At 49.0% G+C, this 57,671-nt stretch carries 51 protein-coding genes and 1 tRNA gene (1 of these 52 running past the window's edge); 33 read left to right on the forward strand and 19 right to left on the reverse strand.

Annotation, left to right across the window (positions count from 1 at the left end):
- The 7 genes from mrdA to ACXAH4_RS17540 all read right to left on the reverse strand — a co-directional run.
- Positions 1-1,243, reverse strand: a 1,243-nt coding sequence (gene mrdA, locus ACXAH4_RS17510) for a penicillin-binding protein 2 (RefSeq protein ID WP_474882803.1), incomplete at its 3' end; no start/stop codon positions are given.
- Between the two features lie 2 nt (positions 1,244-1,245).
- Positions 1,246-1,716: a 23S rRNA (pseudouridine(1915)-N(3))-methyltransferase RlmH gene (gene rlmH / locus ACXAH4_RS17515; RefSeq protein WP_303574249.1), complete on the reverse strand. Its 471-nt coding sequence runs from the start codon at positions 1,714-1,716 to the stop codon at positions 1,246-1,248.
- A gap of 93 nt (positions 1,717-1,809) precedes the next feature.
- Positions 1,810-2,127, reverse strand: a complete 318-nt coding sequence (gene rsfS, locus ACXAH4_RS17520) for a ribosome silencing factor (protein WP_119501121.1) — start codon at positions 2,125-2,127, stop codon at positions 1,810-1,812.
- 79 nt (positions 2,128-2,206) lie between these two features.
- Positions 2,207-3,241, reverse strand: a complete 1,035-nt coding sequence (gene holA, locus ACXAH4_RS17525) for a DNA polymerase III subunit delta (RefSeq protein ID WP_474882805.1) — start codon at positions 3,239-3,241, stop codon at positions 2,207-2,209.
- A gap of 9 nt (positions 3,242-3,250) precedes the next feature.
- Entirely contained in the window at positions 3,251-3,769 is a 519-nt protein-coding gene (locus tag ACXAH4_RS17530; protein WP_474882806.1) for an LPS-assembly lipoprotein LptE, read from the reverse strand.
- Positions 3,769-6,375, reverse strand: a complete 2,607-nt coding sequence (gene leuS / locus ACXAH4_RS17535) for a leucine--tRNA ligase (protein WP_474882898.1) — start codon at positions 6,373-6,375, stop codon at positions 3,769-3,771. Before leuS ends, ACXAH4_RS17530 begins: the two co-directional genes overlap by 1 nt.
- Before the next feature lie 117 nt (positions 6,376-6,492).
- Positions 6,493-7,020, reverse strand: a complete 528-nt coding sequence (locus tag ACXAH4_RS17540) for an SRPBCC family protein (protein ID WP_474882808.1) — start codon at positions 7,018-7,020, stop codon at positions 6,493-6,495.
- A gap of 231 nt (positions 7,021-7,251) precedes the next feature.
- Between ACXAH4_RS17540 and ACXAH4_RS17545 the strand changes: the two genes are divergently transcribed.
- Together ACXAH4_RS17545 and ACXAH4_RS17550 are read left to right on the forward strand one after the other, a co-directional pair.
- Positions 7,252-9,657, forward strand: coding sequence for a Lon protease family protein (locus ACXAH4_RS17545; RefSeq protein WP_474867821.1), 2,406 nt, complete (start codon positions 7,252-7,254; stop codon positions 9,655-9,657).
- Between the two features lie 36 nt (positions 9,658-9,693).
- Complete coding sequence (locus ACXAH4_RS17550) at positions 9,694-10,851, forward strand: DUF2891 domain-containing protein (protein WP_474882810.1); 1,158 nt, start codon at positions 9,694-9,696, stop codon at positions 10,849-10,851.
- A gap of 5 nt (positions 10,852-10,856) precedes the next feature.
- Here ACXAH4_RS17550 and ACXAH4_RS17555 read toward each other — a convergent pair whose 3' ends face one another.
- Together ACXAH4_RS17555 and yhbY are read right to left on the reverse strand one after the other, a co-directional pair.
- Positions 10,857-11,648, reverse strand: a complete 792-nt coding sequence (locus ACXAH4_RS17555) for an SDR family NAD(P)-dependent oxidoreductase (protein WP_474852012.1) — start codon at positions 11,646-11,648, stop codon at positions 10,857-10,859.
- A gap of 92 nt (positions 11,649-11,740) precedes the next feature.
- Positions 11,741-12,037, reverse strand: a complete 297-nt coding sequence (yhbY, locus tag ACXAH4_RS17560) for a ribosome assembly RNA-binding protein YhbY (protein WP_119501126.1) — start codon at positions 12,035-12,037, stop codon at positions 11,741-11,743.
- Between the two features lie 458 nt (positions 12,038-12,495).
- Here yhbY and ftsH point away from each other — a divergent pair, with 458 nt between their 5' ends.
- The 7 genes from ftsH to ACXAH4_RS17595 all read left to right on the forward strand — a co-directional run bounded on the left by ftsH (position 12,496) and on the right by ACXAH4_RS17595 (position 18,398).
- Positions 12,496-14,445 (forward strand): ATP-dependent zinc metalloprotease FtsH, encoded by a 1,950-nt coding sequence (ftsH, locus tag ACXAH4_RS17565; RefSeq protein WP_474882812.1) that lies wholly within the window; start codon positions 12,496-12,498, stop codon positions 14,443-14,445.
- A gap of 91 nt (positions 14,446-14,536) precedes the next feature.
- Positions 14,537-15,379, forward strand: a complete 843-nt coding sequence (gene folP / locus ACXAH4_RS17570) for a dihydropteroate synthase (RefSeq protein WP_474882814.1) — start codon at positions 14,537-14,539, stop codon at positions 15,377-15,379.
- A gap of 1 nt (position 15,380) precedes the next feature.
- Positions 15,381-16,724: a phosphoglucosamine mutase gene (gene glmM, locus ACXAH4_RS17575; protein ID WP_119501129.1), complete on the forward strand. Its 1,344-nt coding sequence runs from the start codon at positions 15,381-15,383 to the stop codon at positions 16,722-16,724.
- A gap of 94 nt (positions 16,725-16,818) precedes the next feature.
- Positions 16,819-17,565, forward strand: coding sequence for a triose-phosphate isomerase (gene tpiA, locus ACXAH4_RS17580; RefSeq protein WP_474882816.1), 747 nt, complete (start codon positions 16,819-16,821; stop codon positions 17,563-17,565).
- Positions 17,566-17,575: 10 nt separating this feature from the next.
- Entirely contained in the window at positions 17,576-17,962 is a 387-nt protein-coding gene (gene secG, locus ACXAH4_RS17585) for a preprotein translocase subunit SecG (protein WP_119501131.1), read from the forward strand.
- 7 nt (positions 17,963-17,969) lie between these two features.
- Positions 17,970-18,054 (forward strand) — tRNA-Leu (locus ACXAH4_RS17590).
- A 185-nt stretch (positions 18,055-18,239) separates the two neighbouring features.
- A complete protein-coding gene (locus ACXAH4_RS17595; protein ID WP_119501215.1) occupies positions 18,240-18,398 on the forward strand; it encodes a YqaE/Pmp3 family membrane protein in 159 nt (52 codons plus the stop codon).
- 2 nt (positions 18,399-18,400) lie between these two features.
- Here the strand turns inward: ACXAH4_RS17595 and ACXAH4_RS17600 are convergent, their stop codons facing one another.
- Positions 18,401-19,705, reverse strand: a complete 1,305-nt coding sequence (locus tag ACXAH4_RS17600) for a DUF2254 domain-containing protein (RefSeq protein ID WP_474882817.1) — start codon at positions 19,703-19,705, stop codon at positions 18,401-18,403.
- Between the two features lie 28 nt (positions 19,706-19,733).
- Entirely contained in the window at positions 19,734-21,353 is a 1,620-nt protein-coding gene (locus ACXAH4_RS17605) for a diacylglycerol kinase family protein (protein ID WP_474882819.1), read from the reverse strand.
- Positions 21,354-21,501: 148 nt separating this feature from the next.
- Between ACXAH4_RS17605 and ACXAH4_RS17610 the strand changes: the two genes are divergently transcribed.
- Positions 21,502-22,032 carry a DUF2878 domain-containing protein gene (locus ACXAH4_RS17610; protein ID WP_474867810.1) on the forward strand — a complete coding sequence of 177 codons (531 nt, stop codon included), beginning with the start codon at positions 21,502-21,504 and terminating at the stop codon, positions 22,030-22,032.
- Positions 22,033-22,089: 57 nt separating this feature from the next.
- Here the strand turns inward: ACXAH4_RS17610 and ACXAH4_RS17615 are convergent, their stop codons facing one another.
- On the reverse strand, positions 22,090-22,641 hold the full coding sequence (locus tag ACXAH4_RS17615) for a hypothetical protein (RefSeq protein WP_349585998.1): 552 nt from the start codon (positions 22,639-22,641) through the stop codon (positions 22,090-22,092).
- A 392-nt stretch (positions 22,642-23,033) separates the two neighbouring features.
- Here ACXAH4_RS17615 and ACXAH4_RS17620 point away from each other — a divergent pair, with 392 nt between their 5' ends.
- From ACXAH4_RS17620 to ACXAH4_RS17640, 5 genes are all read left to right on the forward strand, one after another.
- Positions 23,034-24,032, forward strand: coding sequence for a DNA topoisomerase IB (locus tag ACXAH4_RS17620; protein WP_474882821.1), 999 nt, complete (start codon positions 23,034-23,036; stop codon positions 24,030-24,032).
- Between the two features lie 345 nt (positions 24,033-24,377).
- Entirely contained in the window at positions 24,378-25,877 is a 1,500-nt protein-coding gene (gene putP, locus ACXAH4_RS17625) for a sodium/proline symporter PutP (RefSeq protein WP_474852022.1), read from the forward strand.
- Positions 25,878-25,891: 14 nt separating this feature from the next.
- Positions 25,892-27,001, forward strand: a complete 1,110-nt coding sequence (proB, locus tag ACXAH4_RS17630) for a glutamate 5-kinase (protein WP_474845805.1) — start codon at positions 25,892-25,894, stop codon at positions 26,999-27,001.
- Positions 26,998-28,245 (forward strand): glutamate-5-semialdehyde dehydrogenase, encoded by a 1,248-nt coding sequence (locus ACXAH4_RS17635; RefSeq protein WP_474845807.1) that lies wholly within the window; start codon positions 26,998-27,000, stop codon positions 28,243-28,245. Before proB ends, ACXAH4_RS17635 begins: the two co-directional genes overlap by 4 nt.
- A gap of 110 nt (positions 28,246-28,355) precedes the next feature.
- The gene (locus ACXAH4_RS17640) at positions 28,356-29,243 is read left to right on the forward strand and encodes a mechanosensitive ion channel family protein (protein WP_442858461.1); all 888 of its coding nucleotides are present in this window, start codon (positions 28,356-28,358) and stop codon (positions 29,241-29,243) included.
- Between the two features lie 2 nt (positions 29,244-29,245).
- Here ACXAH4_RS17640 and ACXAH4_RS17645 read toward each other — a convergent pair whose 3' ends face one another.
- Positions 29,246-29,800 carry an HNH endonuclease gene (locus ACXAH4_RS17645; RefSeq protein WP_303574229.1) on the reverse strand — a complete coding sequence of 185 codons (555 nt, stop codon included), beginning with the start codon at positions 29,798-29,800 and terminating at the stop codon, positions 29,246-29,248.
- Positions 29,801-30,061: 261 nt separating this feature from the next.
- On the opposite strand from ACXAH4_RS17645, the gene pnp reads away from it, so the two are divergent.
- Positions 30,062-32,182 carry a polyribonucleotide nucleotidyltransferase gene (gene pnp / locus ACXAH4_RS17650; RefSeq protein WP_474882823.1) on the forward strand — a complete coding sequence of 707 codons (2,121 nt, stop codon included), beginning with the start codon at positions 30,062-30,064 and terminating at the stop codon, positions 32,180-32,182.
- A 107-nt stretch (positions 32,183-32,289) separates the two neighbouring features.
- The gene (locus ACXAH4_RS17655) at positions 32,290-32,580 is read left to right on the forward strand and encodes a DUF1244 domain-containing protein (RefSeq protein WP_119501227.1); all 291 of its coding nucleotides are present in this window, start codon (positions 32,290-32,292) and stop codon (positions 32,578-32,580) included.
- Positions 32,581-32,602: 22 nt separating this feature from the next.
- On the opposite strand, the gene cdd is transcribed toward ACXAH4_RS17655, so the two are convergent.
- Positions 32,603-33,046: a cytidine deaminase gene (gene cdd, locus ACXAH4_RS17660; protein WP_474852156.1), complete on the reverse strand. Its 444-nt coding sequence runs from the start codon at positions 33,044-33,046 to the stop codon at positions 32,603-32,605.
- 109 nt (positions 33,047-33,155) lie between these two features.
- On the opposite strand from cdd, the gene nlpI reads away from it, so the two are divergent.
- Both nlpI and ACXAH4_RS17670 read left to right on the forward strand, forming a co-directional pair.
- On the forward strand, positions 33,156-34,046 hold the full coding sequence (nlpI, locus tag ACXAH4_RS17665) for a lipoprotein NlpI (RefSeq protein ID WP_474852028.1): 891 nt from the start codon (positions 33,156-33,158) through the stop codon (positions 34,044-34,046).
- A 12-nt stretch (positions 34,047-34,058) separates the two neighbouring features.
- Entirely contained in the window at positions 34,059-35,543 is a 1,485-nt protein-coding gene (locus ACXAH4_RS17670; RefSeq protein ID WP_474882824.1) for an SEL1-like repeat protein, read from the forward strand.
- A gap of 8 nt (positions 35,544-35,551) precedes the next feature.
- Here the strand turns inward: ACXAH4_RS17670 and cysZ are convergent, their stop codons facing one another.
- Positions 35,552-36,295: a sulfate transporter CysZ gene (gene cysZ, locus ACXAH4_RS17675; RefSeq protein ID WP_474845814.1), complete on the reverse strand. Its 744-nt coding sequence runs from the start codon at positions 36,293-36,295 to the stop codon at positions 35,552-35,554.
- 260 nt (positions 36,296-36,555) lie between these two features.
- On the opposite strand from cysZ, the gene smc reads away from it, so the two are divergent.
- The 3 genes from smc to ligA are packed head-to-tail and all read left to right on the forward strand — an operon-like array spanning position 36,556 to position 43,320.
- Entirely contained in the window at positions 36,556-40,026 is a 3,471-nt protein-coding gene (gene smc, locus ACXAH4_RS17680; RefSeq protein ID WP_474882826.1) for a chromosome segregation protein SMC, read from the forward strand.
- Between the two features lie 19 nt (positions 40,027-40,045).
- Positions 40,046-41,224: a cell division protein ZipA gene (zipA, locus tag ACXAH4_RS17685; protein ID WP_474882828.1), complete on the forward strand. Its 1,179-nt coding sequence runs from the start codon at positions 40,046-40,048 to the stop codon at positions 41,222-41,224.
- Between the two features lie 50 nt (positions 41,225-41,274).
- Positions 41,275-43,320, forward strand: coding sequence for an NAD-dependent DNA ligase LigA (ligA, locus tag ACXAH4_RS17690; protein ID WP_474845820.1), 2,046 nt, complete (start codon positions 41,275-41,277; stop codon positions 43,318-43,320).
- Between the two features lie 110 nt (positions 43,321-43,430).
- Here the strand turns inward: ligA and ACXAH4_RS17695 are convergent, their stop codons facing one another.
- The gene (locus tag ACXAH4_RS17695) at positions 43,431-43,964 is read right to left on the reverse strand and encodes a DUF2062 domain-containing protein (protein WP_474845822.1); all 534 of its coding nucleotides are present in this window, start codon (positions 43,962-43,964) and stop codon (positions 43,431-43,433) included.
- A gap of 35 nt (positions 43,965-43,999) precedes the next feature.
- Here ACXAH4_RS17695 and ACXAH4_RS17700 point away from each other — a divergent pair, with 35 nt between their 5' ends.
- The 7 genes from ACXAH4_RS17700 to ACXAH4_RS17730 all read left to right on the forward strand — a co-directional run bounded on the left by ACXAH4_RS17700 (position 44,000) and on the right by ACXAH4_RS17730 (position 51,850).
- A complete protein-coding gene (locus ACXAH4_RS17700; RefSeq protein ID WP_474882830.1) occupies positions 44,000-46,375 on the forward strand; it encodes a DNA internalization-related competence protein ComEC/Rec2 in 2,376 nt (791 codons plus the stop codon).
- 110 nt (positions 46,376-46,485) lie between these two features.
- Positions 46,486-48,234 (forward strand): lipid A export permease/ATP-binding protein MsbA, encoded by a 1,749-nt coding sequence (msbA, locus tag ACXAH4_RS17705; RefSeq protein ID WP_474882832.1) that lies wholly within the window; start codon positions 46,486-46,488, stop codon positions 48,232-48,234.
- Between the two features lie 2 nt (positions 48,235-48,236).
- Positions 48,237-49,253 (forward strand): tetraacyldisaccharide 4'-kinase, encoded by a 1,017-nt coding sequence (gene lpxK, locus ACXAH4_RS17710; protein ID WP_474882833.1) that lies wholly within the window; start codon positions 48,237-48,239, stop codon positions 49,251-49,253.
- Complete coding sequence (locus ACXAH4_RS17715) at positions 49,243-49,437, forward strand: Trm112 family protein (protein ID WP_119501239.1); 195 nt, start codon at positions 49,243-49,245, stop codon at positions 49,435-49,437. Before lpxK ends, ACXAH4_RS17715 begins: the two co-directional genes overlap by 11 nt.
- Positions 49,437-50,195, forward strand: coding sequence for a 3-deoxy-manno-octulosonate cytidylyltransferase (kdsB, locus tag ACXAH4_RS17720; protein ID WP_474852040.1), 759 nt, complete (start codon positions 49,437-49,439; stop codon positions 50,193-50,195). Before ACXAH4_RS17715 ends, kdsB begins: the two co-directional genes overlap by 1 nt.
- A gap of 3 nt (positions 50,196-50,198) precedes the next feature.
- Positions 50,199-50,858: an SDR family oxidoreductase gene (locus tag ACXAH4_RS17725; protein WP_474882834.1), complete on the forward strand. Its 660-nt coding sequence runs from the start codon at positions 50,199-50,201 to the stop codon at positions 50,856-50,858.
- Positions 50,855-51,850 (forward strand): Kelch repeat-containing protein, encoded by a 996-nt coding sequence (locus ACXAH4_RS17730; RefSeq protein WP_474882900.1) that lies wholly within the window; start codon positions 50,855-50,857, stop codon positions 51,848-51,850. Before ACXAH4_RS17725 ends, ACXAH4_RS17730 begins: the two co-directional genes overlap by 4 nt.
- Before the next feature lie 17 nt (positions 51,851-51,867).
- On the opposite strand, the gene rimO is transcribed toward ACXAH4_RS17730, so the two are convergent.
- On the reverse strand, positions 51,868-53,313 hold the full coding sequence (gene rimO / locus ACXAH4_RS17735; protein WP_474882836.1) for a 30S ribosomal protein S12 methylthiotransferase RimO: 1,446 nt from the start codon (positions 53,311-53,313) through the stop codon (positions 51,868-51,870).
- A 174-nt stretch (positions 53,314-53,487) separates the two neighbouring features.
- On the opposite strand from rimO, the gene ACXAH4_RS17740 reads away from it, so the two are divergent.
- The gene (locus tag ACXAH4_RS17740; protein ID WP_474845834.1) at positions 53,488-54,033 is read left to right on the forward strand and encodes a DUF2919 family protein; all 546 of its coding nucleotides are present in this window, start codon (positions 53,488-53,490) and stop codon (positions 54,031-54,033) included.
- On the opposite strand, the gene ACXAH4_RS17745 is transcribed toward ACXAH4_RS17740, so the two are convergent.
- Positions 53,984-54,391, reverse strand: a complete 408-nt coding sequence (locus ACXAH4_RS17745; protein WP_349586040.1) for a hypothetical protein — start codon at positions 54,389-54,391, stop codon at positions 53,984-53,986. The two genes, ACXAH4_RS17740 and ACXAH4_RS17745, sit on opposite strands and share 50 nt — an antisense overlap.
- Before the next feature lie 46 nt (positions 54,392-54,437).
- Complete coding sequence (gene tcdA, locus ACXAH4_RS17750) at positions 54,438-55,211, reverse strand: tRNA cyclic N6-threonylcarbamoyladenosine(37) synthase TcdA (protein WP_119501246.1); 774 nt, start codon at positions 55,209-55,211, stop codon at positions 54,438-54,440.
- Positions 55,212-55,423: 212 nt separating this feature from the next.
- Here tcdA and ACXAH4_RS17755 point away from each other — a divergent pair, with 212 nt between their 5' ends.
- From ACXAH4_RS17755 to ACXAH4_RS17765, 3 genes are all read left to right on the forward strand, one after another.
- Positions 55,424-56,383, forward strand: coding sequence for a glutathione S-transferase family protein (locus ACXAH4_RS17755; RefSeq protein ID WP_474882838.1), 960 nt, complete (start codon positions 55,424-55,426; stop codon positions 56,381-56,383).
- Entirely contained in the window at positions 56,383-57,216 is an 834-nt protein-coding gene (locus ACXAH4_RS17760) for a pirin family protein (protein ID WP_474882840.1), read from the forward strand. The genes ACXAH4_RS17755 and ACXAH4_RS17760 overlap by 1 nt, the downstream gene beginning before the upstream one ends.
- A gap of 154 nt (positions 57,217-57,370) precedes the next feature.
- On the forward strand, positions 57,371-57,671 hold the beginning of the coding sequence (locus tag ACXAH4_RS17765; protein ID WP_349586044.1) for a mannose-1-phosphate guanylyltransferase/mannose-6-phosphate isomerase. The gene runs 1,121 nt beyond the window's last position; 301 of the gene's 1,422 nt are visible here — the first part of the coding sequence; the start codon lies at positions 57,371-57,373; its stop codon lies beyond the right edge, outside the window.

Genomic DNA, 57,671 nt, shown 5'->3' on the forward strand with positions numbered 1-57,671 from the left:
CGAAACCGAATTCAGACATCGCATCACTGATTCGATCGATACCGAGCTTGTAGGCAAGGTCATAGTAGAAAGTATCGCAGGACATCATAATGGCCCGTTCAACATTCACTTTCCCGTGCCCCCATTTTTTCCAGTCACGCCACACATGGCTGACGTTGGGGAGCTTGTAACGTCCGGTGTCATTGATAGTGGTCTTTGGTGTAATGACACCGTCCTCAAGGCCCACCAGACCAAGCAGAGGCTTGATAGTGGAAGCCGGTGGATATTGTCCCTGCGTAGCGCGGTTAATCAGAGGCCGGTCAGGGGAATTCAGTAAGGCACTGTAGTTTTTGCTGCTGATCCCGTGGACAAACAGGTTAGGGTCGTAACTCGGGCTGGAATACATGGCCAGTACACCACCGGTATCAGGCGCCGAAACGACCACCGTACCCCGCTTACCATCCAGCGCTTTTTTTGCAGCCAGTTGCAGGGCAAGATCAATATTCAGCACAATGTCTTTACCTGGCACCGGCGGATCAACACTCAACGTACGGATTATCCGTCCCTGACTGTTAACTTCTACCTGCTGATAACCGACCTGGCCGTGTAATTCTTCTTCATGGTATTTTTCGATACCCAGTTTACCGATGTCGTAGGTAGCTGCGTAGTTATCTTCCTGACCGGCTTCCTGCAATTTCTGTAAATCTTTCTTATTAATTTTTGCTACGTAACCAAGTACGTGAGTAAGCGTTTCACCGTAGGGATAGTAGCGCGAAAGACGGGCTTCCACAGAAACACCCGGAAAACGGTGTTGCTGGGCAGAAAACAATGCCACTTCTTCTTCATTTAGCTGGGTACGCAGAGCAATGGGCTTAAACCGTCGTTGCCCGCGGTATATTTTGAGAAAATTGTCCCTTTCTTCCTGCGTGATCCCCATGAGTGCAGACAGGCTGTCAAGGGTGTCGTCCAGACTGTCGACTTCTTCAGGAATGACTTCCAGGCTGAATACCGGCCGGTTTTCAGCCAGCAAAATACCGTTGCGGTCGTAAATCAATCCCCGGTTGGGCGCAATGGGCAGAACCTTTATGCGGTTACCGTTGGAGCGGGTCTGATAAGCATCGTGCTGTTCCACTTGCAGTACGTAGAGGTTACTCACCACGATACCGAGCATGGCAAACACAATAAGCAGTGAAACAGCGGCGCGGCGGGCAAACAGGTTCGCTTCCGCTGTATGGTCACGAATCGCCTGACGTTTACGGGCCATGACTATTCCCGGTGATACGGATGGTTCTGGGTAACAGACCAGGCGCGATACAAGCTTTCCGCCACAATGATGCGCACCAGAGGGTGGGGTAATGTCAGATTAGAAAGTGACCAGCGTTGTTCCGATGCGGCAATACACTCAGGAGCGAGTCCTTCCGGGCCTCCGATGAGTAAACTTACGTCACGCCCGTCCATCTTCCAGGCATCGAGTTGTCTGGCAAGTTGGGGGGTATCCCATGGCTTACCGGTGACTTCCAGTGTGACGATGCGGTTTCCCTTCGGAATTGCCGCCAGCGTTGCTTCTCCTTCCTTTTGAAGGATGCGCGGGATATCTGCATTTTTACCGCGCTTTCCCGCGGCAATTTCAGTAAAGCTGACAGGCATGTCAGCGGGAAAACGGCGCACAAACTCATCAACACCTCTGGCAACCCAGTCAGGCATTTTAGTTCCTACCGCAACGATTTGAATTTTCACCGTTTTACAACTTCCCGGTTGAGCGATTTGAAGTGATAAGTCTTGCCGGAACGCCGCTGACAGTCAACGCCGTGGCATACTGATGGCTGATGTTCAGCCCCAGAGCTTTTCAAGCTGGTAGAAATCTCTCGCTTCATCCTGCATGACGTGCACGATGATGTCACCGAGATCAACAAGAACCCATTCACCGGTCTCTTTGCCTTCAATGCTCAGAGGCGGATGTCCGGCCTGTTTCATTTCTACATGCAGATTATCCGCGATAGACACCACGTGTCGCTTGGAATTACCCGAGCAGATAATCATCAGGTCAGTAATTGTCGACTTACCTTTTACGTCCAGTTGAATGACATCACGGGCTTTCATGTCGTCGATTTTATCTAACACGAATTGTTTGAACTGGTTACTGTCCAAAAGTTCTCCTCAAATACACAAAAAATTAACGTATAACATTTTAACTATAGCGAATTTTACCGCAATTCCCACACCGGTGTCAGTGCAGGTCCGGCATCAAAGTTAATCCGTTAAGCTCTATGCCCATGAACAACATACAAAGGTGTGCAAGCTTGATATAAGGCCTTTCCACCGTATTTTGTTTAAAAGCAAAGTCGGCCTGTTCCAGCGCCTCTCTGATATGGTCAAGGTGGGCAGCGCTCAGCCGGTTCAGTGCCGACTGATAACAGCCCTGACGATTTTTCCAGATCCCGAACTTCATCCACTGGACAGGTTGTCCGGACGATCTGACTTCGTGTAACTGGCTTAAGGTCTGCCATTCACGAATAAATGCCCAGATCAGGATATTAGGTTCAATGCCCTCACTTTCCAGACGGTACAACATGCGGATACAGCGCTGCCGGTCTCCGTTCAGCATGACATCTACCAGCTGAAATACATTGAATCTGGATTGATCGACAATGGCCGCTTCTACCTGTTCAGGTGTAATGGCCTGTCCGGCATAAACCAGCGATAACTTCTGGATTTCCTGATGAGCGGCCAGCATATTGCCCTCACACATATCTGCAATCATGCGGACACAGGCTGCATCGCCGTTAAGTCCGGCTTTTTGCATAGTCTGCTGGATCCATGTGTGAAGATTATTACCTTCCAGTGCATAGCAAAAGGAATGAATGCCGGTATCGTCAAGAACCTTGAACCATTTGGCTTTTTGTACATCTTTGCCAATACGGGGACCGTGGATCAGTAACAGAATGTCGTTACCCAGATTCGCTGCTACTGATTGTAGGGTCTGACTACCCTCAGTACCGGGTTTTCCGGTAGGTAGTTCCAGTTCAATAATCTGTTGCGAAGCAAATAAGGACAAAGATTGAGTGGCCTCAATTAACTGACTCCAGTTAAAACCACTGTCGGCAACAAATACTGTCCGCTCAGTGAAGCCCTGAGCTCTGGCTTTTTCCCGCACCGCTTCGATCATGGAAAATTTTTGCTGTGGCTCATCACCAAACAGCAAATAACAAGGCTTGAGGCCTTTATCTAGTTCCGCTTCAAAACGGTTTGGATAGATTTGCATGGCAGTTGTTTATTCCGCCACTGCCTGAGAAGACTGGCTGGCTATACGACGGATAATTTTGTCAGCCGCTTCATCCCGCATTTCGTTGAGAACCAGTTCCAGCTCCCGCGATTTTGCCAGCACCTGTTCAGGATCATCCTGGTAATCCCGCAATACTTCAAAATACGCGGGTAGGGGAGCCTTGTCAGGGAAGGTCACTGTATAACGGACACCGTAAATCAGCTCGTATTCAGCTACCTGACCGGTAGAAAACACGGACAATAAACGCCGTTCCAGTTGCTCCGGCTGAATGTTGATCAGAACCGACATGTCCGGAGACGGGCTGTCTGCCAGTGTACCGCCGTGAAGGTCGTACACTGCCAGTTTTTTCTTCAACGCTCTGGCCAGTGGCGCATGGGCCTGCGCAGACGTTACCGCAACGTAATTAACTGATGGCGGCAACGCTTCATTACCGCGCAGATGAAAGCCGCAACCGGTAAGCACCAGTGCGGCTGCGCCTGCTGTTAACAGCCGGAAGAACGTCTTCATCAGTTAGCTACAATGTTAACCAGCTTACCGGGTACTACGATGATTTTGCGCACCGTTTTACCTTCGATAAACTGTTGAACATTGGCCTGGGCAAGGGCATTTGCTTCGACGGCTTCTTTTGCCGCATCTGCTGCCACGGTCATTTTAGCGCGCACTTTACCGTTAACTTGCACTACAATCAGCTTCTCATCTTCTACCAGGGCAGCAGGATCAGCTACCGGCCAGCCGGCATATTCTACAGGTGTATCATGGCCAAGTGCCTGCCACAGGTGATGACAGATATGCGGCGTGATGGGGTTTAGCAAACGCAGCACGCCTTCGACTGCTTCACGCATAATAGCGTGGTCAGTTTCAGACTCCTGAGGTGCCTTTTGCAAATGATTCAATAATTCCATTACCGCAGCTACGGCAGTGTTGAAGGTCTGACGACGACCCAGGTCATCACTGACCTTGGCAATTGTCTTATGCACTTCACGACGTAACGCTTGCTGATCTTTATTCAGTGCTTTTGCATCAACCTTGCCCGGTGTGCCGGAAATTTCAATGTGCTCACTGACCAGTTTCCAGATACGTTTCAGGAAGCGGTTTGCCCCTTCCACGCCGGAATCAACCCATTCAAGGGTTTGCTCAGGTGGCGCGGCGAACATTGTAAACAGGCGTACAGTATCTGCACCGTACTGATCGATAACCGCCTGAGGATCGATACCATTATTTTTCGACTTTGACATTTTAGTCATGCCGCCGTGTTCTACCGGCGTACCGTCGCTGGTCAGCCAGGCTTTCGTGATTCGGCCTTTATCATCTTTCTCGGTGGAAACAGCCAGCGGCGAATACCAGGTTTTCTTACCGTTTTCATCTTCACTGAAATAGGAATCTGCCAGCACCATACCCTGACATAACAGGCGCTTAAACGGCTCATCTGACTCTACCAGACCTTCATCACGCAGCAGTTTGTGGAAGAAGCGGGAGTAGAGCAGGTGAAGAATGGCGTGTTCAATACCGCCGATGTACTGATCTACCGGCAGCCAGTAATTCGCCTGAGTTGGATCAAGCATGGCATCGCCATTTTGTGCGCAGCTGTAACGGGCATAATACCAGGATGATTCCATAAAGGTATCGAAGGTGTCGGTCTCACGCAGGGCCGGTTCACCGTTAAAGGTCGTTTTTGCCCATTCAGGATCAGCTTTGATTGGCGAAGTTACACCATTCATTTCTACGTCTTCCGGTAACACCACCGGTAATTCACTGGCGGGAACCGGCACAGACTCGCCGTTTTCCAGATTCAGCATTGGAATAGGAGCGCCCCAGTAACGCTGACGGCTTACGCCCCAGTCACGAAGACGGTAATTAACTTTCTTAGTACCCACACCTGCGGCAGATAATTTTTCTGCTATTGCATTGAAGGCGGCCTCGAAGGTTAAGCCATCAAACTCACCGGAATTAATTAAGGTGCCTTTTTCAGTGTACGCAGACGCAGTTAAGTCACAGGTTTCACTGTTACCATCTGCAGGTGTAATGACCTGTTTAACCGGCAGATTGTATTTGGTAGCAAATTCCCAGTCACGCTGGTCATGGCCGGGAACGGCCATCACTGCACCGGAGCCATAGCCCATCAATACGAAATTAGCAGCCCAAACCGGTACTTCCTCGCCGGAGAGCGGGTGAATCGCTGTTAATCCGGTATCACACCCTTTCTTTTCCATGGTGGCCAGTTCTGCTTCAGCCACTTTCGTGTTCTTACATTCTTCGATAAAGGTTGCAAGAGCAGGGTTATGTCTGGCAGCAAATTCTGCCACAGGATGCTGGGCAGCAACGCCCAGGTATGTAACACCAAAGAATGTATCAGGGCGTGTGGTGTAAACGGTCAGGGTTTCCACTTCACCGGCAGGTGTTTTCAGTTTAAAGGTAATATCTACACCTTCTGAACGGCCAATCCAGTTTGCCTGCATGGCGCGAACCTGATCAGGCCAGTCTTCCAGCTGATCCAGGTCAGATAATAATTCTTCAGCGTAGTCTGTAATTTTAATAAACCACTGAGGGATTTCTTTTTGTTCTACCAGAGCACCTGAACGCCAGCCACGACCGTCGATAACCTGTTCGTTGGCCAGTACTGTCTGGTCCACCGGATCCCAGTTAACGGTGGCGTTTTTCTTATATACCAGCCCTTTTTCGTACAGGCGGGTGAAAAACCACTGCTCCCAGCGATAATAGTCAGGTTTACAGGTAGCGACTTCGCGATCCCAGTCATAACCGAAACCCAGCGACTTCAACTGGCCTTTCATATATTCAATGTTTGAATAGGTCCAGTTTGCCGGAGCCGTATTGTTATTGATGGCTGCGTTCTCAGCAGGTAACCCGAATGCGTCCCAACCCATTGGCTGCAGAACATTTTTACCCTGCATGCGCTGGAAACGGCTGATTACGTCACCGATGGTGTAGTTACGTACGTGTCCCATATGGAGACGGCCGCTGGGGTAAGGGAACATTGAAAGGCAGTAGAATTTTTCTTTAGACGCGTCTTCTTCTGCTTTGAAAGACTGATTGGATTCCCAGTACTGCTGGACATCCTGCTCGATTTGTTTCGGGTTGTACTGATTTTCGGCCATCGTGAATAAGGCTTCCGCGTTGGTATTAATTACTTCGTGATTAGCCGCATAGAATACCCCGGCGCGCAGTGCACTCACAATAGGCGGGGGCTACTTTTATCCTTATCTGACGGGATTTTAGTCAGTTTTGGCAGTGGTTAAAAAATCTGCCAGCGCTTTAAGTTGTAATCCCTGGACATGGTCGACAACAGGCGCGAGGTCTTTGTATCCGCTTTCGCTGTATCCCTGAACGTGATACCGAAGCGAGATTGTTGTATCTGCGCCGGTTTGTTCCAGTTGCCAGTTCAGAGCGCCGGTCACGCCCATAGCTTGCAACGGCCCCAGTCCGCCGGTCATTACCAGCTGCTTTGCAGGGTCAACAAAACTTATCCGCATGTGTTCAGCACTCCGGTCACCGGCCCGTTCGCAAAAACAACCGCCGGCACGGGCATCAATACTGAAGGTACCCGTCCACCATGAGTGATCTTTTGGCCACCACTGGTCGACGTCGTTTACCAGCGCTTGCCAGACAGTGTCAGCCGCTACGTTCACCGAAACGGTATTAAGAACAATAAAGCCTCCGTTACCACTACTTTCCACTTTAGCGGAGGTGTTAAAGGATAAAATTAAACTCAGGAGGGCGAAAGCAGCAGTGGTTTTAGTCATAGAAGCTTATTATCCTTAAAATTTTGCTGGCAATACGGTTAATAATGCCCATTAAACCGTAATGTGGTGCTTTTTGATACAATTTGTCAAAACAAGTGGAGAAAAATGGCTGATACAGCCTTTTTATGGTTTGACAGTGGGAATTTTTCGCGTTTCACTTGATCTTATCTCCACAAAATCAAACCTGCCGGCTAACGGAGCAGTTTGATGATATAAGGTAAACAGGCAATTATGACCGACCTTTCCGTTCTGCGCGCTAAATATGCTTTATCTCCCGCAGCACTGACACCGTCGCTGAACCGGCGGCAGATAAACCAGGCTTTAAAAGACGAAGAAGCCGTTAATGCAACCTTTATTGGCCAGGAGCGTGCCCGCGAAGCACTGTCATTCGGCCTTGGCGTACGCAACCGCGGATATAACCTCTATGTGATGGGGGAGCCGGCCACCGGACGGTTCTCGCTGGTGAAGGATTACATTGAGCGTCAGGTGGCATCATTGCCTTCACCGGAAGACTGGGTCTATCTGAATAACTTTGATGAAGAACGTGAACCCTTTGTTCTGCGCATGGCGCCGGGTGAAGGCAAAGATCTGGTTAAAGATATAAACGGTCTGATTGATGATTTGCTTGATACATTTCCGGCAGCTTTTGACAACCCGGGTTATCAGCGTCAGAAATCAGCCATTTCCAGAGAATTTGAGCGCCGTTATGATGAAGCCATTGATGCAGTGGAACGCTACGCGCAGGCTCATGATGTAGCCCTTTATGACGAATCTAACGCCATTACCTTCGCCCCGATAGTAAGCGGTAAACCCGTTACCGATGAAGAATTTGCCGTACTCGATGATGACAAGCGTCAGTATTTTTATGACTTGATTGCTGAACTTGAAAACCGTCTCAGTGAAAGTTTACTCGGGTTGCCGGTATGGAAACGTGAAAGTTCTGAGCGTATCAGGCAACTGAATAAGAAAACCGCAGAGCAGGGGATCAGACCCTTACTCAAAGTACTGGAACATAAATATGCCGGCCATCTCGGCGTATTGAAAACGCTGCGGCGCATGCGTTCCCATCTGGTAGACACCATCGTGTCACTGCTGGCAGAGGAGTCAAAAGAGGATAAGCCCGACGAACTCGACAGACGGCTTTATCTGGAAGAACTTTATTTGCCTAATGTGCTGGTGGGTCATCAGTTACAGGACGGCGCGCCGGTGGTGTATGAGCCGAACCCTACCTATCAGAACCTGTTTGGTAAAATTGAGTACACCAACCTGCATGGCAGTGTGTATACCAATTACAGAATGATAAGAGCAGGGGCTTTGCACCGTGCTAACGGTGGCTATCTGTTACTGGATGTTGATCAGGTCATAGAGCAGCCCTTCGTGTGGGATGCACTGAAACTGGCGATAAAATCCGGTTCATTGAAAATGGATCTTCCCCAGCAGGATGTGGGTATGGTGAACGCCATCACATTGAACCCGCAACCGGTAGACCTTGATGTGAAAGTGATACTGCTGGGCTCACGTGATCTCTATTATACCCTGCAGGATTATGATGATGAATTTGACGAACTGTTCAGAGTGCTGGTGGATTTTGATTATGAAATACCGGTAACCCGTCAGTCTACTTTTGATTTTACGGGTAAGGTGCGTCATCACCTCAGTGAATGCGGCCTGAGCGGGATTTCCTCTAAAGCCATGCAGCGGCTGGTGGAATATTCCCTGCGTATGGCAGAACATCAGCAAAAATTCTCAGCCCATTTTGCCGAAGTCATAGAGCTTATCAATGAGGCCCGGTATTTTGCGGCTCAGCAGCAAAGCACGCATCTTGAACTGGAGCACATTGAAATTGCTCTCAGTGCGAAAAAACGCCGCACCGGCCGGGTGAGTCATGCACTGCTAAACGACATTAAAGAAGGTCATGTCCTAATCGCTACCGAAGGTAAGTCAGTAGGTACCGTTAATGGCCTGACCGTACTGGAAGTCGGGGGGACAGCATTCGGTACGCCGGCCCGCATTACCTCTACGGTGTATGCCGGTGCAAACGGCGTGGTGGACATTGAACGGGAAGTTGAGCTGGGGCAACCCATTCACTCTAAAGGGGTTATGCTGTTAACCGGTTATCTTGGAAACAAATATGCCCAGCATTTCCCGTTAACCCTGTCAGCCAATATAGCGCTGGAACAATCCTACGGACACATTGATGGTGACAGTGCTTCGCTGGCAGAACTTATTGCACTGATATCTGCATTGACGGAAATTCCGGCTACTCAGTCTCTGGCGGTAACCGGCTCGATTAACCAGTACGGTGAGGTACAGGCAGTAGGCGGCGTGAACGAAAAAATTGAAGGCTTTTTCGATTTATGTCAGCACCGCGGGCTTACCGGTAGTCAGGGGGTGATTATTCCTAAATCCAATGCCATTAACCTGGTACTGGATAAAGCAGTTATTGATGCAGTAAAAAAAGGGCTTTTCCATATTTACACTGCTGAAACCGTGGATGATGCCATTTCACTGTTGATGGAAAAAGAAGCCGGCAATATGACGTCCCGCGGGCGTTATCCGAAAAATTCGGTGAACTATCATGCCGTGAACCGCCTTTATAACATTGCACTCATTGTTAACGGAGGCGACGATGAATAAACATATAATAAAAAACGTCAGAAGGTGGCAGGAAAGATGAAAAAGTTATCTACGGGGAGTTTATCTAAGGGGAGTTTATTTGCGGGGAGTGTAATTACCGGAATGGTAACGGGTAGAAAACTAACAGCTTTAGTTGCCCTGACGCTCTTCAGCACCGGCGCATTCAGTGCACCTGAAACTCCGGAGTTATCTCTGCAGGAAGCTGAGCGGTTGTCAGAGATGCCGCTGCATTGTGTAACAACAGAGTACCCGAACAAGTTAAATCAAACATTATCCGGTCCACAGGACTTGCAGGGACCGGCTGCACTGCACCCCGCCTTTTACGGGTGTTTTGACTGGCACTCCAGCGTACACGGTCACTGGATGCTGGTAAATCTGCTCCGCCATTTTCCTGATCTTGCCAAAGCGACAGAAATTAAAGCAAAGCTTAAGGAAAACCTGACCGCAGATAAAATTCTTCAGGAAGTGGCATATTTTGAAAAACCACAAAATGCCAGTTTTGAGCGCACTTATGGCTGGGCCTGGTTACTGGCTCTGGCCGCAGAACTGAAGCTGTGGGATGACCCCCTGGCTGCTGAATTGAGTCAGAACCTGTCTCCCCTGACGGAACTGATTGTTGGCAAATATCATCAGTTCTTACCAAAACTGGTGTATCCGGTCCGCACCGGCGAGCATCCGAATACGGCTTTCGGAATGTCGATGGCACTGGATTATGCACGGATTGCTGATGACAAAGCATTACAGACGCTTATTACAGAGCGGGCTGTGCACTGGTTTGGCGGCGATAAACAGTGTCCGCTCTCATGGGAGCCAAACGGCTTCGATTTTCTTTCCCCTTGTTTTGAAGAACTGGATCTGATGCGAAAAGTGATGGATAAAAAGTCCTTTATGCACTGGGCGAAAGGTTTTCTGCCGGCGTTAGACAATGCTGACTTTCACATTGAAGTGGCACGGGTAAGTGACCGCACTGACGGTAAACTGGTGCATCTGGACGGGCTTAATTTCAGCCGTGCCTGGGTGATGTATGGCCTTGCAGCAGAATATCCCGATGAATTTGGTCATCTGCGGGCGCTGGCAGACACGCACGTGGCCCATTCATTGCCCGCCATCGTTGATGAAAATTATGAAGGTACACACTGGCTGGGCAGCTTTGCTGTTTATGCGTTACAACAACGTGCCCGCGCCACAGAGTAAATCATTTATTTAGGCGGCATACGGAGTGCGCCATCAAGACGGATGGTCTCACCGTTTATATAGGTGTTAAGTGCAATATGCGCCACCAGTGCTGCAAATTCCTCTGGCAGACCAAGCCGTTTAGGGAAGGGCACATTGGCGCTCAATGCTGCCTGAACGTGCTCCGGCATGGCCAGTAACATGGGAGTGCCCATTACGCCGGGCGCAATTGCATTAACACGGATCCCCACAGCGGCCAGGTCCCTGGCCATGGGCAGTGTCATACCGATAATGCCCGCCTTACTGGCCGCGTAGGCGGTCTGTCCGGTCTGCCCCTCGTAGCCGGCAATGGATGCAGTATTAATGATGACACCCCGTTCACCGTTTTCATCTGCTTGCTGTGCGGCCATGGTCTGAGCAGCAAGCCGGCTCACGTTGAAGGTACCGTTAAGATTGATATCGGTTACTTTACGGAACTGATCAAAAGAGGCAGCATTGCCTGTTTTATCAAGCGTTCTTGCAGCCGGTGCGATTCCAGCGCAGGAAACACAAAGGTTAATACGTCCGGCTTTCTCCCGGAAAGCTTGCAATGCGTCAGAAACCTCGTCTTCACTGCAAACATCGACGGGGTAGAAATGTGCATTTCCACCTGCCTCACGGACAGCCTTTTCCCCTTTTTCACGGTCTATATCAAAAAGAGCAACGGTCGCGCCACGCTGCAACAGATGCTGCGCGGTAGCAAAACCCAGTCCTGAACTGCCACCGGTAATGACGGCTGTGATGGAGGAAAGCGGAAGTGTGGTTTGTTCTGACATCATTCTCTGCCCGTTATCAGGTTTACGTTAACGTAAGTGTAACGTGGCAGAGTTTGTTAACAAAGTGATTACATAAAAGAAGATGTAAAAAGACTTTATTGTTTTGGCAACTGAATTTTACGCTCTTCGGAAGGGCGGAAGATAATCAGTGTGTGTCCGATGGACTGTACTTTTACAGATTCGGTTTCCCGCACAATAGCATCCATGATCAGTGTTTTTTCTTCACGATCATCGGTAGGCACCTTCACTTTAATCAGTTCGTGGTGTGCCAGTGCGCTGTCAATTTCAGATACAACACCCTCTGTGAGGCCGTTAGCACCTAATTGCACAACGGGTTTCAAAGAGTGGGCCAGGCCCTTAAGGAATTGTTTCTGTTTATTGGAAAGTTTCATTTCGTCGTTTTTCTTTACTATTGATAAATTTGTTTAACCTAAACGCCGGGCCAACGTTGTCACTGACTGAACGTAAAACCATTTATTTTAAGTTAATGCCTTGAAATGCCATATTCTAACGCCATCTTCGTTACAATCCTAACGACATTACGTGTGAATGACAAAAAAGTCGCATAATGCCACCAATTATATAAGCAATACTGAACAGAACTGCACACTTACACGTAAAACGTTACAAGGCGTTAATTTACGTGGTAACGGGAACGTGTATTGGTGGCTACGGTCTATAATTTGTAGTAGGCTGTAATTTGACGAAGTAAGGATCGCATTTCGTACGGAAACAATGGGAGCGGAGCATGTTCCGGACGCCGGTTTCACCATAGTGAGCGGTAAATGAACATGTTGGCAGTAAATTGTCATCAATCCCGGATGTTCCGGTATTTTTAGAGGTTAGTAGCTTGAGCGATATGGCAAAAAATTTAATCTTATGGTTGGTTATCGCCGTTGTGTTGATGTCGGTGTTCCAGAGCTTTTCACCTGGTGAATCGACACGTGCACAAACGGATTACACAACATTCCTGAAAGAAGCGAATCAGGGCAATGTCCGCGAAGTTCGCATTGACAGTGAGTCCCGCGAAATCCGCGGCACGAAACGTAACGGCGAAACATTCGTTACCTATATTCCCTATTTTGATGATCAGCTCATTTCAGATTTGGTGAAGAAGGATGTACGTGTATTAGGTGAGCCGCCTGAGAAGCCGTCTATCCTGACGTCTATCTTCATTTCATGGTTCCCCATGCTGCTGTTAATTGCAGTCTGGATTTTCTTCATGCGTCAAATGCAGGGTGGCGGTGGCCGCGGAGCCATGTCTTTCGGCAAAAGCAAAGCCCGTTTGCTGGGTGAAGATCAAATTAAAACCACTTTCTCCGACGTTGCCGGTTGTGACGAAGCGAAAGAGGACGTAGTAGAACTGGTAGACTTCCTGCGCGATCCTTCAAAATTCCAGAAGCTTGGCGGTAAGATTCCTAAAGGCGTTCTGATGGTGGGTCCGCCGGGTACAGGTAAAACATTGCTGGCTAAAGCCATTGCCGGTGAAGCAAAAGTACCGTTCTTTACTATTTCAGGTTCCGATTTTGTTGAAATGTTTGTGGGTGTGGGTGCATCCCGTGTCCGTGACATGTTCGAGCAAGCCAAAAAGGCTGCGCCTTGCATTATCTTTATCGATGAGATCGATGCAGTAGGTCGTCAGCGTGGTGCTGGTCTTGGCGGTGGTCACGATGAACGTGAACAGACACTTAACCAGATGCTGGTAGAAATGGATGGTTTTGAAGGTCACGAAGGTATTATCGTTATCGCAGCGACTAACCGTCCAGATGTCCTTGACCCGGCACTGTTACGTCCCGGCCGTTTCGACCGTCAGGTTATTGTAGGTCTGCCTGATATCCGTGGCCGTGAGCAAATCCTGAAAGTCCACATGCGCAAAGTACCGGTTGGTGACAACGTGGAAGCCTCTGTAATTGCCCGTGGTACGCCCGGCTTCTCCGGTGCTGACCTTGCGAACCTGGTTAACGAAGCTGCTCTGTTCGCCGCCCGAGCCAACAAGCGCCTTGTGTCGATGGAAGAGTTCGATAAAGCCAAAGACAAGATCATGATGGGTGCTGAGCGTAAGTCTATGGTGATGTCGGAAAACGAGAAAGCCATGACAGCTTACCACGAGGCCGGTCACGCAATCGTTGGCCGTCTTGTTCCTGAACATGATCCGGTTTACAAGGTGTCGATCATTCCCCGTGGCCGTGCACTGGGTGTTACCATGTATCTGCCGGAACAGGATCGTGTGAGCCATTCCAAGCAACATCTTGAAAGTATGATTTCAAGTCTGTTTGGTGGCCGTATTGCTGAACAAATCATTTACGGCGACGATATGGTGACCACCGGCGCGTCTAATGACATTGAACGTGCTACTGAGATTGCCCGTAAGATGGTCACGCAATGGGGCTTGTCCAGTAAAATGGGTCCGATGTTGTACGCAGAAGACGAAGGCGAAGTGTTCCTGGGCAAATCCATGTCTAAAGCCTCGCACATGTCTGACGACACTGCCCGCGCCATCGATGCAGAGATCAAATCGTTTATCGATGCGAACTATGACCGTGCTTATAAAATTCTTGAAGAGAATATTGATATTCTGCATTCGATGAAAGATGCTCTGATGAAGTACGAGACCATTGATGCGAAGCAAATTGATGATCTGATGGCACGCCGTGATGTGCGTCCGCCTGCGGACTGGGACGATCGTGCGCCGAAAGGTGGAGACAATCCTCCCGGCGGCAAGCCGGCCCGTGAGGGCGAAATTACCGACGATGGCTTGGATAAGCCACCGGTAGGTAAACCCGGCGACCTTCCGGGCTAAAATCTCCAGGCGCCAGTTTCAACTGGCGCTTTTTGTTTGTGCTTAATAAAGCCAGCTTTCCTCTTCATATTCATAAAGACAGATATACGTTATGCATTTCAAACATACCGAAATCGACCTCAATCAGGCCCGCGTTATGGGTATACTCAATGTCACACCGGATTCCTTCTCAGACGGCGGAGCCCACAATACGGTAGTTAAAGCCGTTGACCATGCCATGCGGATGGTAGAGGCCGGCGCGACATTTATCGACATAGGCGGTGAATCGACACGTCCGGGGGCGCCGGACGTGTCTGAACAGGAAGAGTTAGACCGCGTGGTGCCGGTGGTAGAGAAACTGGCCGGTCTGGAAGGCGTAGTACTCTCTGTGGACACCAGTAAGGCCGCTGTAATGCGGGAAAGCGTGAAGGCCGGAGCGGGTTTAATCAATGATGTCCGCGCCTTGCGGGAACCTGGGGCACTGGAGGCCGCAGCAGAAGCAAAGGTACCTGTGTGTCTGATGCATATGAAAGGTCAGCCGCGAACCATGCAGGCCAGCCCTGAGTATGATGATGTGGCAGACGAAGTGATAAATTTTTTATTGTCACGTATAGATGCCTGTAAGCATGCCGGCATTGATGACAGCAGCATTCTTCTGGACCCGGGCTTTGGTTTTGGTAAGAGCCTTGACCACAATTATCAACTGCTGGTTGAAATGGGAAGGGTGCAACATCTCGGTTATCCGCTACTGGTTGGTATGTCGAGAAAATCTATGATTGGCCAGCTGCTGGATAAACCTGTATCAGAGCGGCTGGCGGGCAGCATTGCCCTTGCCACTATTGCGGCGCAAATGGGCGCAAAAGTGATCCGTGTTCACGATGTGGCAGAAACAATGGATGCGATGAAAATCGTGAATAAGATTCAACAAATAAAAGACAATATTCAAGGAGCCTGAAATGGGTCAGCGCAAGTATTTTGGTACAGACGGCATCAGAGGGAAAGTAGGTGAAAGCGCTATTAATCCCGAGTTTGTCACCAAGTTGGGCTGGGCAGCCGGTAAAGTGCTGGCAGGCCATGGTACAAATAAAGTACTGATAGGAAAAGATACGCGGATTTCAGGTTATATGCTTGAGTCTGCGCTGGAAGCAGGGTTATCTGCAGCCGGTATTAATATCGGTTTGTTAGGGCCGATGCCCACACCGGCGATTGCTTATCTCACGAAAACATTCCGTTCAGAAGCAGGTATTGTGATTTCTGCGTCTCATAATCCTTATTATGATAATGGCATTAAGTTCTTCTCATCCGATGGTTTCAAACTGGATGACGATATCGAAATTGCCATTGAGTCCATGCTTGATAAGCCAATGACATGCGTTGCTTCTAATAAGTTAGGTAAGGCTACCCGTATCAATGATGCCGCCGGACGTTACATTGAGTTCTGTAAAGGCACGTTCCCGTCAGATCTGTCGTTAAAAGGCATGAAGATTGTTGTCGACTGTGCCCACGGGGCGACGTATCACATAGCACCGAATGTGTTGTCAGAACTTGGCGCAGAAGTTATCGAAATCGGTACTAAGCCGGATGGCCTGAACATTAACGACAAAGTCGGTGCCACTTCAATGAACGCCATCGTGGAAAAAGTACTTGAGACAGGCGCTGACATGGGGTTTGCTCTGGACGGTGACGGCGACCGTATTATGCTGGTTGATCACTTGGGTAACGTGCTGGATGGTGATCAGATTTTATATATTATCGCCCGCGATGCGCTTAAATCCGGTCGTTTATCCGGTGGTGTAGTGGGTACACTCATGAGTAATCTGGGTCTGGAAGTGGCTTTGGGCAAATTATCCATTCCGTTCGCCCGCAGTGCTGTAGGTGACCGTTACGTAATGGAGTTACTGCAGCAGAAAGGCTGGGCTATCGGTGGTGAAAATAGTGGTCACGTGCTGAACTTAAATGTGGCATCTACCGGAGACGGTATTGTCGCCGGTCTTCAGGTCATCACTGCCATGTTACGTTCGGGCATGGATTTGCACGATTTAAGCGGCGGGTTTGATAAATTTCCGCAAAAACTGATTAATGTCCGTTATGATGAGTCCTCTGATAATCCGTTGGCCATGTCTGCTGTTACAGATGCAGTGAAAGAAGCTGAAAGTTCACTGGGTAAAACAGGGCGGGTATTGCTACGTAAAAGCGGTACAGAACCGTTGATCCGGGTGATGGTAGAATCCGACGATGAAATGCAGTCTCTGAAATGGGCTGAGTTTATCGCCGATGCTGTACGCAAAGTGGCCAATTGATTGATTCGTCATAAATATTATCATTTTTAGGCTTGTATAATAGGGCGGATATCGTTAATATCACGCCCGCTTCAGGTCAGGGCAGGGATAAATTGTGGATACAGTGAGTCGTAAGCTTCTGGTTGCCGGAAACTGGAAGATGAACGGAAGTCGTTCATTGGTAGAAGAATTTGCAGCGTCCTTTGACAGGACTGCAGCAGAAAATATTGATGTTGTGATTTGTCCGCCATCAATTCTTATTCCAGCTTTCTCAGGTAAAGGTATCGCCACCGGTGCTCAGGATGTGAGTGCATGTGATAATGGTGCACATACCGGCGATTTATCCGTCACAATGCTGAAAGAGTTTGACTGCAAATATTGTATTGTCGGGCATTCAGAGCGTCGTGATGACCATGGTGAATCCAGTCAACTGGTTGCTGAAAAAGCCCTGAAGCTGATTGAAGCAGGAATTACACCGGTAGTTTGTTGTGGCGAACCTCTTTCAGTAAGAGAAGCCGGACAAGTTAACGAGTTTGTTGAAGCACAGTTGAAAGCCGTATTCGATTTGATTCCGGTCTCTTCACTGAAAAATGCCGTTATAGCTTATGAGCCAATCTGGGCAATCGGTACGGGTGTTACAGCGTCGCCGCAGGAAGCTCAGGATGTTCATAAATTCATTCGTGAGTTCATTGCTTCATATGACGGTTCACTTGCTGCTTCAATGCAGATATTATACGGCGGCAGTGTGAAGCCGGATAACGCAAAAGAATTGTTCGGCCAGCCTGATATTGATGGCGGCTTAATTGGCGGAGCAAGTCTTAAAGCGTCAGATTTTAACGCAATCTGCCAGGCGGCAAATTGACGAGGTAATTATGTTATACGAAGTGCTTTTAGTCGCTTATTTGATTGTAGCGTTGATGCTTATTGGTTTTGTACTTATCCAGCAGGGTAAAGGTGCAAACATGGGCGCTTCGTTTGGTAGCGGTGGTTCTAATACCGTATTCGGTTCTTCGGGTTCTGGTAATTTTATGACCAAAACCACGTCTGTACTGGCTACCTTATTTTTTGTATTGAGTTTATTCTTAGGTAACATCACAGCGAACACAGAAAAAGCCGAAGACGGCTGGCAGGATCTTGAAGTTCCTGTAGAGCAACAGGAATTACCTGCTGCTGATGATGTTCCTGCTGCAGATGCATCTGATGTTCCGGTTTCTGACGTACCGGCAACAGATTCAGCAGAAGGTGATATTCCTAACTAAAAGTTTTGCGGAAGTGGTGGAATTGGTAGACACGCCATCTTGAGGGGGTGGTGACTTCGGTCGTGCGGGTTCAAGTCCCGCTTTCCGCACCAAACTGAAAGCCCCGGCTTAAACGCCGGGGCTTTTTTTATGTCTGTAATATTTGTCCTTCTTTGCGGTTAGCCGGAGGTAACACTCAGCGGACAGTGCGGCTTTTCATATTTGCCCTTAACATTCTGGCATCATTCTGGCTTCATCCCTTGTAACTGTATTTATTAGTCAACAGAAAGGGAAAACTATGGATATTCTTCGCATATTACTGTCAATTTTACTGCCTCCGCTGGGTGTATTTTTACAGGTTGGCATCGGGGTGCAGTTCTGGATTAATATTCTGCTGACGTTACTGGGTTACATCCCTGGAATCGTTCACGCAGTGTATATCATCGCAACCCGTTAAGTTCAGACTGTTGCGGCTGCATTCACGGCAGCCGCAACATCTTTCCTGTCTTTTTCGCAATGCAGATGTGGGGCTGTAAGGTCATTGACAGCCTCAACCTGCTTTTGAATTGTCCCTTTGTATTCTTCCGGCAACTTTTCTTTCAATGTTTTGAGACAGCCAAGGAGATGCAACATTACATCCACGTGAGATGAGCCCGCCTGCCTTATCTGGTCAAATGCAGTGTTAAGAACAGACTCAAAGGTGTAAGTCCTTCGTTGCATCCACACGTCGACATGACTGTTCATCACCGTGTCACAGGGAAATTCACATTCGGACATCAGTAAGCAAACGGCTGTGAGACGGTCTGCACAGGTCATTGCTGTTATCGGATCATTGATGCCGGGTGACAGAGCTCTGAGTGCCACTTCCACGAGTTGCGTTAATGAAAATTCCGGGTCCTGCAATGATGTTCTGCGCTTACCCGGCACAAAACACGAAAGATAAAAATCTAGGCTGTCGTTGCTAAGCTTTTCACTGCTGTGCACAGTGATAATTGTTTCTCCGGGTACCACATAATCACCGGCACGAACATACACTTTCACGCCGTCAATACCGTCACCGGACAACAAGCTGAGATAGTCTATGGTTTGGATATACCCGGCTTTGTCCAGCGAGAGATGCGTAGTGACAGGACTATCGTTGATCAGGGCCGGTGCAAGGCGATGGTGGCCCTTCTCCTCGTCGGTCAGTGCAAATAAATTTTTCAGATTGTCAGTGCACTCGCGGTAACAGCGGTTAATGATTTCATCCACCTGAATAAATCTGGCGATATGGTGAATGTAATAAATTAATACCAGAGTGTCAGCAATACCGATGGCAAGGACAATCAGCGAGAGTACTGAAGATATAACCAAATCGGTGTCACTGACACTGATGCGGTGGAGTGCGCTTAAGCAAAAGATAAAGGTGGAGGTGAGGATCCCCAGTACGCACTGGGTACCGCGGTCGTCCATAAATGTCTGCAGCAGTCTGGGCCCGAACTGAGAAGATGCCATGGTCAGAGCGACCAGTGTCATTGAGAACGCTATGCTCGTGGCAGTAATGATAGACGTTGCAATTGCAGAGATAAGATCACTGGCTTCTTCGGCAGGTACCGGAGGGATAAGGTTTTTGAATACCGCTTCAGACACTACCTCCGGCGTATAGTAAATCAGAGTGTAACCCAGCAAAAATGCAGTAAACATCATGCATACTGGTATAAACCAGTAACTGGCACGTATTCCTTCCCATCTTGCTCTGGCAAAGCTGGTGACAGGTTTTATCATAGTCAGGCGTTCCCTTTTCCTGTTTGAACTAATCGCGGGCAGTCAGTACGGTGAGGTTGCCGGGTATCGCTTGTACTTCCAGCTTATCTGCTTCACGTATTTCTCCGTCGATGGCATAACTTGCCTGCTCAGGAAGGGTTACGGTGATACTTTTTACCTGTCTGTGTTTTATTCGCCCTGAATTTTGCTTACTGGTTTTAGTCGTGAAGATAAGTTCGGCCAGCGATAGAAACTGTGTTTCACTGTCCTCCTGTGAGGTCAGCCAGGTAATGTCCAGTTTTCCGTCGGTTACGTCCGGTTCGTCGCCGCCCTGAGCCAGTGCTGTGGTCACCGGTGCAGCATTCGCTATAACGAAGCTCGGAGTAGTAATGGTCTCAGTTTCATTATTGTCAAAACTGACCTCCAGTTTCATGTCGGTGTTTGCAGATATTGCCTGCCATAAACCGCGCAAGTAAGCCATCTGTCCGCCTTCGTTCTTCTCTTCACGGTCAGCAGACGCAATCATTTCCTGTTCAAAGCCTACGGCTGCAACCAGTAACATCAGTTCTCCGTTGCACATTGCAGTATCAACGGCCCGTGTGTGTCCGTCGATAATGACATCACAGGCCGTCTGAATGGGCATGAGTTTGCTGATGTAACCATGGAATACCTGACTGAGGGCATTTGCCGTGCCAAGAGGAATAACACCCAGCACCGCACGGTTGTCTATGCATACACTGGCAACTTCTGTGACTGTTCCGTCACCGCCACAGGCGACAATGATATCCGTACCCTGATTGAGCGCCTTCTCAGCAAGCTCCGTTGCTGAGCATTCCGGGGTGGTTTCACTTACCGTTACCCTGAAATGAGGGTTTAGTTCTGAAAGAATATGTTCTTTTTCCTGCTCCCATTTACCGCCACCGGCGACCGGATTGGCAATGAGGCACAATGTACGTGTCAATTTGAGGCGGCCACCGGATTTAACACTCTTAAGTGCCGCCAGTTGCTTTTTGTTTAACCTGGCCGTTTGTCTGACAGACTGGATTTGATTCATGGCATCCATCACTGAGAGCGTCTGATCTTTTGCCAGTAACCAGGCTGCAACTGTCAGTACTGAACGTCCCCGTCCCAGTGCACAATGTACAACGACTTTTTTTCCTGCTGACGTTTGCTGCTGGATCCAGTTTATGGCAGTGGTAAGTTGTTCCGGTGTCGGACTGGTATGATCAAGAACAGGGATATTCAGATAAGCACAGTCATACTGGTACGCAGACCAGTCAAGGCCATCAAATTCAGCCGTGACATCAAGAATGGCATCCACGCCTTCTTCTTTCAGCGCCGCGACATCACTACCTGACAATCTGCAGGCAAGATACAACTGAGGCTCAATTCTTTGGATAGGAGGTACTTTGTCGTATTTTCTAGCCCATGCATTATAGGCTCCCGTACCGAGCAAAAAAGGGATGAATATCCACCTGATGTAGAAGGGGATAGAGCCGTCTTCACGTTTACGAAAAAGAGCAGGGTAGTTTACGATGTACGCCAGTGAAACGGCTGCCAGTGAAAATCCGCTCCACCAAAAAACAACAACTGCAGGCCACCAGGGAATAAGAAAACCCAGTGCAAATGCTAATATCGCGCCGGCCAGATAATACTTCACCATTTTCACAAAGTGTCTCCTTTCCTGTATTGAACTATGCTGCTGTCATTACGTAATGAAATACTAAAACGGTTAAAAATCCTGTTAGCAACAGGAGAAATATATTCGCTGTTGTCACTTTCATTTTATCTTTAACCTGATTACCTGAAGGAAACCTATGCCGGCCTCTGCGATAAGAAAAGTGTTGTACTTTGTCTGGTTTCAGACTATCTGGTTTCTGGCTATTCTTTACACCTCGGAGCATGTCGCCATTATCGGGCTACTTATTGCCGCGTTTTTCATCCTGTCTCCCCGTAAAAAAACGGACCTGATAATGGCTGCAGGGATTGCCATTTATGGCTGTGTCATTGATGGCGCGTTGCTCTGGTCAGGATTTTTTGCATTCAGTGACTATGAAGGTTGGCTGATACCTATATGGCTTATTTCGTTGTGGATTGCCTTTGGTTTAATGTTGCGTGTCAGCCTCGATTACTTACAGGGCAGATATGCTCTTGCTGCAGTGTTGGGCGCCGTGTCAGGTCCGCTGAGCTATTACGCCGGTGCACAGGCAGGTGCCGTTGTATTTCCGGCTGATACGGTATTAACCCTCGGCATACTCAGTGCACTATGGGCCGTTACGGTTCCGCTTTGTCTCTACGCAGATGCCTTTCTCAACGGCCGGGAAGGCAAAACCGCTGCTGGGAGCTGATTGCAGCCGGGACGACAGGGTAATCAGACCAGACATTCGTCAGTCCAGTCATCCGTACTACTGAATTGCTTCAGTGACCTTGTGTCCCCGCGAACCCAGCAACGTTTTTATGTTGTTAACTTGTTGACCCTTTTTCAGGTTCACAACAAGTGCGTACTTCTTGCGCTTTATGGCCGATCTGACAGTTTCTATAATTTCGTGCCGGTCAGGACGTAATCCTGTCAGTCCTGCGATGAACAGCCCGATAAACAGTCCCGGACTGATTAGCGCGATGTACGTGAATAAGGGATTGTTTTTAGTGAGTGCCGGTCCGAACTGGACGAGCAGAGCCGCGACGATTAAGCCGGCAACAAGCCCGGCAAAGCCCAGCTTCAGGTGAGACGACCATAATGTTTTGCCTATTTTACTACTGGCTCTTTCCAGTTTCTCACTGAAATGAGGGTCCATAGGGTTTATCAAAGTAATCTGATCTTTTTCAACTGCGGTTTCAGCGATAACAGACTCTATCGAATTAAGCGCATCCTGCTGTGAATCATAGACAGCAGCTACCTGAATGTGTTCAGCATGTACAATCGCATGAATGTCAGTCAATGTAGCTTTGTTACTCATATTTCTTACCTTTACGTTCCTTTCAGAGCGGGATTAAGACAACACGTGTCACGCTTAAACTATTTCTTAACACCGGACCTGATTAATATATTCAAATACTCATGGTCATACAGATATATTCAAACTTTATTCCTTTTTGCAGGTTCTTGTTTTTATTGTAGTTACTTAAGTGCTAGAGAGGTGAATATAAGATTTTCATGGTTTCGTCTGAATAATTTTCGTAACTACTGAAAATTATTCAGACTCATCAACCAGTGATTCCGGCGACAAAAAAACGTACGCCAGCGACATGAGTTGCCTGCAAGCATCACGAAGGGGTCTGGCTTTTTATTTGCTTAGGGTTGTTAAAGGGCGCAGCAGAGCATCCATCTTTAATTAGACCGGACTGTAACATGGAAAAAAGTGAATTAAATATTGTGCGTCAGCGCAGAGGTAAGGGCTTCAGTTATTGCTACGAGAGTGGCAGGCAACTGCAGGATAAGCGCAAGCTTAATCGCATCCGTAAAATGGTGATTCCTCCCAACTGGCGTGATGTACACATTGCGGGTGACGCTTCCGCATCTCTGCAGGCAACCGGTATCGATGCAAAGGGTCGCAAACAATATATTTATCACGACAACTGGCATAAACAACGTCAGCAGGAAAAATTTTCGAAACTCAGCGACTTTGCAGACGCTTTACCGGAATTCCGGCAATTCTGCTGGCGTGCTGTAGACACTAAAGGATGGTCCCGCGAAAAGTGTCTGGCCCTTGTTTGCCTGATGTTAGACCACACGGGTTTGAGGGCAGGTAATAAGGTCTATTCTGAGCAAAACAGTACCTTCGGATTAACCACATTACGCAGGCAGCATCTTGAGAAAGAGGGTAAAGCGGTGTCGCTGAGTTTTACCGGAAAGCACGGAAAGGAGCGTCATGTAGATATCTCAGATCCGAAATTAGCCAGCCTGGTGTGTGACAGTGCGCAGGCGCAGGGTTACGCAATTTTTCGTTACACCGGTGATGATGGCCGCTGGCAGGACGTTGACAGTGGTGACGTGAATGCCTTTATTCACTCCCGTCTTGGCGATGATTTTTCCTGCAAAGATTTCAGAACCTGGGGGGCATCCCGTTTCGGTCTTTTGTCACTGCCGGATGTGGAGAATTTGTATCTGCAAAACCAGCGCCGGCGCTGGGATACGACTTTTGTTAAGCACATTGCTTCCATGCTCGGCAATACGCCCTCAGTGTGCCGGCAATATTACATTCACCCGAAACTAATTTCTCTGTGTGAAGAGGAAGAAAATCGTCAGCAGACTCTGATGGAGATCGAAGGGATATTGGAAAAGAATAAACCAGGCAACAAGCTCACTTCGGCGATTGAACAGCGTCTTGCTCAAATTATTGTGTCATAAAACTGTCAACTTGCTGAACAGGGTAGTTTTAATCTGAAAAACAATTTTTAGCGTATAACTGGCATGAATTGCTGTGTCTGATAGCTAAGCTAATTTATTTTTCTGTTGCTTATATGTTCTAAAACAATGATTTGCATTTTCTTTTATTGTTGGAGTGTTGCTGAATCCGGTAATGAAGAAATTGGCAGCAAGAAGCCGTAAAGTCAGTGTTTCAAATAATTAGACTTGAAGGTAATTGCGTTTTTTTGCTATAGTTAGAACTCAAATTAATTGGTCAGGTAAACAAAACGGCGCATGCGGCGCCTTTTTCTTTATCTGTTTAAAGTAAGGAGCTGAATACCGGTTATGCAATTTGAAGGCTACATCTCTTTAGCCCTGTATTTTCTGGCAATGCTGGGAATTGGTTTATTTGCGTACAGGCAATCTACCAGCGATATCTCAGGATATATTCTCGGCGGCCGGCAGGTCAGCCCTCAGGTTACAGCGTTATCAGCAGGCGCCTCAGACATGAGCGGCTGGATGTTAATGGGATTACCGGGAGCGATGTATTTATCGGGATTTGATGCGCTTTACATTGCTATCGGTCTGGTTGCCGGTGCACTGGCTAATTACCTGTTGGTGGCACCCAAACTGAGGGTTTACACAGAAGTAGCAGATGACTCACTGACTGTGCCCGAATTTTTCGCGAAACGGTTCGGTAAATCCGACGCAAGAGTACGAATTGTTTCTGCTGCCATCATCGTGATGTTTTTCACGCTTTATACGTCTGCTGGTCTGGTGGCCGGGGGCAAGCTGTTTGAGAGTGCTTTCGACGTACAGTACCAGTGGGGATTATTAATCACGCTGGGCGTGGTTGTATCCTATACTCTACTTGGTGGTTTTTTAGCCGTCAGCATGACCGATTTCGTTCAGGGATGCATTATGTTTGTCGCTCTGGTACTCGTACCGGTTGTTGCATTCACAGAGTTTGACAGTATTGCACAAATGAATAATGCAGCTCATGAGTCGATACCTGGCCTGGTCGCATCCTGGGAAGGCGTCACTTTGATTGGACTGGTGTCCAGTCTGGCGTGGGGGCTGGGATATTTTGGCCAGCCGCACATTATTGTACGGTTCATGGCAATCCGGTCAGTAAAGGCAATTTCTACTGCCCGGAATATTGGTATGTCGTGGATGCTGGTAACAATCACAGGTGCACTGGGAACGGGGTTTGTCGGTATTGCTTATGCTAATCAGTTTGGCCTTGCGATTGACGATCCGGAAACAATATTTATTGTGTTTTCTCAATTATTGTTCCATCCGTTAATCAGCGGTTTTTTGATGGCAGCAATTCTCGCTGCGATCATGAGTACGATTTCATCGCAGTTGCTGGTATCGGCGAGTTCACTGACTGAAGACATTTATCGTGTGGTCAGTAAGAAACAGGTGAGTGAATCAGACACCGTGAAAATTGGACGTTTTGGTGTAGCAGGGGTTGCGATAGCAGCGTTGCTACTGGCACTGGACTCGTCGAATACAATTTTGTCTCTGGTGAGCAATGCGTGGGCAGGCTTTGGTGCAGCCTTCGGACCATTGGTATTGTTTTGTTTGTATAAACGCGACCTGACACATAACGCAGCGCTGGCTGGTATTATCAGTGGTGCGGCAACGGTATTGTTCTGGATTTATGTTCCTGTCCTGGAAGACGGGAAAACACTGAGTAGTGTTATTTACGAAATTATCCCCGGGTTTGCTGTAAGCACAGTAACACTGTGGTTGTTCTCCGCTATGGGCAAGGCCCCGTCGTCTGAAGTATCGGCGATGTTCAGCGAAGCGAACCGGGAACTGGCGAATCAACAATCTTAAGGTAAATTTATATTATGATACGTAAAAATTGGAATCGCATTGTCATTAAAGTCGGTAGTGCTTTAATTTCACCGAACCGCAAAGGCTGCAGCAGTCACTATCTGCTCAGTATTGCACAGTTCATTGTGAAATGCCGTGCGATGGGAACACAGGTTGTGCTGGTATCTTCAGGCTCAGTAGCCGCAGGTGCACATCAGTTCCCTGATGGAGAACGTACCGATATTACTGTGAAGAAGGCGATGGCCGCAGCGGGTCAGACAGAAATGATGGCTACCTGGGACCGGTTATTTGACTTTCCTTCGGCACAGATGTTGCTGACACATGCTGATTTACGTGACCGTGAGCGTTACGTGAGCATCCGGGACACGATTTTCAGTCTGCTTGATCACAACATTCTTCCTATCGTAAATGAAAACGATACGGTAACAACAGACAAGTTGAAAGTTGGCGATAATGATAACTTATCTGCGATGGTAGCAGCAGCTGCTGATGCGGATGCATTAATTATTTGTTCTGATGTGGATGGTCTTTATGATAAAAATCCGCATACCAATGATGATGCATCTTTACTGTCGGAAGTTGAGCATATCGATCAGCAAATTTATGACATGGCTGGTGGGGCTGTTGAAGGCGGTGTGGGTACTGGCGGCATGCGCACGAAAATTGAAGCAGCAGAGAAAGCGGTATCGCATGGTATAGATACTTTCATTATTAATGGTTTTACCGAGCTTTCGTTTAATATGCTGCTGGACGGAAAAAATCCGGGTACTCACTTCATTGCTCATGAGAAGCCGATGGCAGAAAACGAGCACTGGATGAGACACACAACCCGCGCGCAGGGTGAGGTGATCGTAGAAAGTGAATTTGCGCCGATCCTGTCTGAAGATGCAGAATCGCTGACCAGCAAAGAAATTGTGGACGTTAAAGGTGAGTTCTCGGTGGGAGACACCATCATCGTCAGAAAAGATGACGGGACCAAACTGGTGAAGGCACGCTCGAATTACAGCAGTTGCCTGCTTAACTTTATCGCCAATCAGGAAAATGATGAGTTTGCGTCGGAGTTTGAAGAAAAAACCGGCCCCATCATTTCGAAAAAGAATTTAGCAAATCTGGAGAAAGAATGAGTTTAATTACGACATTAGCAAAAAATGCCAAACAAGCCGCACAGAAATTAGCGGTACTGGATGAAAGCACGAAGAATGCCGTGCTTAAAGACATGGCAGCGGCTCTCCGTGCTAATACAGCGTCAATTAAACAGGTCAACACTGAAGAAGTTGCACGGGCCAGAGAGAATGGTCTGGATGCAGCTATGATTGACCGTCTGACACTGAATGATGAACGCATTGAAGCCATGGCGGAAGGCATTGAAGTGATTATTTCGCTGGACGATCCTGTCGGGCAGGAACGTGTTATCGGTACCCGTCCGAATGGCATTGAAATTAAGAAAATGCGTATCCCGTTAGGCGTAGTGTGCATGATTTATGAAGCACGACCTAATGTAACGGCTGACGCTGGTGCACTGTGTTTTAAATCCGGTAACGGCGTTATCCTGCGTGGCGGTAAAGAAGCACTGGATACCAGTCTGGCAATTGCCGGGTTATTGCAGGATGTACTTGAAAAGCACGGGTTACCGAAAGAGTTGATTAGTGTGGTTCCTGATCCGGACCGTGCGTTAATGCAGGAGTTGATGGAGCAGCGTGATTACATTGATGTCATTATCCCGCGTGGTGGTGAAGGGCTCATCAACTACGTAACGGACAACTCTAAAGTGCCGGTAATCCAGCACTTCAAAGGTGTTTGTCACTTATACGTAGATAAAGATGCTGACCTGGATAAAGCTATGGCGCTGCTGCTGAACGGTAAAACACAGCGTACCGGTGTGTGTAATGCACTGGAAGGTCTGGTGGTGCATGAGGCTGTTGCCGGTGACTTTTTACCTCAGGTAGCGAAAGCCTTTGAAGAGCACAATGTGAAAGTGCATGTAAATGACAAAGGTGCGCAGTACTTCAATAATGCAGATGTTATTGCTGATGATGCTTTTGGTGAAGAGTACCTTGGACTGGAAATCGCCGTACGTGTGGTTGAAGACTTCGATGCCGCTATTCAGCATATTGCTGATTTCGGCAGTAACCACACCGAAGTTATTTGTACCGAAAACGCTGATGCAGCGAACTACTTCCAGCGTGCTGTCGACGCCTCAGTTGTGATGGTAAACGCTTCGTCACGTTTTTCTGACGGCAGTCAGCTCGGGCTGGGAGCAGAAATTGGTATCGCAACCACTAAATTGCATGCCTATGGCCCGATGGGTCTGGAATCGCTCACCGCTGAGAAATTCCTCGTTAACGGAACAGGGCAGGTGAGATCGTAACTTTTCACTGGTCCGCATTGTACTTATAGTACTGAATTGCGATAATCCAAAGCACCGGGCAACAGCCCGGTGTTTTTTTATGTTAATCCGGTTCTTACGTAGGTTTTATGATAGACATCAGCGTTGATTTTCAAGCCTGGTGGCAACAGGTTGCCGATTTTTCCCAGTCCCACAAACTGCCGGCGTCTGCAGTCCTGATCATTGTTTTTTTGCTGACTAAACGTGCCATTTTACGTTTGCTTAAAAAACGCAGTAAAAAAACCGGCGAAGACAGACGTCATTCCATCAACATCATTGAACAGTTGGGTAACGCAACCTTACTGGTGCTGTTGATCATGGTATGGTCCACCGAAATCCAGAACCTCGCAATCTCCATTGCTGCTTTTATGGTGGCCATTGTTTTTGCTACCCGTGAATTCATTCAGTGTTTTATGGGATTTATTTATTACCTCGGCGCCCGGCCGTTTCGCGTGGGTGACTGGATTGAGATGAATAATATTCGTGGTGAAGTGGTGGAAATGGACTGGGCTAAAACCGCGCTGCTGGAAGTCGATCCCGAATCCCATACCTACACCGGTAAGCATTTGTATATTCCGAACAGCCAGCTGGTTACCCAGCCAATCAGAAATCTTAACTTCCTGCGACGCTACACCCTGCACAGTTTTACTCTGGTCATGGAGCCGGAGACGAATCCCTATGCAATTCTGCCTGCTTTTAAAACCCGGACGCTGAAGCATTGCGAACATTTCCGTGAAGTCGCCGGACGTTATAAAAGTTTAATCGAACGCCATATGGAAGCGGAGTTTATTGATATCGATCCGGATATCGCAATTGAAACCAATCAGTTTGCTAAATTGCGCATCACCGTGTCTTTGTTCTGCCCCATTGATGAAGCCCATACGTTGCAGCAAAAAATATCAGAAGACTGGATGGCGCTGTGGCACAGTGAAATTGCCACAGCCAATCGCCCGTCCGGCAAAACGGTAGCAGAGGAATAGCGCTATACGCCTTCCTGCCAGTTACGCTGTCGTGAAAAGTGACTGCTCAGAAAAGCCATCTGGTCAGCCAGAATACGCCGGTTCATCAGGTAGAAACGTTCATAAAGATTTGGCCTGAAAGGAACGGCAAGTAACGGCATGTTAGCTTCTTCCGGTGTACGGGCTCCCTTGGCGTGATTACAGCGCCCGCAGGCTGTGGCGACATTCGTCCATTTATCCTGACCACCACGGGATCGTGGAATGATATGGTCGCGGGTGAGCTGGCCGGGGCTGAAGCGCTGACCGCAATACAGGCATAAATGATCATCCCGGCGGAAAAGATAACGGTTACATAACGCAATCTTTCCGCTTACATCAGTCACTTTTCCGTCGCAGGCAATAATGCTGGATAACGTCAGTTCGCTCCGGATTCCGGCATTATTCCAGCCACCGTGCAGGGTACAGGCGGTCGCACCAAGTTCGAACAACACTTTGTCCTGACAATAAAGCCTTGCAGCCTCTTCAGGCAAAACCCATTCCTGTGGCATACCCGCTTTGTTGAGTCTTAATACCAGCATCAGGGACATCTCCTCATGTGTGACTCTTATAGCATACTGCTTTATATTTCAATATGATGAAAAAGTAATCAATTGCCAAGTTTTTTTGTTGTTTAATTCGCCTGCAAACAGCAAATCAAAAAATCTTTGCAGTTTAAGGAGATAAATCCGGCAGTCAGCGGCTTTCAGGCATTTGATAATGGCATTAGGTAATTATCGCGGCTATACTATGCGCCGCGTTCAAAAGCGAATATATATATTAAAGAAAATAAAGGACAAATAGTGACTCCTATTACTCATTCTTTTCAGTATGGTCAGCATACTGTAACTCTGGAAACTGGCGTTATCGCGCGTCAGGCAACTGCAGCCGTCATCGCCAGCATGGACGATACCTCTGTGATGGTAACTGTAGTTGGTAAAAAAGAAGCGAAAGCCGATCAGGATTTCTTCCCGTTAACGGTTAACTATCAGGAAAAAGCTTACGCTGCCGGTAAAATCCCGGGTGGCTTTTTCAAACGTGAAGGCCGTCCTTCAGAAGGCGAAACACTGACAGCCCGTCTGATTGACCGTCCAATCCGTCCACTGTTCCCGGAAGGTTTTTTCAATGAAGTACAGGTTGTTGTTACCGTACTTTCTGCGAACCCTGAAATCCCGACTGACATCATTTCACTGATTGGTACGTCTGCGGCACTGGCTATCTCCGGTATTCCTTTCAACGGTCCTGTTGGTGCAGCCCGTGTTGGTTACAAAGATGGTGAGTACATCCTGAATACACGTTTCTCTGAGCAGCCTGAAAGCCAGCTTGACCTGGTGGTTGCCGGTACTGAAAGTGCTGTTCTGATGGTTGAATCTGAAGCCAGCGTACTGTCTGAAGACGTCATGCTGGGTGCGGTAATGTTCGGTCACGAACAGTCGCAAGCGGTTGTTGAAGCTGTTAAGTCTTTTGCTGCTGAAGTAAATACTCCGGCATGGGACTGGGCGCCTAAAGCTGAAAACACCGAACTGAAAGCGAAAGTAAACGAACTGGCTGAAAGCGGCATGACTGCGGCTTACCAGATATCTGACAAGCTTGAGCGTAAAGATGCGGTAACTAAGGTTACTGAAGAAGCGCTGGCTCAAATTCTTGAAGCGAATCCTGAACAGGACGCGAAAGAAGCGTCTGACCTGCTGCACGATCTGGAAAGTGACGTAGTACGTTCACGCATCCTGGCCGGTGAGCCACGTATTGACGGTCGTGATCCAGCTATGGTTCGTGCCCTTGACGTTGCAACTGGCGTGCTTCCACGTACTCACGGTTCTGCTGTATTCACCCGTGGTGAAACGCAGGCACTGGTTGTTGCCACTTTAGGTACAGAACGTGACGCACAGATGATTGACGAATTGCAGGGCAAGCGTGACAGCAAGTTCATGCTGCACTACAACTTCCCTCCATACTGTGTAGGTGAGACCGGCATGATCGGTTCGCCTAAGCGTCGTGAAATCGGCCACGGTCGTCTGGCGAAGCGCGGCATTCAGGCGGTTATGCCTTCTGAAGAAGAATTCCCGTATGTAGTACGTGTGGTTTCTGAAATCACTGAATCTAACGGGTCATCTTCAATGGCGTCTGTATGTGGTACGTCTCTGGCCCTGATGGATGCCGGTGTACCAATTAAAGCGTCTGTTGCGGGTATCGCAATGGGTCTGGTTAAGAGCGACGAAAACTTCGTAGTTCTGTCTGACATTTTGGGTGACGAAGATCACCTGGGTGACATGGACTTTAAAGTAGCCGGTACTAACGACGGTATCACTGCGCTGCAGATGGATATCAAGATCGAAGGTATCACCAAAGAAATTATGCAGATTGCACTTAAACAGGCAAAAGAAGCCCGTTTACACATTCTGAGCGTAATGGATAAGGCGATCACCGGTCACCGTGAAGAGCTGAGCGAATTTGCTCCGCGCATCTACACCATGAAGATTGATCAGGACAAGATCCGTGACGTAATCGGTAAAGGTGGTGCGATGATTCGTTCTATCACTGAAGCGTCTGATACCAACATCGAAATCGAAGATGACGGTACTATCAAGATCTTCGCCACAGAGCGTGCTAAAGCAGATATCGCGATCGGCATGATTGAAGGCGTAACGGCTGAAATCGAAGTAGGCAAAACCTACAACGGTAAGATCACCCGTATCGTAGACTTCGGTGCATTCGTAGAAGTACTGCCTGGTAAGGAAGGTCTGGTTCACATTTCACAAATCGCTCACGAGCGTGTGAACAAAGTGACCGACTACCTGAAAGAAGGCGAAATGGTTGACGTGAAAGTCATGGAAATTGACCGTCAGAACCGTGTACGTCTGAGCATCAAAGAGCTGCTTGAAAAGCCGGCTCCTGCAGAAGCAAAAGAAGATAAAGGCGAATAAGCTTTTATTTTCACCTTGTTAAAAAGGGCGCTTCTGGCGCCCTTTTTGTTTTTTACCTGTCCGTTGCCGGCTCGCCGGTGCACACGGATAATGATCAGGAGTGGAATATGACCAGCGATGAACAGACCAGAATTGAAGCAGCAACCTTCCGCCGGTTACTGAAACATCTGGATGATAATAAACAGGTGCAGAATATCGACCTGATGATTCTTGCGGATTTCTGTCGTAACTGTCTGGCTAAATGGTACAGCAAGGCAGCGGCAGATGAAGGTGTTGACGTAGACTACGAAGCGGCCAGGGAAGCGGTTTACGGTATGCCTTACAGCGAGTGGAAGGAAAAACACCAGCTGCCGGCTACCGCTGAGCAGCTCGCAGCCATGGAAGCGAAGAAAAAATAGAAAACGGCCGGCAGGCCGTTTTTTATGCGTGTTCTTTATCAGCCTGTAAATTACTGAAACGAAAAGCATGGGGCAGTAAATCGCCAACAGTATAGGTTTCTGTTTTACCGTCGTCAGTCACCAGAATCACCGGTGTGTCATCACCTGCAAACTCAGCTATTTTTTGCCTGCATCCGCCGCAAGGGAAGCAGAAGCTGTCATTGGGACTGGCTATTACAATGGCCTTAATTTGTCGGGCGCCTCCTGCAATCATTGCTCCGATGGCTGTGGCTTCTGCACACTGACCAAGCGGATAAGCCGCGTTCTCTACATTGCAGCCGGCAAAGATACTGTCACCGGTGGTGAGCACGGCGGCACCTACTTGAAAACCGGAGTAGGGGGCATGGGCATGTTGCTTTGCTGCCTGGGCTGTTTCTTTCAGTTGTGTTATTCTTTTATTTTCCATTACATCTCTCTGGTGGCTCAGGCTTTACTTTTTTTATCAAATCGGCGATGGTGTCAGCCATCGGATGACTGTCAGGAAGACAGTTTGCCCGCGCCACGTCATTTTCATAGCGAGTGAATCCATTTTTAACATGCGTAAAGTCATTAGTCTCATCTTTTTTTCTTATCTGGCGGTCTCTTTGTCCGGCTGTGCCAGTTCACAACAAGCGCAACCCAAAGGAGAAATGGGGAACCTGTTACTCGCAGAACCAGCGCCGGTCAATCCTCGCTCTCAAATGGCAATTGCGCGGTACAATCAGGTACTGGCGAATGCGACTATTCCCGACGGGGATCGTGCTGAGTTACTTTATCAGCGCGGTATGTTGTACGACAGTGTCGGCCTGGCAGGTCTGGCGCAGTATGATTACACGCAGGCTTTGCAACTGAAGCCGGACATGGCGGAAGCGTATAATTCAATCGGTATTCATTTTGTGCAGCAGCTGGATTTTATTCAGGCATACGAAGCATTTGATTCGACCCTTGATATCGATCCGGAATATGACTTCGCATTTTTAAACCGTGGTATTGCACTGTACTACGGCGGTCGCGCTGATTTGGCCATCGACGATCTCACTACTTTTCAGACTAAAGACGAAACAGACCCTTTCAGAGTGTTGTGGACATTCTTTGCCAAACACGATATCGATCCGGTTGATGCCAGGGCCTGGCTGGTCGCCGTGCGGCCGGGGCTTAATCCCGGACACTGGGCGGTGAAACTGGTTGATTTGTTTTTAGGCACATCCAGTGAAACGGCGTTACTCAATTCGCTTATCGAAGGCATCTCCAGCCAGAAAGAGTTGACAGATCGTCTTTGTGAGGCTTATTTCTATCTCGGTAAATACCATAGCGCGCTGGGAAACAAGGGGATCGCTTCAAATTATTTCAAGCTGGCTCTCAGTACCAATGTGTATGATTATGTGGAGCACCGTTATGCCAGAATTGAGCTGAACCGTTTGCGCCATCCCGCTGACGATACTGAATAACCCGAATCCTGTATGCGTGGATTTATCGTAGCACTGCTGGCTATATTGCTGGTAGGGTCTGACTCAGGTCGTGATACCCGTCAACTCCTTCACAATGCAGAGTCCGCATCGAACCCTGCTCCACTGTTATGGCTGGCAGCCTCAAACGGCAGCGGTGTAGCAGAAGACCGCCTTGTGGCCTGGGCCACTATGCAGGGTTCAGCGTTCTGGCTTAATAAGCTGGTTGCTCTGGATAACGCCGATGCGGCCTGGGCACTGTATCAACTGGTCGGCGATGATGCGAAAAGTGACCGGTTGATGAGTCTGGCTGCTATCGGCAATGTGCCCGAAGCTCAGCTGGCCTTCGCCATGACGACGGATGACCCGGTAAAACGGGAAACCTGGCTTAAACGGGCCGCCGGACAAGGTTATTTGCCGGGTCAGGCAGCACTTGCTGACTGGTACTTACTGCATGCCCAACCGGAAGAAGCGAGACCGTGGCTTCGTGTAACCGCTAATGATTATCCGCAAAGTGCCTTTCAGTATGGCAGATTGCTGTGGGCAGACGGTAAACGTAAGGCTGCCGGTAAATGGATTGCTCAGGCAGCTGACAGCGGTCATGAAATGGCGGGGAAGGTCAGACGTATTCTGTCAACCTATTCGCCTTACAGCGCAGCCTCAGTGCCGGCTAAAGCCAGAACGGATGAAAGTTGCAGCCAGAAAGTAGGTCTGTTTGCTACTTCGTTATCGACCATCGTAAAAGCCGATGAAATCGTAACAGAATTCCGCAAAGACAAGCGCCTGCAGTCACTGGCAATTTGCCTGGATGCGCCGGTGTGGCTCACGGATGACAGTCTGAACTGTGGTGGCGACTGGAAAGGACAGGGACGCCTCGGCTGTGATGTAAGGCCTCTTGCCAATGCGGTGGAAAAGCGGGGATTAACCCATGCTGTGATTATTGCAGAGCAGGGTAAAGCCAACGTAAATAACGGTGTCATGTTTCTCGACCTGATTGACTCCTATGCGGTTTTTGTTCATGAGCTGGCGCACTTTGCCGGATTTGTTGATGAATATGCGCTGGGGAAAAATGCCGCCAAACGGTACTGCGGCAGTGGGGATGCACCAAATCTGATTTTCGACGGCAAAATTACCTATTCACCTCTCTCCACACTGGATAACTGGCGGGCATTGCAGCCCGGTGCCGGGATCTGGCCGGCACAAAGCTGCGCCCGTTCCGATATCCGTGCCTATAAACCTTCCGGGCATATTACCTTTCTTGAACACCATGACAGCGGGGATATTCCACCAATTTACATGGCTTTGTGGCGCCAGCAACTTACCCGCCCTGAAGCGCAGCGTCCGGTATACATGAATTTGTTTCAGTCTTTTCAAAAGGCAGGGCAAACCCGCAAGGCCGGAAAATGGCTGGATAAATATAATGACTTTCTGGGAGCAGGAAGGGGAGGCCCGGAAGAAACGGTTCCTGAAGAAGACGACGAGGAACCGTTACCGTTTTAAAACTGTTTTCAGCGGCTTTGTAAATCGGGCTTCAAACGTTCAACCCACATGGCGGTGGCACCACAAATAGCCACCGGCATAACGATAAAGTTCACCAGCGGGATAAGGGAAAATAAGCTCACACCCACGCCGAAAGAGAAACACAGTGTCTTATGTTTTCCCAGGTGCGCCCGCATCACCTTAAACGGTACTTTATGGTTGTCGTAGGGATAGTCACAATACTGAATGGCCATCATCCACGCATTGAACATAAACCATAACACCTGGCCGATGACAGGGATAAGCAGAAACAGGATTAAAAACACAATGGCTCTGGGGATGTACCAGATTAATTTGGCAAATTCTCTTCCCAGCATCCGTGGTACATCTTTAATTAAGTCCAGCAGACCATCATCGCCGATTGACTGACCAGTGAGGTGACGCTCAACTTTTTCGGCCAGAATGCCGTTAAAAGGAGCCGCTATCCAGTTAGCCAGGGTACCGAAAACCAATGCAAATATCAGCAGCACTGACAAGACTGCAAGAGGCCACAGGAAAAAGCTGATCACACCACGAAGCCAGTCCAGCCATTGCGGGATTAAGCTCATCAGCCAGCTAATGCCTTCTCCTATTTCGCCGAACAGAAAGTAAAATGCCACGGAAAAAAGCAGCAAATTAACCGTCAGCGGGATGAATACAAACCGTTTCAGGCCCTTTGTTTTAATCAGTGAAAAGCCGGTCATAAAATAACTGAGTCCGCTTTTATTTTGCATTACATCTCCTGAAGCTGCGCTTGAAATTGGGTTCTGAACCGGATTCAAATTGCCGGGCCAGTATGCACATGCAGTATACCTGTATCCGCATGCGGTGAGAAAACCCAATTGTTACAGCGTGTGAGTTTTGATAGAGTCAGCGGATAAGAATAATTTTCCTTTGCGCTGATCACCGGTAACCCGTTATTTATGCTGCAATTTCAGGCATTCTTCAGCTTGGCTGATGGCAACTTAAATCTCCTTTTCCCTGAGAGGTTTTTGTGCGCCTGAAAAAAATTAAGCTGGCCGGGTTTAAGTCCTTTGTCGATCCTACCACCATTCCTTTTCCCGGTGATATGACAGCGATAGTCGGGCCGAACGGCTGCGGTAAATCCAACGTGATTGATGCGGTACGCTGGGTGCTGGGGGAAAGTTCAGCAAAAAATCTCCGTGGCGACGCCATGACGGATGTCATATTCAACGGCTCCTCAGCGCGAAAACCTGTCGGTCAGTGTTCAGTTGAACTGGTTTTCGATAACAGCAGCGGTCGAATTGGTGGTGAATTCGCTCAGTATAATGAACTGGCCGTGAAACGGCTGGTAACCCGCGATGCCCAGTCTCTGTATTTTCTTAACGGCACCCGTTGCCGCCGGCGGGATGTAACCGATTTGTTTCTGGGAACCGGTCTCGGCCCCCGCAGTTATGCCATTATCGAACAGGGCATGATTTCCCGTTTGATTGAGTCAAAGCCGCAGGAGTTGCGGGTATTTATTGAAGAAGCTGCCGGCATATCAAAATACAAAGAGCGCCGCAGGGAGACTGAAAACCGCATCCGGCACACACAGGACAATCTTGAGCGTCTGGAAGATGTGCGGGGTGAACTTGGCCGGCAACTGGAAAAGTTGCAACGTCAGGCGGCTGCCGCTCAACGCTATAAGGCCCTGAAGGCCAGTGAACGGAAATTGAAAGGTGAGCTGTCTGCCATCCGCTGGCTCAAACACACGCAGCATATTGAAAAGATCGAAGGTGAACTGGCAAAAGAACAAAATGAGCTGGATGCACTGATTGCACAGCAGCGTGGTGATGAGGCCGGTATCGAGAAATACCGCACGCAGTCGGAAGACATTAAGGCGGCACTGGATGACGTGCAGCAGGCTGTTTTCACCATTTCCACGCAAATTACCCGCATTGAACAGAACACCCTTCACAGTCAGCAGCGTGACAATCAGATTTCAGCTGAACTGGAAGAGCTTCATCAGCGCCGTGAACTGTTAGCGGCGTCGCTTCAGGAAGCTGAGCAGGCACTTGAGAAGGCAGATATGTCTCTTGAACAGTCTGAGCCTGAACTGCTGATGTTAGAAGAAACGATCTTCCAGGCTGAAGAGCGGGCTGAATCTGCAGAATCTGCGTTAAGGGACTACAACCGCAAGCGTCGTGAACAGGAACAACACTATCATTCTCTTAAGCAAAAGGTGCAGGGTTTACACAGCCAGATCCAGTCGGTGACCAGTATGCAACTGCGCACGACACAGCGCATCGGTGAATTGAATGATGAGCTGGCGGCACTGGATGATGACACGTTGAGTCAGCGTCTCGAAGAAGCGCAGGCTGAGCAGGAACTGGCCGCAGAAAAATCCGCTATTGCTGAAGATGAAGTGATTATCAGTAAAGATGCGCTTAATGTCGCATCAGAACAATATCAGACGGCAACCGCTGCTCAGGCGGGTTGTCAGCGGGAACTGGACCAGGCGGCTTCACGTTTTGCAGCCCTTGAAGCGTTGCAGGAACTGGCGGAAGCTGAAGCAGGCGAACTCCCTGAGGGTGTTGCATTACTGTGGAAAAGTATCAGCGTAAAGCCGGGGTTTGAGGCGCTGATTGAAAAAGTCACTGTGTGGTTAAACGACCCGCTGGTGGCAGCAGAGTATCCAGTGGAAACCCTCATCGCCTCAGCAGAACATTTTCCCCAGGGGCACAGGATCCTGCCACTTCATACAGACAGACCACCTGCAGAGGGTACACTGGCGTCATGTTTGAATGACGGCTATATCCCGTCATTGTTTTACCGTATCCGCCTTGTCGCCGATTTGGCGGCAGCAAGGAAGTTATTGCCGGCTCTGGCTGCCGGTGAATCGGTAGTTACTGAAACCGGAGAATGGTTATCTGCAGACTGGTTGTTAAGAGGGACCGTACAGGAAGACAGTGCAGGCGCACTGCAACGTCATGGGCAAATGGCGAAATTGCAGAGCGAAATTGACAGCCTGAGTGAACAGCTTGCAGAACTTCAGTTTCAGGCAGACAGTGCCGCAGAAGAAAAAACACGGGCGGAAGATCATCTCGAAATCACCAGGCAGGCACAGGTGCGCTCTGCTCAGCAACAACAACAGGCTGCGCACCAGGTAGCCATGCTGAAGCAGGAAGTTGCCCAGTTAGCCTTACGGCTGCAAAAAATCCGCGATGAACTCACCCGTCAACAGCAGACTCTGGCCGGAGATGATGAGCAACTTGATACATTGACGGCTCAGCTCGAAGTGCTGGAAATGCAGTTGATGGATGCGGAAGAAGAAGAGCAGAATGCGTCGTCAGAACGGGAAAGGTTCGAACACGAACAGCAGGATGCGAGGCAGTCTGCAGAGCAGCAGAAATCCCGTAAACATCAGCTTGAACTGTCTGTACAGCAGCAGCGAAATCAGCAGCAATTATATCGCGAACAGGTAACGCGTAACCAAACGCAGCTGGCTGAATACCGTCAACGTGAAGACGCGTTAACAAAGGAAAAACAGTCCCTTAGTCAGCCTATGGCGATGCATGAAGCACAACTTGCGCAATTACTCGAAGACCGGGAAGTGCAGGAAGCGTTGCGCATAGAAAAGCAGAATGCGTTAAGCGATGTGGAAGCCCTGCTGAGGGAAGCGCAGCAGGGGCATCATGGCGTAGCTGTAAAAATTCAGCAACGGAACACTGTTATTGACGGGTTAAAAATTGATATCGAAGGCGCCCGGGTAAGGGCCATGTCGGTACTCGAATTATTGCAGGAAACCGGCCAGTCTCTGAAAGAAATTTTACCGGAACTGGATGACACTGCTGATGAAAAGAGCTGGCAGCAGGAACTGGAAAAAACCACCGCAGCGGTTTCCCGTCTGGGGGCGGTGAATCTGGCGGCCGTGGAAGAATATGAGACGCAGGCGGAACGGAAACAGCATCTCGATACGCAGTTTGATGACCTGGTATCTGCGCTGGATACGCTGCAAAGCGCTATCCGTAAAATAGACAAAGAAACCAAAACCCGTTTCTCTGCAACCTTTGAACAGGTAAATGAGGATCTGAAACAACTCTTTCCTAAGGTATTTGGCGGCGGCTCTGCCTATCTGGCACTGACAGATGATGATCTGCTTGAGACCGGTGTGACAATTATGGCCCGGCCGCCCGGTAAGAAAAATAGTACAATTCACCTTTTAAGCGGTGGAGAAAAAGCGTTAACCGCTTTATCATTGGTGTTTGCAATTTTCCGGTTGAATCCGGCGCCCTTCTGTTTACTTGACGAAGTGGATGCGCCGCTGGACGATGCCAACGTGGGGCGTTTCTGTAAACTGGTATCAGAAATGTCAAAGTCGGTGCAATTTATCTATATCACCCACAATAAGATTGCAATGGAAATGGCAACGCACCTCACAGGTGTCACTATGGCAGAGCCAGGGGTTTCCCGCATGGTTGCCGTAGATGTTGATGAAGCCATGGCCTTCGTCGAAGCATAACAAAGGGCGAACGAATTAAATGGATGAACTACGTTTATCACTCCTTATCCTGGGTACCTGTTTTATTATTGGCGTGCTCGCCCATGGTATCTGGAAGATCAGAAAAAATAGCAATGCGACAAAGAAAGAGCGTATTGAACCCGGCCAGTGGCAGGATGACAATTCAGAAGAACAGGACGACTGGTCTGCAGAGCAGGGCGACGATCATAAAGGTTATGATGATTTAGGCCTGGGAGCGGTAAGAGTGGTTTCCTCTGCCAAACCTGTGGCAGACACCGGCGACGATAAAGAATCTGAGCCGCCAGTCTCCCGTCCCGTTAATGAAGATGCGGACGAAAAGACGGTTTCGAAGCCGGAGCCGCAGGCGCAGGCAACCAAGCTGTATGGTTCAGTGGTGACCAACCCTAAACCTCATATGCAGGGTAGCCGGCATGTTGCGCCGGAGCAGGCAGACGACGATCCCATCCCGGATCCGCCTGAGTTTCTTATCCGTAAAGAACAAAAAGCCGTCGCAGATGAACCGCAGGCTGATGATTTTACGCTGGATGCCCAGCAAGCTGAGCCGGCAGTTAAAGACAATGCGTCTGACGAACAAAGCTCAGAGCATGACATCGATAATGACAGTAAGAAAGTTGCTAAGAAACGGGGCTTGCTGCGTCGTCGTCAGGAACCGAATTTCGGTGATGACCAGATGAGAATTGATTTTGACGACAGTCAGAGCCAGCCGGCTGCAGAGTCCGGCGCTGCTCCTTCAGAGGATGTGGAGCAGGAGGTGCTCGTTGTTAATGTGCGGGCTCAGGACGACACACCCATTTCAGGTGCCGCATTATTGCCTTTATTACTCACATTAGGGTTTAAGTTCGGTGATCAGGATATTTTCCACCGCCATGTGAATTCAAATGGTAAGGGACCTGTACTCTTCAGTCTGGCCAATATGTTCAAGCCGGGGGTTTTCGATATTGATAACCTGGAGAATTTTACCACTCAGGGTGTGTCATTATTCATGATCCTGCCCATCGACGGGGTTGATGCCCATCAGGTATTTAACATGATGCATAATGCAGCCCGGAAAATTGCTGACGAATTCAATGCGCAAATTCTGGACGGTCGCCGCAGTGTACTGACCAAACAGGGATTGCAGCAATACATGGAAAAAATCCGCGAATTTGAACGCAAGCGAATGATTACCCGCCACTGATCCATCAGCGCTGTTACCCTGCTGTAGCAGCGCTTTGCAAGAGACACTTTATGTCAACAGATAAAGCCTCCGTTGCCAGTCGTATAGAGACACTGCGCGACACTATCACCCGTTATAATACCCAGTACTATGTGGAAGATGCTCCTTCTGTACCTGATGCTGAATACGACCGGCTCATGCAGGAGTTAAAATCGCTGGAAGCCGCCCATCCTGATCTGCTGACAGCGGATTCGCCGTCACAGAAAGTAGGTGGTGCGCCTCTTGCCGCCTTTGAGCAGGTTACCCACGAAGTTCCTATGTTATCGCTGGACAATGCCTTCGATGAAGCTTCACTGAACGCCTTTGAAAAACGTATTGGTGACCGCCTGAAAGACCATTCAACACTGATGTTCAGTTGTGAGCCTAAACTGGACGGTCTGGCTGTCAGTATTCTGTATGAAGACGGTGTGCTTGTGCAGGCTGCAACACGGGGTGACGGGCAGACAGGGGAAAATATCACGCAAAACGTCAAGACCATCGGTAATGTGCCTCTCCGCCTTAAAGGTAAAGATCTCCCCGCCCGTATCGAAGTGCGAGGTGAAGTCTTTATGCCAAAGGCCGGCTTTGATGCACTTAATGAACGGCAACGTGAAAAGGGCGATAAAGTCTTTGCCAATCCCCGTAATGCCGCTGCTGGCAGTCTGAGGCAACTGGACAGCCGTATTACTGCAAAACGGCCACTGATGTTTTACGCCTATTCACTGGGTGTCGTTTCACCACAGGATTTCGGACTGGAAGATACCCACAGCGCACGGCTGAAAACACTGGGGAGCTGGGGACTGCCGTTGTGCCCTGAGGTCGATGTGGCTGAAGGCGCGAAGGGTTGTCTGGCTTATTATCAGCGTATTCTTGAGCAGCGTGAGCAGTTACCGTACGACATCGATGGGGTGGTATTCAAGGTTGACCGCATAGACTTGCAGCAAACACTGGGTTTTGTGGCCCGCGCTCCCCGCTGGGCAATTGCACAGAAGTTTCCTGCACAGGAAGAAATGACACGCTTACTGGATGTGGAGTTTCAGGTTGGCCGGACCGGCGCTATTACACCGGTGGCTCGCCTGGAACCTGTGTTTGTGGGCGGTGTTACAGTATCTAACGCCACGCTCCATAATCAGGATGAGATACAGCGTCTGGGTGTCAAAGTGGGTGATGTTGTGGTTATCCGCAGAGCCGGTGATGTGATACCACAGGTTGTTTCTGTGGTTGAGGCAAAGCGGCCTGAGGATGCTACGGATATTATATTCCCTGCCAATTGCCCCGTGTGTGATTCTCATGTGGAGAAAGCTGAGGGCGAAGCCGTAGCAAGATGTACCGGAGGACTGGTATGTGCTGCACAACGCAAACAGGCACTTAAACATTTTGCTTCACGCAAAGCTTTCGATATTGACGGCCTGGGCGATAAGCTGGTTGATCAACTGGTGGATGCCGGACTGGTGAAAAGTCCTGCTGAATTCTTTCATTTGTCGTTAGGCGATTTGGTCAGTCTTGAACGGATGGCAGAAAAGTCGGCTTCGAATTTACTGACTTCACTGGAGAAGGCTAAAACCACCACCTTGCCCAGATTTCTTTATGCTCTGGGGATCAGGGAAGTAGGAGAAGCGACAGCGTCGAATCTGGCCACACATTTTAAAGATCTGGATGCGTTGTTTGCCGCAGACATTGAAGCCCTCAAAGAAGTGCCGGATGTGGGTGAAGTGGTGGCTACACACATTTATCACTTTGTGCACGAAGATCATAACCGTGCCATTATTGATGATCTTGTCGCTGCAGGTGTGAACTGGCCGGCTATTCAGGTTGCAGATGCAGGGGACTTGCCTCTGGAGGGCCAGACCTGCGTACTGACCGGTACCATGACGGCCATGGGACGCAATGAGGCAAAAGCATTGCTACAGCAACTGGGGGCGAAAGTTGCCGGTTCGGTGTCAGCGAAAACACACTTCCTCGTAGCCGGAGAAAAAGCCGGCTCAAAACTGACCAAAGCGCAGGATTTAGGCGTTGATGTGTGGGATGAAGAAAAGCTGCTCAGTTTTCTTCGCGAACATAATCTTTCCGGCGAATAAATTAAAATCTGCCATCAGTTTGCCGGTGTTGTGATACCGGCAAGCTTTTGTGCGGACCTGATTTGCTAAAATATTTTGCCGACAGATCAGTGAAGACTGTTAATTCCGGTTTATGCTTTTGAAGCCCGTTGTTTGCGGGCTTCTTTACGTGCATTCCATGATTTTCTCACAGAAAAACGCCATATCCAGTTGAGTCCGAAATACCCCAGCAAACCAAATATGACTGAACAGATCCCGCAGCCGACGAGGAAGGCCGGGCCGATGGTGCTGATACTTTCAATTATCCATTTCCAGCTGAACTGCAATTCAAAGTGTGTGGGCTCTGTACCCAGTACCGTTGTACCTACCTTGTAAGCACCGTAAAAAATTGGCGGCATGGTAAACGGGTTCGTGATCCACACGGTTGCTACAGAGAGGGGGAGGTTTGCACGGAAGGGAATAGCAGTGGCGGCAGACAACCACATTTGAAACGGAACAGGCCAGAAAGCGAAAAACAAACCAATACCAAACGCGTTAGCTGCTGAACGACGGTTCAGATGCCACAGGTTCGGCTCATGCAAAACTGTGCCGAAGATCCGTAGCGCACGATTGTGCTTTATCGTTTGATGGTCTGGTAAAAAACGTCGTATAAATTTTTTTGGCATAAACCGTATTTCATTTCATCCGAAGTAACCAATCCATGCATCAACACGCTGCGCTATGGCTGCTGGCATTCTGCCTGACTTCGCTGTCTGCGAGGTTCTGGCCGGTGTTGCCGGGAAAAATCTGGATTGTACTTCTTGCCTGTATCGTCTCCATTATCCACACACACAATGTCAAAATGCACATCCGCACCGCCCTGAAAGCAGGATGTCGTTTATGTGGTGTTACAAACTGGTACGTGCGCAGTAAAAAACAGTTTAGTGTACTGCCGTATTTACTCAGCGGGATAATGTCCGGATTGATTTGGATGGCAAGTGTAGGGCATTGCTACCTGGCTTGGCAACTCCCTGCCGGCAAAATTCAACAAGATGTCATAGTTACGGGGCAGATAACGTTTACGCAGAGAAATGACAATGGTCAGTGGTTGCATGTTGCTCTTTCGACACTGGGTGACAGGCATTATTTCTTCCGTCCGGTCATCGGTGTTCACTTGTCGCAAAATATGGGGGAGCTGGCTATTCATCAACAGGTGAAGTTAACGGTTAATCTGAAGCCGGCTTCGCCGTTAATGAACCCGGGCGGCGACAGCCGGGCAAAAATGGTCAGCATGAAAATGATAGCCACGGGTTCAGTCAAAGCGTTCGGAAACGGTTCTCTTGTTTCTCCGGCTGACAGTCTGCATTACCGCGCAAGTCAGCGTTTGCAGAAAGCGGGTTACTCCCGCTGGCTGGTGGCTTTAATGACTGGTGACCGTTCTTTGCTGACAGACAAAGACTGGCAGTTGCTGCAAAAAACCGGAACAGGCCACCTGTTTTCAATTTCGGGTCTGCATGCAGGTATGGTGGCTTTATGGTCTGCGTTGCTGAGCAGTGCTGTGATCAGTTGTTTTGCCCGTCTTATCAATGCCGGGCACAACGGTATGAATATACGGCTTACAGTTGCTGTAGCAACACTCCTCATGACAGCCCTCTATGCGGCGCTGGCCAACTGGCAGGTACCGGTAACCCGCGCGTGGCTGCTTATTTTATTGTTCACATTGCTGCTTACTTTTAAAGTCTGCTGGAGCTGGCGGCACCGGCTGCTGGTGATGGTGTTTCTGTGTATTCTGGTTTCTCCTTTCAGTGTATTCAGTAACAGCTTTTATCTGAGTGCCGGTGCGGTGTGTGTTTTAATATTCATTGGCTGGCGGTGGAAACCTGCATCGTATTCATACTTTCACCGCATCATGTTTGTTATTCGCGCCCAGTGTCTGATTTCCCTATTTTTAATGCCGTTTACGCTGATATTTTTCGGTTTAGTGTCTTTGCTGACGGCAGGCGTTAATCTCATCGCAATACCTGTGATCACACTGCTGATGCCCGCCGGTCTGGCAGGGCTGGTACTGAACTATAACGACGGTCTCACAAACACGTTGCTGGATTTGGCTGATACCATCCTGCTATGGATGACGCAGCAACTCAGCGTGATTTCCCCGTATATGGCGGCCTTTGATAATACAGGCGTTAGCGGTCAGGCTGCATTCTGTCTGCTCCTGTCAATGCTGCTGTTGGCATTGCCGGTGTTTCGCTACCGGAAGCGCAGTGCCATGATGCTGGCGGTGCCGGCGATCAGTTTCTGGTTCCCGTTCAGTACAGATGCCTGGCAACTGCACGTATTTGATGTGGGCCAGGGCACGGCACTGGCAGTTTCCAGGGGAAACCGTGCAGTCATCATTGATACCGGTCCCTCATGGGAAACAGGCAACGCACTGACAAGTACGGTACTGCCGGCACTGAAGGCGGCCGGTATTCATCACGTTGATCAACTGATTGTTTCTCACGGCGATGACGACCATGCCGGCGGTGTTACTGCGTGGTTAGATCGCAGGGCTGATCATCCGCTGGAGCTCAACCGGAGTTTGTTATCAAATACAAATGGCTGTCAGAGCGGAAAACGATGGCGGTGGCAAGGATTACACTTTCGTGCCATGTGGCCGGAAAAAGGCAATATGGAAGACAGCAACCGGTTATCCTGTGTTTTACTGGTATCCGGAAATGGCTATTCAGTGTTGCTCCCGGGTGATATAAACCGCAGTGCCGAATACGCACTTTTGTATAACAATGCAGCCCTTAACGCCGATATACTACTGGCACCCCATCATGGCAGCAGCACTTCATCATCAATGGCTTTCATAAAAGCAGTATCACCTTCGTTCACCGTATTTACGTCCGGCTTTTATCATCGCTGGAAATTACCTGAAGACGTCGTTGAATCCCGTTACCGGGAAGCCGGTTCAGTTATTCTGCGGACTGCCCTGAACGGCTACATACAATTTACCCTGGCTGATGAGGGGATCGGCGTGAAACGCTACAACAGAGATATCAGCCGCCGCTGGTATGACTTACGGACACAGGTATCTCTGCCTCAGCGTTGAAAATGCAGGCGTTAATGACCATAACAAAGGCCGGCATTAACACCGCGCATTGGGAATTTAGCCGATTCCAGTTACAATGGGCCGGTTATTCGAATAAGTGATGAAAATAAATGCAAAATTCCGACCCGGCGGCCAGTAACCAACGCCGCTTTTTTACGTATCTGCGAAACTATAAACTCGCTTTTTTCGTGGCCGTAATCGGTATGATTGGGTATTCCGCGCTGGATACCTATGTAATATCCAATCTTAAACCTCTGATAGATGACTCCCTTGGTAACGGTGACAGCGACTTTCTGCGTATAGCGGCTATTGCCATCGTACCACTGTTTATCCTTCGCGGTATTTTCAATTTTATGGGCACCTACACCCTCAGCTGGATTGGCTCACAGGTTGTAATGACCATGCGCCAGCAGTTGTTCGAAAAGTACATGCATTTACCGGTGTCATTTCATGATCAGCAGGCTGTCGGGGCACTCATCAGTAAAGTGACCTACGACACTGAACAGGTGGCTAGTGCGGCCAGCAAGGCGCTGCTGACCATCGTTCGTGAGGGGGCGCTGGTTATTGGTCTGTTAGTCGTCATGCTGTATCAGTCCTGGCAGTTGTCTCTTATTTTTCTCATTATCGGCCCGCTGGTGGCAATCATTGTTGCAGTGGTCAGCAAACGGTTCAGGAAGGTCAGCCGCAATATACAACAGTCAATGGGAAGTGTGACGGCGTCGGTTGAGCAGGCGGTAAAAGGCCATAAAGTTATCCTGATGTTCGGGGGCCAGGACTTCGAACGTAACCGCTTTGCACAGAAAAATAACCACAACCGTCAGCAAACGATGAAGCTGGCGGTGACGCAAATTTTAAGTGTGTCGTCTATCCAGATCATTGCCTCCGTCGCACTGGCTGTGGTGTTGTTCATGGCAAGTCTGCCGGGTATTATGGCAAATCTGACTGCAGGCACGTTTATCAGCGTTGTGTTCTACATGGTGATGTTGCTTAAGCCACTTAAACAACTGACCACTGTGAATAATGAATACCAGCGCGGCATGGCTGCCTGTAACAGTATTTTTGAAATACTGGATGAAGAGATTGAAGTGAATACCGGTACTAAAAAAGTGGAACGTGCGCAAGGTAACATCGCGTTTAATCATGTGACTTTCACCTATCCCGGCAAAGAACGTCCGGCCCTGACCGACATCAGTTTTTCAGCCAGACCGGGGGAAACCATTGCGCTGGTCGGTAAGTCCGGCAGCGGTAAATCTACCATTTCTTCCCTTCTCACCCGCTTTTACCTGCCTCAGCAGGGGGAAGTGCAGTTGGACGGTATGAATATTAATGACATTGAGCTGCGTTCGCTGCGCAAACAGTTTGCCACTGTTTCCCAGCATGTCACCTTGTTCAATGATTCCATCGCCAACAACATTGCATACGGCGTAATGGATAAAGTATCGCGGGAAGATATCGAAAAAGCGGCAAAGATGGCCCATGTTACCGAGTTTGTGGATCAGCTTGACGAAGGCCTGGATACTGTCATCGGTGAAAATGGTCTGATGCTCTCGGGTGGTCAGCGTCAGCGTATTGCCATTGCCCGTGCAATTCTCGCCAGAGCGCCGGTACTGATTTTAGATGAAGCTACATCGGCGCTGGATACGGAATCAGAAAAACTGATTCAGGATGCACTGGAACAGCTGCAAAAGTCCTGTACATCCCTGGTGGTGGCCCACCGCCTGTCAACAATTGAAAAGGCAGACCAGATCATCGTCATCGATCAGGGGCGTATCCTTGAGCAGGGACGTCACAGCGAATTGCTGGAGAAAAAAGGCCATTATGCCCAGTTGCATGCATTACAGTTTGGTGAAACTCACTGAGCATGGATATCAACAAGCTGTGGTACCAGAAATCAAAGCGGGTATGGCTGTTGTGGCCACTGTCTTTGTTATTTGCCTTTGTGAGTGCCTGCCGGCGATGGTTGTTTAAGACCGGTTTAAAAAAGCGTTCTCATCCCGGAGCGTTTGTTATTGTTGTGGGCAACATTTCGGTTGGCGGAAATGGCAAAACGCCGGTGGTGCTTGCCATCACAGAACATTTTAAAAGAAAAGGATTGAAACCCGGTGTACTCAGCCGTGGTTATGGCGGCACGATGCAGCATCATCCGTATCGTGTTATGCCCGGTGACGATGCTGCTGTTTGCGGTGATGAGCCTGCGTTAATTGCAGGACGTACCGGCGTGCCGGTTGTTATAGACCCGGTGCGTGCTCGCGGGGCTAAAATGCTGGCGGAAGAATTACACTGTGATGTCATTATCTGCGATGACGGGCTGCAACATTATGCGTTGGAACGTGATCTTGAGCTGGTAGTCATGGACAGCCGGGGCACCGGAAATGGTCATTTGCTGCCCATGGGCCCGCTGCGGGAGAAACCCTGGCGACTGGCGTCTGTGGACGGAATAATATTGAATGGCAACGCTGATTTAACGGCTTTGCCACAGCAAATCACTTTACCGCTTGCATTTAATCTGACTCTTGAGGGGCGTTACTTTTGTAATGTCCTGGAGCCCGGATGCAAGACGGGGATTCAGGATTTTTGCGCAAAATCCGGTATTCATGCCCTGGCGGGGATTGGTCATCCCGATCGTTTCTTCCGTCAGTTAGAGATGTACGGAATAACGTTATCATCAACACAACCGCTTCCCGATCATCATCATTTCTCCGCCGCAGATATTCCCACGGGCACGGTGGTCATGACTGAGAAAGATGCTGTGAAGGCAAGGGCATTTGCCCATGAAGATTGTTGGTATTTGCCGGTGGATGCTGTATTACCTGAAGAATTTTATGACTTACTGGATACCCGGTTTGAAGCCGGAAGAAGGATAAACAATGAGCTTTGACATTAAATTATTGGATGTACTTGCATGCCCTGTATGCAAAGGTAAATTGATCCTGTCACAGGATAAGCAGGCCTTGTTGTGTCGTTTTGACCGCCTTAGTTATCCGGTGAAAGACGGTATTCCCGTGTTAATGGAAGTGAACGCCACAAAATTATCAGTAGACGACATGGATGCGGCCCGCTGATGGACTTTACCGTTATCATTCCTGCCAGATACGGCTCTTCCCGGTTTCCGGGTAAACCTCTTGCTGATATCAATGGAAAGCCAATGATTCAGCATGTGACCGAGAGAGCGGCAGAAGCGGGCGCATCGGCTGTGATTGTCGCTACCGACGATAGCCGTATAGCGGCTGTAGCGGAGGGCTTCGCACGGGTGGTGATGACGTCGGACAAACATGAATCCGGCACTGAGCGTCTTGCAGAAGTCATTCAGAAAGAGAACCTTGCTGATGATACGCTTATCGTAAACGTGCAGGGCGATGAGCCTTTCGTACCTGCTGCCAACATCCGTCAGGTTGTGGAAAACCTGTCACAGCGCTCTGATGTGGCCATGACCACACTGGGCACTGAAATGCACAGCGCAGATGATGTGCTTAACCCGAACATGGTGAAAGTTGTACGAAACGTCAAAGGTGAAGCGCTCTATTTTTCCCGTTCGGCAATCCCCTTTGAGCGTAGCAGCATGATGACCGATCCGGGCAGAACTGATCCCTCCCTTTATCTTCGCCATATTGGTTTATATGCTTACCGTGCAGGTTATGTGAATCAGTATGTCAGTTACACACCCAGTGCGCTGGAACATACAGAGTCACTGGAGCAGTTACGGGCATTGTGGTACGGCGATAAAATCCATGTTGACGTGGCATCCGAACCACCGCCTGTGGGCATTGATACACCGCATGATCTGACACGACTTCTGGCACTGCTGAATGACGGAGAATGATTTATGAATGTGGTAATTACCGGTGGTAACCGCGGGATCGGGCTGGCGCTGACCAAAGCGTGTCTTGCCAGAGGCGATAACGTTTATGTTGCCTGCCGTAACAGTTCTGACGCGCTGAATGCTTCCGGAGCAACGGTGTTGACCGGCGTGGATGTCTCTAACCCGGATGCGTTACCGGCGGCACTTGCACCTCTGCTCGATATTCACATTGACCTTCTCATCAATAATGCCGGCGTACTGGCCAGGGAAACGCTGGACGAACAGGAACCGCATACTATTGATTATCAGTTCATAGTTAATGCTCTGGGGCCTTTGCTGGTATCGCAAATCCTGCTCCCGGCCATGGGTGAAGGGAGCAAAATCGGTCTTGTGACCAGCCGGATGGGTTCTATGGCGGATAACACATCAGGTGGATATTACGGCTACCGGATGTCAAAAGCTGCATTGAACGCTGCCGGTGTCTCTATGGCCAACGATTTGCGTACCAGAGGCATTGCAGTGGCATTACTACACCCGGGCTTTGTGCAGACGGAAATGGTGAATAATGCCGGTGATGTTGATGCAGATACAGCCGCAGCCGGTTTGCTGAAGCAACTTGATAGTCTTTCAATGGAGAATACCGGTAGCTTTGTTCATGCAAACGGGGAGTCACTGCCTTGGTGATTCGCCGCATCGCAGCAGTTGCACTCCTTTTTTGTGCAGGCAATGCCGTCGCAGCCAGTAATTATCACTGGCAACACGGCCCTTCATTACCTGCACCGGTGCAGGAAATTTACCCGGCAGTACACAAAGAGAGTATTTATGTGGCTGGTGGCCTGACATCCGGAACCCCGAATTTCACGGTATCAGACCAGGTTTTTCGTTTTCAGCAGGGCAGTAAAAACTGGCAAACACTGCCGCCTTTTCCTGTTGCTGTGCATCACGCTATGCTTGTGTCTGCGGGTGAAAAATTATGGTCCTTCGGTGGTTTCACAGAAAATGAAAACGGGCAGTGGATTAATTCCTCTGCGGTTTGGGAATTTAATGAAAGTGACGGCAGCTGGATAAAGCGTAATCCCATGCCGGTTAAATTGTCTGAAAGCATTTCTGCCGTCATAAACGGTAAAGTGCACCTCGCCGGCGGACGGACCACGACGAAAGATAACTATCACTGGCAGCATCATATGGACTCAGACTGGCACGGCGTGTTTGATCCGGAAACGTCGGTGTGGCAGTCAGCAACGCCAATTCCAACCCCGCGCAACAGTGCATGCAGTGTGGTGTATGACGATAAGTGGCATGTGATTGGTGGCCGCACAGTGGACAACGGTAACACTGCTGTGCATGAAGTATTTGATGCAGCAAAAGATATCTGGATAACCGGAAAACCTATGCCGGAAGCAGAAGCCGGGATTGGTTGCGCGGTGCTTCACGGCAGTATTTATGTTTTTGGCGGCGAACATTTTGACGATGCCGGAGGTGGTGTATTCCACAAGGTCTGGCGATACGAAATTAATCGTAAGCGCTGGTCTGAAGCTACGGTCATGCCAGTGCCGCGACACGGGCTGGGTGTGGTGAGCTTTGAGGATGCCATCTGGTTAATTGGCGGGGCAGGTGAGGCAGGTGCGAAAGACACCCGCCATATCGTCAGTCAGTTTACGGTTGCCACTGACTGAAACTGACGGCTTGTGGATCAGGCCGTTTCCATCTCTTCGTCATCGTCAGGGCTCAAAACGCCCCAGACATCGTGCTCATCAGCATGAATGATTTCTGCCCAAACACGTTCACCCGGTTTCACATCGTGCACACCATTGAGGTGAACGACGCCGTCGACTTCCGGGGCGTCCGCATAGGTACGGCCAACGGCACCTTCGGCGTCAACACTGTCAATGACCACCAAATATTCTTTACCGATACGTGACTTCAGGCGTTGTGCACTGATTTCGCTTTGTACTGCCATAAAGCGTGCAAGCCGGTCCTGCTTAACGTCTTCCGGCACCGGGTCAGGCAAATCATTGGCCTTTGCTCCTTCAACCGGACTGTAAGCAAAGCAGCCAACGCGGTCCAGCTGTGCTTCGCGAAGGAAAGTCAGCAATTCTTCAAATTCTTCTTCCGTTTCTCCCGGGAAACCAACAATAAAGGTGGAGCGGATAATGAGCTCAGGACAAGCTTCACGCCAGGCTTTGACCCGCTCGATGGTGCGTTCTGCACTGCCCGGACGCTTCATCAGACGCAGGATACGTTTGCTGGCATGCTGAAAAGGGATATCAAGATACGGCAGAATACGACCTTCATTCATTAGCGGAATAAGATCATCCACATGAGGGTAGGGATAAACGTAGTGCAGACGCACCCACATATCCAGTTCACCGAGTTTTTCACACAACTGCTGCATATGTGCCTTCACCGGCATTCCATTCCAGAACCCGGTGCGGTGTTTTACGTCTACACCGTATGCACTGGTGTCCTGGGAAATGACCAGTAATTCGCTGACACCTGCTGATTTCAGTCGTTTCGCTTCATCAAGTATTTCACCCACCGGACGGCTGACCAGATCTCCCCGCATAGATGGAATAATGCAGAATGTACAGCGGTGGTTACAGCCCTCGGAGATTTTGAGATAGGCGTAATGTCTCGGAGTCAGTTTAATGCCATGATCCGGTACAAGGTGCTCGAACGGATTGTGAACCGGCTTAGGAAGATGACTGTGAACCTGTTCTACCACGCTTTCATAAGCATGGGGGCCGGTGATCGCCAGCACATTCGGATGCACCTCGCGGATTTCATCTTCTTTGATCCCAAGACAACCGGTCACAATCACTTTCCCGTTTTCTGTCAGTGCTTCACCAATCGTATCTAATGATTCCTGCACAGCAGAATCGATAAAACCGCAGGTGTTGACGATGACGAGATCGGCATCGTTGTAAGTAGGGACAACATCGTACCCTTCGGTGCGAAGCTGGGTGAGGATCCTTTCGGAATCCACGAGGTTTTTCGGGCAGCCTAAACTGACAAAACCAATTTTCGCAATGGGATTTTCCACGGTGGATGCCGGGCTGTCGCTACGCTGTGACTCAAGTACTTTGACCGGAGTACTGAGTGTGGTGGTCGCGTTCGGGGTGTATTTCTCTACGGACATGGACTTCTACTGTTAACACATTATCGGCACATTATATCAGGCTTATTGCAGAGTAATAAGATTAGCCTTCGTTCCGGCAGCGATTTCCTCTTTTTTCATTCACCTGTTAGACTGCCGCACCTGAATAATCCTGTGTGTCCGGGTGTTACCCGGAGGAAAAAGCGTTCACTCCTCATGTTATTGCCGTTACATTGCTATGATGAAGCCGGTCGCGTCAAACCGCCACTCTGGCTTTACTGGATGCTGTTAATACTTTGCAGTGACTGGATTGCATTAGTCTTTTCTCTGGTCACGTTTGGCCAGACATCAGAATTACTTTCCGTACTTTATCCTGATAAAACAGTACTTGGCTGGCGCTTGCTTGCCACCTGGCCTTTTTTAACAGTCATTTTGCTGATGGGTAACCGGGAGCGGTTGTGGAATAAGGAATTGACCGGCTGGCGACTGGGGATCATGCCGCTTATCTGGACGGGAAATATCGTCAGTATCGCAGCACAAATGCAGACCGTGCTGCACGACCAGTGGGATTTCCACTGGACGCCGGCTTGTTTTATTCTGGTCAATGTTCTGGTATTCGTCACTGTCATGCGCAGCCGGCATATACGGTTGATGGTCAGTGACTGGCGTGATCCGGCCACCGGAGACAGTGGCGGCACAGAAGATAAAAAAATTACTGACGCTGGCGTGACAAAGCCTGGTCAAAATACATCGCCACACTGACATTGCTGTCGTTTACCAGGCGCTCATAACAAATACCGGCAAACGCGTAAGAGTACTCTCCGGCGTCCAGTACAACAAAGGGCGCTTCGGGATTTGAATCGTCATATCGCCAGTCGCCGCCAGCAATCTTTCTATATGTCTCACCAAGATACGCACCGTAGACGTTACAAATGGTAAAGACGGCGGAGTCTTCCAGCGCTTTGTCGTGGTACTTGTCCAGAAAAGATAGCAGTATGTCGTCAACGCTCTTTGTGCTTTCAGGGCTGTAATCCAGTTCAATAGCGAATTCATCATGAGCCGCCCGGACAGCGTCGGCAGAGCATTCTTCCATTAATTTTTCGAGTTCAGCTTGTTGCATCGTGTTCTCCTTTTTCTTTTATTGTGCGCGTTGTAGCCCGATGTGTCTATTTCGCCGTGATTTTATTAATCACACTGGCCGCTGCAAACATGCCAAATGTTGCGGTTACCGTTACCACTGCACCAAAACCGCCGGCGCAATCGAGTCGCGTACCGCCTTCAAGTGCAGATTTACTGTGACACACTGAACCGTCCGGTTGGGGGTAGCGTAACTGTTCCGTCGAATAGATGCACTCCACGCCAAACCGGCGTTTCGGATTTTTCGTGAAGTTATAAAAGCGTCTTAATTCACTGCGAACCTTTGCCGCCAGCGGATCCTGAATAGTTCTGGCGAGGTCGCCCCGTGTTATCTGCGTGGGATCAATTTGACCGCCGGCACCGCCAACGGTCACAACATGGCACTTGTTACGCTTGCACCAGGCAATGATAGCCGCTTTGGCCTTCACACTGTCGGTGGCTTCAATCACACTGTCCATATCTGTATGCAACACTTCACGGACATTCTCAGGTGTCACAAAGTCTTCTACCGTAATTACCCTGCAGGCCGGATTAATTAACTTAATACGTTCAGCCAGCACGTCGACTTTAGCCTGACCTACCGTGTTGTCCAGCGCATGGATCTGACGGTTGATGTTGGTCGTACACACATCATCAAGGTCAATCAGGGTAATCGTACCCACACCGCTTCGTGCCAGCGCTTCAGCACTCCACGCGCCAACGCCCCCTACACCTGTTACACAAACGTGGGCTGCTGCCAGTTTTTCAGTGCCATCAACGCCGTACAGCCGGCTTATTCCGCCAAATCGTTGTTTTTCGCTCATAGTTCCTGCTGATTTAATATAAAACCTGCGTCGCTGAAGGTAATTCAGGCGACAGGCAGTATTTTACAGGGAATTTCTTTTTAATGCAGTGCGCAGTGCGGATTTGACGGGGATTATTCTAATTATCCGGATAATCAATCCTTGAATTGTCAAAATACGTTAAACGAAAGGTGTGGTTAAATTTCAACAATCCAATTTAACAGGAGCTTTCCATGGGACTACTGGTTGACGGTAAATGGCAGGACAAATGGTACGATACTGATGGCAACGGCGGGAAATTCAAACGGGAACAGTCTGTGTTCCGTCATCATGTTGAGAATTCAGATAACGCGAAATTTACTCCTGAAAGCGGGCGATATCACCTTTATGTGTCGCTTGCCTGTCCGTGGGCACACAGAACCCTGATTTTCCGGAAAATTAAAGGACTGGAACCGCACATCAGTGTTTCCGTTGTATCGCCGGATATGCTGGATAATGGCTGGACCTTTGATAAATCCGCAGGTAGCAGTGGCGATGATCTTTATGATTTTGACTTCATGCATCAGCTATACACCAAAGCTGAGTGGGGCGTAACAACGCGGGTTACGGTACCTGTGCTCTGGGATAAGAAAACCGCATCTATTGTCAGTAACGAATCGGCGGATATTATCAGAATGTTCAATACGGCATTCAATGACATAACCGGTGATACGACGGACTATTATCCTCCGGCGTTACGGGAAGACATCGATAATATCAATGAACTGGTTTATCACAACATCAACAACGGTGTGTATAAATGTGGTTTTGCTACTACCCAGAATGCTTACGAAGAGGCATTTGAAGCCCTGGTTAACGCCATGAACTCTGTTGAATCCAGATTGAGTCATCAACGATATTTGTGCGGTGACAAACTTACTGAAGCAGACTGGCGTTTGTTTACCACGCTTATCCGCTTTGATCCTGTCTATCACGGTCATTTTAAATGCAATCATAAACGGGTCACGGATTATCCCAATCTATACAATTATATGCGGGAGCTGTATCAATTTCCCGGTGTGGCTGACACAGTGGATTTTGCTCATATCAAACGCCATTACTACTACAGTCATACCATGATTAATCCGACACAGGTAGTGCCGGCGGGTCCGGCACAGCAACTGGATGTGCCCCATACCAGAGAGAACAAATAATGAGCACTAAAACTGTATTGTCACTTCATCAGGGAAAACCCACGCAGGATGGTGCGGGCGTGTCGCTGACCCGCATAATAGGACAGCCGTCGCTTCCCCGTCTTGATCCCTTTCTGATGCTGGATTTTTTCGGTTCTGATAATCCGGGTGAATACATCGCCGGTTTTCCTCCTCATCCCCACAGGGGATTTCAAACGGTGACTTATATGCTGGCAGGTAAAATGCGTCACCGGGATTCCGTAGGCAATGAAGGCGTCATTGAGGCTGGTGGCATCCAGTGGATGAATGCGGGCAGGGGACTCATTCATGAAGAAATGCCGGAACAGGAATCGGGGTTGTTGCAAGGCTTTCAGTTGTGGGTGAATTTACCGGCAAAAGAAAAAATGTCAGCGCCGGGATATGAAGATATCCATCCTGATGCCGTGCCGGATGTTGCAATAGGGCAACAGGTCAGGGTGAAAATACTGGCTGGTGAATTTAATGGCGTCAGTGGTCCGGTTAAAAGTCATTCTGTCGATCCGCTGTTTATTGACGTACAAAGCGCTGCTGAAGAGGAAGTGACGTTGCCGCTGGCAGATGAACATAATACATTTGTTTACTGCTACGAAGGTGGCCTGCAAATTGCTGAACAACCGGTAAGTCATGGAAAGTTGGCTGTACTCAGTAAGGGGACAGCATTAACGATGACAATGCAGGCCGGCACAAAGTGCATTATTGTCAGCGGTACGCCTATTCAGGAACCTGTGGTGCAGTACGGACCATTTGTGATGAACACCGAAGCTGAAATTCATCAGGCCATTAAAGACTATCAGAACGGGCGTTTTGCTGGTTAAACAGGCATTTTTAAGCTGCTTTGTGTCGAAATTGTTAAAATTGCATGGTTTTGACGACTTTCCACTGACAAACAATTGAACCAAAGCAGCCACTCGCTTAGTATTCAGTGAGGCAGGAAAAAGAATTAGCCGTACTTATAAAACAGGAAAGTCAATGAAACCAGTTATCTTAGCCGGTGGGACAGGGAGTCGATTATGGCCCAAATCCCGCGCAGCACTTCCAAAGCAATTTCTCGCGCTCACGTCAGAACAAACTATGTTGCAGGAAACGGTTACCCGTCTGAAAGGAACCGATTCTGAAAGCCCCATTTTTATTTGTAATGACGCCCATCGTTTTCTGGTTGCAGAACAGTTACGCATACAGAACATTGCTCATGACGGAATTTTGCTTGAGCCGGTAGGGCGTAACACTGCCCCTGCGATTGCGCTGGCTGCGTTGCATGCAACCAAAAATG

Source organism: Alteromonas sp. ABV2_168, from assembly GCF_056161165.1.

What these genes read in the sequence shown, in the direction of transcription:
- ACXAH4_RS17725 (WP_474882834.1), top strand. Translation starts at nt 50,199, where the DNA reads ATGAATGTGGTAATTACCGGTGGTAACCGCGGGATCGGGCTGGCGCTG.
- holA (WP_474882805.1), bottom strand. Translation starts at nt 3,241, where the DNA reads ATGCAAATCTATCCAAACCGTTTTGAAGCGGAACTAGATAAAGGCCTC.
- ACXAH4_RS17740 (WP_474845834.1), top strand. Translation starts at nt 53,488, where the DNA reads ATGTTATTGCCGTTACATTGCTATGATGAAGCCGGTCGCGTCAAACCG.
- folP (WP_474882814.1), top strand. Translation starts at nt 14,537, where the DNA reads ATGCATTTCAAACATACCGAAATCGACCTCAATCAGGCCCGCGTTATG.
- ACXAH4_RS17655 (WP_119501227.1), top strand. Translation starts at nt 32,290, where the DNA reads ATGACCAGCGATGAACAGACCAGAATTGAAGCAGCAACCTTCCGCCGG.
- yhbY (WP_119501126.1), bottom strand. Translation starts at nt 12,037, where the DNA reads ATGAAACTTTCCAATAAACAGAAACAATTCCTTAAGGGCCTGGCCCAC.
- ligA (WP_474845820.1), top strand. Translation starts at nt 41,275, where the DNA reads ATGTCAACAGATAAAGCCTCCGTTGCCAGTCGTATAGAGACACTGCGC.
- ACXAH4_RS17610 (WP_474867810.1), top strand. Translation starts at nt 21,502, where the DNA reads ATGCCGGCCTCTGCGATAAGAAAAGTGTTGTACTTTGTCTGGTTTCAG.
- putP (WP_474852022.1), top strand. Translation starts at nt 24,378, where the DNA reads ATGCAATTTGAAGGCTACATCTCTTTAGCCCTGTATTTTCTGGCAATG.
- ACXAH4_RS17760 (WP_474882840.1), top strand. Translation starts at nt 56,383, where the DNA reads ATGAGCACTAAAACTGTATTGTCACTTCATCAGGGAAAACCCACGCAG.
- secG (WP_119501131.1), top strand. Translation starts at nt 17,576, where the DNA reads ATGTTATACGAAGTGCTTTTAGTCGCTTATTTGATTGTAGCGTTGATG.
- ACXAH4_RS17695 (WP_474845822.1), bottom strand. Translation starts at nt 43,964, where the DNA reads ATGCCAAAAAAATTTATACGACGTTTTTTACCAGACCATCAAACGATA.
- ACXAH4_RS17600 (WP_474882817.1), bottom strand. Translation starts at nt 19,705, where the DNA reads ATGATAAAACCTGTCACCAGCTTTGCCAGAGCAAGATGGGAAGGAATA.
- glmM (WP_119501129.1), top strand. Translation starts at nt 15,381, where the DNA reads ATGGGTCAGCGCAAGTATTTTGGTACAGACGGCATCAGAGGGAAAGTA.
- ACXAH4_RS17645 (WP_303574229.1), bottom strand. Translation starts at nt 29,800, where the DNA reads ATGCTGGTATTAAGACTCAACAAAGCGGGTATGCCACAGGAATGGGTT.
- ACXAH4_RS17635 (WP_474845807.1), top strand. Translation starts at nt 26,998, where the DNA reads ATGAGTTTAATTACGACATTAGCAAAAAATGCCAAACAAGCCGCACAG.
- proB (WP_474845805.1), top strand. Translation starts at nt 25,892, where the DNA reads ATGATACGTAAAAATTGGAATCGCATTGTCATTAAAGTCGGTAGTGCT.
- nlpI (WP_474852028.1), top strand. Translation starts at nt 33,156, where the DNA reads ATGCGTAAAGTCATTAGTCTCATCTTTTTTTCTTATCTGGCGGTCTCT.
- kdsB (WP_474852040.1), top strand. Translation starts at nt 49,437, where the DNA reads ATGGACTTTACCGTTATCATTCCTGCCAGATACGGCTCTTCCCGGTTT.
- rimO (WP_474882836.1), bottom strand. Translation starts at nt 53,313, where the DNA reads ATGTCCGTAGAGAAATACACCCCGAACGCGACCACCACACTCAGTACT.
- ACXAH4_RS17755 (WP_474882838.1), top strand. Translation starts at nt 55,424, where the DNA reads ATGGGACTACTGGTTGACGGTAAATGGCAGGACAAATGGTACGATACT.
- lpxK (WP_474882833.1), top strand. Translation starts at nt 48,237, where the DNA reads ATGGATATCAACAAGCTGTGGTACCAGAAATCAAAGCGGGTATGGCTG.
- ACXAH4_RS17670 (WP_474882824.1), top strand. Translation starts at nt 34,059, where the DNA reads ATGCGTGGATTTATCGTAGCACTGCTGGCTATATTGCTGGTAGGGTCT.
- ACXAH4_RS17555 (WP_474852012.1), bottom strand. Translation starts at nt 11,648, where the DNA reads ATGATGTCAGAACAAACCACACTTCCGCTTTCCTCCATCACAGCCGTC.
- ACXAH4_RS17545 (WP_474867821.1), top strand. Translation starts at nt 7,252, where the DNA reads ATGACCGACCTTTCCGTTCTGCGCGCTAAATATGCTTTATCTCCCGCA.
- ACXAH4_RS17595 (WP_119501215.1), top strand. Translation starts at nt 18,240, where the DNA reads ATGGATATTCTTCGCATATTACTGTCAATTTTACTGCCTCCGCTGGGT.
- ACXAH4_RS17700 (WP_474882830.1), top strand. Translation starts at nt 44,000, where the DNA reads ATGCATCAACACGCTGCGCTATGGCTGCTGGCATTCTGCCTGACTTCG.
- ACXAH4_RS17715 (WP_119501239.1), top strand. Translation starts at nt 49,243, where the DNA reads ATGAGCTTTGACATTAAATTATTGGATGTACTTGCATGCCCTGTATGC.
- ACXAH4_RS17550 (WP_474882810.1), top strand. Translation starts at nt 9,694, where the DNA reads ATGAAAAAGTTATCTACGGGGAGTTTATCTAAGGGGAGTTTATTTGCG.
- cysZ (WP_474845814.1), bottom strand. Translation starts at nt 36,295, where the DNA reads ATGCAAAATAAAAGCGGACTCAGTTATTTTATGACCGGCTTTTCACTG.
- ACXAH4_RS17530 (WP_474882806.1), bottom strand. Translation starts at nt 3,769, where the DNA reads ATGAAGACGTTCTTCCGGCTGTTAACAGCAGGCGCAGCCGCACTGGTG.
- ACXAH4_RS17615 (WP_349585998.1), bottom strand. Translation starts at nt 22,641, where the DNA reads ATGAGTAACAAAGCTACATTGACTGACATTCATGCGATTGTACATGCT.
- msbA (WP_474882832.1), top strand. Translation starts at nt 46,486, where the DNA reads ATGCAAAATTCCGACCCGGCGGCCAGTAACCAACGCCGCTTTTTTACG.
- ACXAH4_RS17620 (WP_474882821.1), top strand. Translation starts at nt 23,034, where the DNA reads ATGGAAAAAAGTGAATTAAATATTGTGCGTCAGCGCAGAGGTAAGGGC.
- leuS (WP_474882898.1), bottom strand. Translation starts at nt 6,375, where the DNA reads ATGGCCGAAAATCAGTACAACCCGAAACAAATCGAGCAGGATGTCCAG.
- zipA (WP_474882828.1), top strand. Translation starts at nt 40,046, where the DNA reads ATGGATGAACTACGTTTATCACTCCTTATCCTGGGTACCTGTTTTATT.
- ACXAH4_RS17540 (WP_474882808.1), bottom strand. Translation starts at nt 7,020, where the DNA reads ATGACTAAAACCACTGCTGCTTTCGCCCTCCTGAGTTTAATTTTATCC.
- tcdA (WP_119501246.1), bottom strand. Translation starts at nt 55,211, where the DNA reads ATGAGCGAAAAACAACGATTTGGCGGAATAAGCCGGCTGTACGGCGTT.
- ACXAH4_RS17745 (WP_349586040.1), bottom strand. Translation starts at nt 54,391, where the DNA reads ATGCAACAAGCTGAACTCGAAAAATTAATGGAAGAATGCTCTGCCGAC.